Raw genomic sequence first — 57,671 nt, 5'->3', positions numbered from 1 at the left:
CTGTCCGCGCCCGCCGGAGGCGTCCCTCCCGGCGTATCGCCGGGAGGGACGTGCCGGACTTCACCGGTCTCGGGATCGACCCGCCGCTTGTCGGTAACAGTTACCTGTTCCTGTGGATTGCCCTCGCTCACTTGGACTCCTGGTCGTCGTCGACCACCTCCGCGTCCACCACGTCGTCGGCGCCGGGCTCGGCACCGCCGGGTTGGCCGCCGGGTGCGCCTGCAGCCGCCGCGTCAGCCTGGGTGGCTTCGTAGATGGCCTGCCCCAGCGCCTGCGACTCCTGGCCGAGCTTCTCCATCGCCGACTTGATTGCGGCAATGTCGGTGCCGGCCAGCGCCGACTTGGCTTCCGCCACGGCTGCATCCACCTTGTTGAGCGTGTCCTCGGGAACCTTGGACCCGCCCTCGGCTTCGCGCTGTTCCTTGACGAACTTCTCCGTCTGGTAGACCAGCGTCTCGGCCTGGTTGCGGACGTCGGCTTCCTCGCAACGCTTGTGGTCCTCGGCGGCGTGCGCCTCAGCGTCCTTGATCATCCGGTCGATCTCGTCCTTGGACAGGCCCGAGCCTTCCTGGATTCGGATGGTGTTCTCTTTGCCGGTGCCCTTGTCCTTGGCCGTGACGTGCACGATGCCGTTGGCGTCGATGTCGAAGGTGACCTCGATCTGGGGCACACCGCGCGGGGCCGGCGGGATGCCGGTCAGCTCGAAGGACCCGAGTAGCTTGTTGTGCGCGGCGATCTCGCGTTCACCCTGATACACCTGGATCTGCACCGACGGCTGATTGTCGTCGGCGGTGGTGAAGGTCTCCGACCGCTTGGTCGGGATCGTGGTGTTGCGCTCGATCAGCTTGGTCATCACGCCACCCTTGGTCTCGATACCGAGCGACAACGGCGTGACGTCCAGCAGCAGAACGTCTTTCACCTCACCCTTGAGCACACCCGCCTGCAGCGCGGCGCCCACGGCAACCACCTCATCGGGGTTGACGCCCTTGTTGGGCTCCTTGCCGCCGGTGAGCTCCTTGACCAGTTCGGTGACCGCCGGCATACGGGTCGAGCCGCCGACGAGCACCACGTGGTCGATGTCGGACACCGAGATGCCGGTGTCGGCGATGACCGACTGGAACGGCTTGCGGGTGCGGTCCAGCAGGTCTTGCGTGATGCGCTGGAACTCGGCGCGGGTCAGCTGCTCGTCGAGGAACAGCGGGTTCTTGTCCGCGTCAACGGTGATGTAGGGCAGGTTGATCGAGGTGCTCTGCGAGCTCGAGAGCTCGATCTTGGCCTTCTCGGCGGCTTCCCGAAGCCGCTGCATGGCCATCTTGTCCTTGGTCAGGTCGATGCCGCTGGTGCCCTTGAACTTGTCGACGAGCCACTCGACAACGCGGTCGTCCCAGTCGTCGCCGCCCAGGTGGTTGTCACCCGAGGTGGCGCGCACCTCAACCACACCCTCGCCGATCTCCAGCAGGGAGACGTCGAAGGTGCCACCGCCGAGGTCGAAGACCAGGATGGTCTGTTCCTTCTCGCCCTTGTCCAGGCCGTAGGCCAGCGCGGCCGCGGTCGGCTCGTTGACGATCCGCAGCACATTGAGGCCGGCGATCTGACCGGCATCCTTGGTGGCCTGACGCTGGGCGTCGTTGAAGTACGCCGGGACGGTGATCACCGCGTCGGCGATGTCCTCACCTAGGTAGGCCTCGGCGTCGCGCTTCAACTTCATCAGCACGCGGGCACTGATCTCCGGCGCGGTGTACTTCTTGTCATCGATCTCGATGGACCAGTCGCCACCCATGTGGCGCTTGACCGAGCGAATAGTCCGGTCGACGTTGGTCACCGCCTGGTTCTTGGCGGGCTGGCCGACCAGCACTTCACCGTTACGAGCGAACGCCACGACGGACGGAGTCGTCCTAGAGCCCTCAGAGTTGGCGACGACGACAGGGTCGCCACCTTCTAGAACCGCGACGACGGAGTTGGTGGTCCCGAGGTCGATACCGGCCGCACGAGCCATAGTGATTCCTCCTGAGTAGGTAGATCTTGTTACTGCACTATACTGAGTGAACCCCGCTCAAGCCTGCTCCGGCCGCAGCAAGGCTGTCAACCTCAAGGTTGAGTATGGTTCGCTCAACTTGTCGAACATGTTAACGCCGGTCCTTCGCGTCTTGTTCCCGGGGGTACGCACTCCCCCATCCGGCCCGCCGCAGCGCATGGTCGGAGTGAGCCCAGATGGCGAAATGTTCCGTACCGGTTAACGCTGGGCCATCAGCGCAATCGTGCGCTAGCCTGACACCCATCCGTTGCTTGGGGGTGTTCGCGTCGACGCGTTCCGGGAAGCCATGACAGCAGGAGCTTGATGCCACCGCTAGACACCGCCGCGACCGCGAGACTCACCCGCGAAGACAGGGGCTATCACAAGTCCCTCAAGAACCGCCAGCTGCAGATGATCGCGCTCGGCGGGGCGATCGGGACCGGACTCTTCCTCGGCGCGGGCGGTCGGCTCGCATCCGCAGGACCCGGCTTGTTCCTGGTCTACGGGATCTGCGGCTTCTTCGTCTTCTTGATCCTGCGAGCCCTGGGCGAACTCGTCCTGCACCGCCCCTCGTCAGGATCTTTCGTGTCCTACGCCCGCGAATTCTTCGGCGAGAAGGTGGCCTTCGTCGCGGGCTGGATGTACTTCCTGAACTGGGCCATGACGGGGGTCGTGGACACCACCGCGATCGCCCACTACTGCCATTACTGGAAAGCGCTGCAATTCGTCCCGCAGTGGACATTGGCGCTGGTCGCGCTAGTGAGCGTGTTGTTGATGGACCTGATCTCGGTCAAGCTCTTCGGCGAGCTGGAATTCTGGGCAGCCCTGATCAAGGTGATAGCGCTGGTGATATTCCTGATCATCGGGTCGATCTTCCTAGCGGGAGGCTTCCACGTCGACGGTCAGGAAATCGGGCTAGGGCTGTGGCGTAGCCACGGCGGATTCTTGCCGACCGGCCTGGTGCCGCTGGTGCTGGTCACTTCTGGGGTGGTGTTCGCCTATGCCGCCATCGAATTGGTCGGTACCGCCGCCGGAGAGGCGGCCGAGCCCGAGAAGATCATGCCGCGTGCGATCAACTCGGTGGTGTTCCGCATCGGGCTTTTCTATATAGGGTCGACAGTTCTGCTGGCCCTGCTGCTGCCCTACACGGCTACCGCGAACACGTCAGCCCGTTCGTGACGTTCTTTTCCAAGGTCGGAATTGAGGGCGCGGGCAGCGTGATGAACATCGTCGTGCTCACCGCCGCTCTCTCGAGCCTGAACGCCGGCTTGTATTCGACGGGCCGGATCCTGCGATCGATGGCCATCAACGGCAGTGGCCCTAAATTCACCGCGCCGATGTCGAAGAATGGGGTGCCGTACGGCGGAATCCTGCTGACCGCCGGGATCGGCATGTTGGGCATCGTGCTCAACGCCGTCAAACCCAGTCAGGCCTTCGAGATCGTGCTGCACATCGCGGCGACGGGGGTGATCGCCGCCTGGGCCACCATCGTTGCCTGCCAGCTGCGCTTCCACCGGTTGACCATCAGCGGCGTGCTGCAGCGGCCGAGTTTCCGGATGCCGTTGTCCCCCTACAGCGGCTGGATCACGCTGGCTTTCCTGGCGAGCGTGCTGATTCTGATGCTGTTCGACGAGACCTACGGTCGCTGGATGCTGGCCGCCATCTTGGTGGGTGTCCCCGCGCTGGTCGGCGGTTGGTATCTGGTTCGAAACCGGGTAAAAGTGGCCGCCCGCGATACCCTCGAACCGGCCCAGCCGGAGAGTGGTCACACCGGTTTACCCATGTGATGCCCGCTGGGCTCCACCAGCCGGCACGTCCGTCGTGGCCACCGCCGGTAGACACGGGCATCCCCGCAACGCCGAAGCCGCGCCCACCGACGGCGCGGGGAATATTTGACCTTGGCAAGAACGCGAGCGCCCGCGGCGTCATCGGCTAACTGGCGACCTATCGTGATTTCGTCGACATGATCGACGGGAGATCGTTATGTCGTTTGTGGTTGCCACGCCGGAGATGTTGGTGGGGGCGGCGACGCAGATGGAGCGCATCGGCTCGGCGCTGGGCGCGGCCAATGTGGTGGCGGCGCCAGCGATCACGAGCGTGGTCGCCGCCGCCGAAGATGAGGTTTCGGCAGCCATTGCGTCGTTGTTCTCCGAGTGCGCCCAGGCTTACCGGGTGGTCAGCATCCATGCAGCGGAGTTTCATGGCTCGTTCGTGCAGGCCGTGAAGTGCGCAGCGGAACGGTATCAAGCCGCTGAGGCCGAGTTCTACGCCCTGCTTGCGACCCGGCAAGCCGAGCGCGCGTCCCTTCCGAGCCCGCAACCAGACCCCAATCACGCCAGCCCCGCCGGTGGCGGCGGCTAGCGCCCACGAACCAGGTCAGACGGGTCGGTCAATGTCGCTGCCGCTGGCCAGATCAAGACAGTCAACGTTTTCGACGTCTCGCCGGGCAGCCAGGTAGGCGGCCGCGCCATGGTCGCCGGTCATGCGGGCCAGTATCTCCGGCCAGTGACGGCGGGCGATAACGACGGGGTGGCCGGGGCGATCCCCGAAGTACGCCCGCGCCAGACCGCTACTTGATCCCAACGCACGACCAACAACTCGTGCTACTACCGCCGCATCGACATCGGGTGTATCGATCACGTGCAATACGGCGTAATCGGCCTTCATCCGGTCGGCCTGCACCAAGCCGGCGCGAACCGACGCACTCAGGCCCTGCCGCCAATCCGGGGCGGTGACGGCGGTGACGCCCGAGGGAACGGCCGCCGGGGCCGCGCCCAGCACCACCACCACATCGGCACAACCGCCGCCGCGCAGCGCGGCCACCGCGGTCTCCAGCCAACCCTCAACCAGAACTTTCGGCTTCCCGTAGCGCCGGCCGGCCCCCGCGGCCAGCAACACCGCTACGACGCGGGTCAGCTCGCACATCGCCGGCGACTGTCAACTCCGATCACCACCACACCGCCCATGATGTCATCGCGCCCCCAACCTGCGACGGCACGCGCAATGGCGACTATCGACTACGGTAACAACACTCTCCTATGATGACATTGATCTTCTCATTGGGCGACAATCGGACGGAGCGGCATGACCCAGGACATGCAAGAGGCCCCCGCACCCCGGTACGCGGGGACCCGCGTACCGCGCGTTGAAGACGGCCGGCTGCTGACCGGTCACGGCAGCTTCGTCGACGACATCTCGCGGCCCGGCATGCTGCACGCCTGCTTCGTCCGCAGCCCCTTCGCCCACGCCCGGATCAACGGCATCGACACCACCGCGGAACTGGCTCTACCCGGCGTGCACGCGGTATTCACCGCGGCCGACCTCAACGCGGACGTCAAGGAGGCCTGGCACGCCGTCGCGGGCAGGGATGTTGCGGACACACCCCGACCGCCGCTGGCCGAGCGGGACGCGAAATTCGTCGGGGACCCGGTTGCTCTGGTCGTCGCCGAGAGCCGCTATGTCGCCGAGGATGCGATCGAGCTCGTCGACATCGACTACGAACCGCTGCCCGCGATCACCGATTTCACCCGAGCCCAATCGTCGGATGTGCTGGTGCACGAGAGCTACCCCGACAATGTCGCGGGTGGCCTGGCCGGGGCGCCACCCGACGAGCAGACCTTCGCCACATCGCCGTGCGTCGTGACCGAGAACATCTACCAACAGATGTACGCGCCGGTCCCGATCGAGACCCGCGGGCTGGTCGCCGAATGGGCGCGCGCCTCCGAAGAACTCACCCTCTGGGCTTCCACCCAGACGCCCCATGAGCTCCGGGCATTCTGCGCACGCCTGTTAGGCATTGCCGCACAACGGGTTCGAGTCATCATGCGCGATACCGGCGGCGGCTTTGGCCAGAAGGTCGTCCCGATGCGCGAGGACATGTGCATCATGCTGGCGGCCCGCAAGGTACCCGGGGCGCTGAAGTGGATCGAGGATCGGCGCGAAAACCTGATGTCGGCCGGGCAAGCCCGCCACGTTGACGGCACCGCACGGATGGCCTTCGACAGCGACGGCAACATCCAGGCGGCCGATGTCGACTTCATCATGGACATCGGCGCGTATCCGACGCCGTATCCGGTGTTGACCACGGCCGCCATCGGAATGTTCTTCCCTGGGCCATACCGGATACCCAAAGCCAGCTTCAGCTACAAGACGGTCTTCTCCAACACCAGCGGGTTGGCCGCTTACCGAGGTCCCTGGCAATACGAAACGCTGGCGCGCGAGATCCTTCTCGACATCGCGGCCCGCAAGATGGGTATCGATCCGATCGAACTGCGCCGGCGCAACCTGCTGCGGCGCGAAGAAATGCCCTACGTCAACCCCAACGGCATGCCCTACGACCACGTCGCCCCGATCGAGACGTTCGAACAGGCCGTGAAAATCCTTGATTACGAAGGCTTTCGTCGCGAACAGCGAGAGGCGCTGGCACACGGCCGATACCTCGGTCTCGGGCTTTCGGCCTACATCGAGCCAACCGGCGCCGCCACCGGCCATCTGGCCACCGAAGGGGCCACAATTCGCATGGAACCGACCGGCAAGGTCAACGTCTACGTCAACGGCGGGTCAAGCGGAAACAGCCTGGAAACCACCGTCATTCAGTTGACCGCCGACGCGCTCGGCGCCGATATCGACGACGTGGCCACGATCCAGGGCGATACCGCGATCACGCCCTACGGCGCCGGGACCCAAGGCTCCCGTAGCGGCCCGATGACCGCCGGAGCCGTCAACGAGGCGGGAAAGATCCTGCGCGAGAAAATCGTGGCGCTGGCCGCGCACCACCTCGAGGTGGCCGAATCCGAAGTGGAGTTGGCGCATTCGAAAGCAGCGGTGCGCGGCGATCCGGCAAGGCAGGTGACCTTTGGCGAGCTGGCCTATACCGCCTACTACTCGCCGCAGCAGTTGCCGTCAGCGATGTCGACCGAGTTGGAGGGGACCGCTCGGTTCAAGTCGCCCAATCCCATTCACTGGGCCAACGCAACACACGCCTGCACCTGCGAAGTCGATACCCAGACAGGCAAAGTCACGTTGCTGCGCTACGTGGTCAGCGAAGACGTGGGACCGATGATCAACCCCGCGGTGGTAGAGGGGCAGATCGCCGGCGGCACGGTGCAGGGCATCGGTGGCGCGTTGATGGAAAACCTCGCCTACGACGACGACGGAAACCCCCTGGCTACCACGTTTGTCGACTACCTGCTGCCGACCGCCACCGAGGTCCCACCGATCGAGTACGGCCACGTCGAAATACCCGGCCCGGGGCCGGGCGGCTACAAGGGCGCCGGCGAAGGCGGGGCGATCGGTTCCGCGCCTGCGGTCATCAACGCCATCAACGACGCCCTGGCACCGTTGGGGGTGACCGTCACCCGGTTGCCGGCCAGCCCCGCATCGGTGGCCTCGCTGCTGGCCGGAGCGTCCCGATGAAGCCGGCGTCGTTCGACTATCACCGCCCCGATACAGCCGAGGAAGCCGTGGGCCTCCTGGCCGAATTGGGTGAGGACGCCAAGATTCTGCCGGGCGGGCAGAGCCTGGTGCCAATGCTGTCGATGCGCCTGGCCTTCTTCGACCATCTCATCGACATTTCCCGGTTAGGGGAACTGCAGGGAATCCAGCTCCGCGACGATCAACTGTGGATCGGCGCGGGGACTCCAGACAGCAAGGTGGGGACCAATTCCCAAGTGCACCAGTCGATTCCGCTACTAGCCCGGGCAACCCCCTACATCGGGCACTTTCAGATCCGCAACCGAGGCACGTTGGGTGGTTCGATCGCGCATGCCGATGCCGCGGGCGAATACCCGACGGTGGCGCTCACCCTCGATGCGGTCATGGAGGTGCTGTCACCGCGCGGACACCGCGAGATCCCCGCAGCGGAGTTCTTCACCGGGCTCTGGGAGACCGCGATGGAGCCCGATGAGGTGCTCACCGGGGTCCGCTTTCCCACCTGGACGGGTAAGTCCGGCTTCGCGATGCGGGAATTCTCGCGCCGGCACGGCGACTTTGCGATCGCCGGCGCGGCGGTCGCCGTCCGACTCGACGACGAGCACCGGGTATCGCGCTGCGCGATAGGGCTACTCGGCCTGGGCCCTACCCCTCGGCGGGCGACGGCGGCGGAGGCGGCCGTTCTCGGCAAGCCGATCGACGAGCTGGTACCCGAGCAGATCGGCCAGAGCGCCATGTCCGGCCTGGATGACATTGCGTCCGATCTGCAGGGGTCAGCGTCCTACCGCGCCCAGGTGGGTGCGGTCATGACGGCCCGCGCCTGGTCGCGGGCCGTCCAGGAAGCGAACGCGGAGACCGCCCATGCATGAACGATCAGTCCAGTTGTCAGTCAACGGCAGTCGCGTTGCCGCCAGGGTCGAACCGCGGATGACATTGGCCGACTTTCTACGGGAGAAGTGCGGACTCACCGGTACCCATCTGGGCTGCGAGCACGGGGCGTGCGGCGCCTGCACGGTGTTGGTGGGAGGCGATGCCGTGCGCTCGTGCCTGCTGTTCGCGGTGCAGGCGGACGGGGCCGACGTGACGACGGTGGAGGGCATCGCGTCAGCTGACGGCGAGCTCTCGCCGGTGCAGTCGGCTTTGCGGGAGTGCCATGGACTTCAGTGCGGCTTTTGCACCCCTGGTTTCGTCGTGTCGATAACCGCGCTGTTGCGCGACAATCCCGATCCCACCGACGAGCAGATACGTGAAGGCCTGTCCGGGAATTTCTGTCGTTGCACCGGCTACCAGGGCATTGTCGCGGCTACCCGACGGGCCTCGGAGCTGATGTCGCAATGATGGGCTGGTCCCAAGGTGCGTCACTGCGGTGACTTGCGTTCGCTCGTGCGTAATCTGAATTCTGATATCTGGATTTCTCGGGGAGTAACGCGTGCGTTTACCGCAAAAAACACGGTGGGGCCTGCTGGCCCTGTCGGCTGCTGCTGTGCTGGCCGCCGGGTGCGACGCCACCATCGACGGCAAGCCGATCGCTACTCCGGGAGCGGGGCCAACCGAGCCGTCTTTTCCGACGCGCCGACCAACGACGTCGCCGCCGACCAGCACGTCACCCAGCCAGCCCACGTCGCCGGCCAGCCCGACCTCGCCCGCCGGCGCCATCCCGTTGCCGCCCGACGACAACGGTTATGTCTTCATCGAGACCAAATCCGGCCAGACACGCTGCCAGATCAACCACGACAGCGTGGGCTGCGAAGCGCCGTTCACCAATTCCCCTATCAAGGACGGGGAGCACGCCAACGGTGTGCACATCACCTCGGCCGGCAACGTGCAGTGGGTGCTGGGCAACCTCGGCGCGATCCCGACCGTCACCATCGACTACAAGACCTATGACGCGCAAGGCTGGATCATCACCGCCACCACCGACGGCACCCGCTTCCAGAACAACGGCACCGGGCACGGCATGTTCGTCAGCATCGACAAGGTAGAGACGTTCTGACCTGACTGGCGCCGCGGCGTCAGTACCATCGGTTCCGTGGCACGCTACGACCCACCTGACGACTTCCACAGCCAACCGACCCAATACGGCGGCTACCCAGCGGGCGGAAGGCCGCCGGCCGGTGCCCCACCGTCGCGGCCGGCCGGCCCGCAGTCCGGGCCACCCCCGCAGGCCCCGCCGGGCCCCGATTCACCCAATCCGTCCGAGCAGTTCGCATCCGCTGAGGGCTACGACCAGGAGAAGCCGGAGGCCGAGCCCAAGCCGTGGTATCGCAATCCGGTGACGCTGACCGGCTGGGCACTGCTGGTCATGATCCTGATCGCGCTGATCGTCTACGGCATCATCGAGCTGATCAGCGACCGGCAGGGCACCGACAACCCGAGCACGACGACGCCTTCCACCACCACGTCGACCACCACCGCCGAGACGGCCACCACAACCCCGCCGACCACCACGACGACGACGGTCGCGCCGGCCACTACCCCCCGGGTCCAGCCGCCACCCCAACAACCCACGCATCCCCCGACGCATCGCTTCCCGCATCTGCCGCCGCTGCCGTCTGTGATCACCATCCCGGGAGTGCCGACGACGATCACCCTGCCGCCCCACCTGCCCTAGCCGTCAATGCCCAGGCCGACCGGCTAGAGACGCAATTGAGCTACCGTCCGGTAACGAACCGCGTTGCTGCGGGGTCGGGCTGACCGCAGCGGCTACCATCAGCGGCCGTGGCAAGGCACGATCCGCCGGACTACGGCGCCGGTGATCCAACCGCGTACGGCAACTACGGCTACGGCGACCAAGGTGGCGGCTACGGCCAACAGCCACCGCCCGAACCCACCCCGGGGTGGCGCAAGCCCCTGGCGTTGGCGGGTTGGGGCGTGTTGATCGCGGTCCTGATCGGGCTGATCATTTTCGGCATCATCCAGCTTGCCCATGGTCGCCCCACCCCCGCGTCGGTAACCAAGACGGTGACCGCCACCATGACCACCACGACGCCGACCACCACCACGGCGCCGACCAAGACGACCACCACAACCACCACCACGACGCCGACCACCACCACGACCACCACAACCACCACCACGACGACAACCACCACCACGACGCCGACCACCACCACGACGACCACCACGGCGCCGACCACCACCACGACGACCACGACAAACCCGATGTCCCCCGGAGCGATGCCAACTTTCCCTTCGCAGCTCACGCCGTCGATACCCACCGTGATCAATTTGCCGCCGGGCCTGTGAGCCGATTTCGCCGCATCGGCGGCGGTTATGGTGGGGAACGGCCAGCGGCCAGCGATCGCTGGCAAAGACAAGGGACACAGGGGTGTGGGATATGAGCGAGTCGCTCGGGCTGTCGATCGGGGTGGCCAACCTGGTCGCTACCCGGGCAGGCGGCGCCCCGCTGCGACGTGCATCGGTGTTGCATCTATTTCAGCACCAAGCGGCCGAAGTCGGTCTGCCAGAGGAAAACCCCGGTCTCGCCGGCGCTGGCCTAGTGCTACGGGGATTCGTCGAACGAGTTGGGGACCAGTCGCCGCTGATCGCGGCCGACGGCACCAAATACCTCGGCGAGGCGCTGGCCGTGCAAGCCCTGAGCGCGTTGGCGCGCACGGTCGGCTACGGTTCGCCGGTCACAATCGCCGCACCCGCGTATTGGTCGGGGGCTCAACTTGGCGCGTTGCGCGGGGCGTTGCTGACCGAGCCGGCCTTGGCGCCCAACGGTGTTGCTGCGGCGGTGGTCTCGGATGCGGCGGCCGCACTGGCAGCGCTGCGGCCCACACCGGGATTCCCGGCCAGCGGCGTGGTGGCGCTGTGCGATTTCGGCGCCGGCGGCACCAGCGTAACGCTGGCCCAAGTTGGTTCGAGTCTTCAGCAGATCGGCCCGACCTTCCGGTACCGGGAGTTCTCCGGCGACGAGATCGACCAACTCATCTTGAGTCATCTCCTGACGGTCACCCCCGGCATCGACAGCGCCGAGGTTTCCGGTACGGCGACCAGCATGGGGTCGGTCACGCTTCTGCTCGGCGGGTGCCGGTTCGCCAAAGAACACCTGTCGGCGGCGCCGGTGGCCACCATCGCAACGGGCGCGGCGGGGCAGCCGGGTGCCGATATCAGGTTTTCCCGCAACGAGCTTGAACAGCTCATCACCCAACCCCTGGACCGATTCATCGGCTCGGTCGAAGACATGCTGCAGCGCAGCGGAGTGCCACGGCCCAGCCTGGCCGCGGTGGCGGCCGTGGGCGGAGGCGCTGCCATCCCGCTGATCGGCAACCGGCTGTCGGAACGCCTGCAGGTACCCGTATTCACCACGGCACAACCGATATTCAGCGCGGCCATCGGCGCGGCGATGCTCGGCCAAGATCAATCGTCGGCCGGTGCTCCCACCGGCGCCGGGCCCGCGGTCGACATGCCAACCAACATTGTCGGCGCCGCCGGCACGATCGGCGCCATGACCGAGGTCTCGCCCACAGCGTGGGCGAACCAGGCCGGCAGTGCGGCGGCCTCCGAATCCGCATCTGACAACGCCAAATCGGCGACATATCGAGCCCTCGCCTGGTCCCAGGACGCGGACACCGGCAACGAACCGGTGCCCTACACCGGCCCCGACGCCACCGGCGAATACGGCCGGGAGCCAGCCACCGACTACGCGCCCCGCTACGACTACCCCGATCAGGACCGCTACGCCGAAGCCGCCCCCTTGCCGTGGTACAAACGCGCGGCGGTGGTGTTCAGCCTGGCCGCGGCCGGGCTAGCCATCTTGGTCGCGGTGGTGTTGGGGCTGACGCTGGGCACGTCCAACAACAAGCCGGTCAACACCACGGTTCCGGCGCCCCCACCGGAACCCATCACGACGACGATCTTGGGGCCCAACAGCAGCCCCACCGTGACCGTGATAACCCCGACGCCGCCCTCCACGACCACCACATCGCCGTCGGCGACCACCACGACCACCCAGCCCACCACTACGACAACGACCACGACCACGACCACGCCGACCACCACGACGACGACCACGACCACGCCCCCGACCACCACGACCACCCAGCCGACCACCACCCGAACCACGACCACGCAGCCAACGACCACCGCCCCGCCGACCACCACCCAACAACCGTCGACGACGACGGCCGCGCCCATCACGCCGACCACCGAGGCGCCAGGGGCCTAGCCGGTCAGCGGCGTGCGGCGAACTCCTCCACCATCGCCTCGGCGCTGCGCACCGCGGCGCGGCAGGCTCTGGTGGTGAATGGGTCGTTGAGCGGATGATCCGCACGCCGGCGCCAGCGTTGCGCCGCGGCGAAAGCGGCCCGCGGACCGTCGTGCCGGTGCTGCGGATCCAACCCCAACCGGGCGGCGGGACTGGTGCCTGAGCCGCCAATGATGCGCCGCAGCGAGACGAGTTCTTCGTCATTCAATGTCGTTGCTTGCGAAGGCAACAGGCTCAGCACACGCAGTTCCTCAAAGGCGTGTGTGTCGGCCAGCAGTGGATCGATATCGGCGATCACGTACGGCGTCGCCATGACCGGGTGCGCCTGCACGAACCGGCGCAGCGAGACCAGCGCCGTATGCGCCTTGAGCATGTCTGAGCGCTGCGCGAACTGCTGATCGATCACCTCCCGCAGGGCCACCAGCCCACTGCGTTCGAGCAGTTCGGCGGCCAGCCCAGCCGAATCCGCGATCCCCGCCGCCAGGCCGGCGATCGAGATACGAATTCCGAACATGCCAAACCGCTCCAACAGCTGCGCGCGGGTGCCCGCGTCCACCGGCAACGGACTATCCGGCCGGACAAAGCGATCCACGCTGAGCAGTGCCTTGTTGAGTTCGGTGCTGTCGGCGCCGGCCAGCTTCTTCAGCGCCGCGAATTCACTCTGGCGCAGCGTGCGTGCGGTGAGCGCGAGCAGTCCGGATACCGGCACCACGGCCTGACAGATGCCCGTTTGACTCAGCTCGGCGGTGAATCGCTTCGCCACGTCTTGGGCCGAGGACATGGCATCGATCCGGCCCGCACCGATCTCATCGGCCCGTGAGGCGACCCCAATGATGCCCAGCGCTCCCGCCGAGTCCCCCACCAAGCCGCCAATCTGTTTGAGCAGCGCGATATCCGCGGCGTTGAGGGTTCGCAGCAGGAAGACCACGGCATCCACCCTGGGCACCCCGTCCGCGGGCACCAACAGCCGCAACGTGCGTTCGGAGGTATCCCGGTTCAGCGACGACGTTCCGGGGGTGTCGATGACCGTGGTATTGACGAGTTCTTCTGCTGGCCATTCGACGTCCAAATCCGCGATCTCGGCCGGGTTGAGCCGGCGCAGATCGAAGCTGAGACCATCCCGGTGGGTGATGGGCACGTTGACGCGGCGCCCGCCACGGTGGTTGGCCCCCACCCTGGGAGTCGGGCCGTGCCGGAACCCGGTGACGATACGGGTGGCCTCGGTGGCGTCCGTCGGCGCGATATCGTCGCCGACCAACGCGTTGACGAGCGTGGATTTGCCCGCCTTGAGGGTGCCGGCCAGCGCGATGCGGATCGGTTCGCTCAGCCGGGCACCAATGCGGTCGAGTTCGTAGAAGACGTCCGCGCGCTGGCGGTAGGCCGGCTCACCACGGTAGGCCTGAATGGTTCCGCCCAGAATTGCGCGGACCCGATCGCTGGTGCTCACGCTCGTCCTAGGTTCGCCCGGGGGCTCAATTTCAGCAGGTTGTCGGTGACCTGGCCGAGGATGTTGCGCTGTCGCTCGAGTTCGCGAACCCTGTTGTCGCGCTCGGCTTCTTCCAAGTGCGAGGCGGTGACCGTGGCCTGCAGCGATTCGTTCAACGACCGAGTGATCTCGTTCGCGATTTCGCGGTAGTGGTCACGCAGGGTCCGCTGGATCATCTTGAGACGGTCGCGCGATTCCTTGCCAACCACGAACGAGACATCGTCGACGAAGCGCCGCACGTTGGTCTTGGCCTCAGCACGCGCGCGCAGCAGCCGATTTTCACGGTCTTCCTTGTAGGCCATCCGGCCGAGTATCAACCCGGCCCCCACTGGCACGGGATTGAACAGACCCAGCCCAGCCACCGAGGACAACATGCCGATCATCACGACGCCGCCGTAGGAACCCCGCAAGCCGGTCACCACTTTCTGGGCCTTGCCGGCCGGCTTGGCTTCCAGTTGGGCGGGGGCCTTGAGCTGACCGAACTCGGCCCCCATGGCCCGCTTGCTCAGTTCCGGGGACAGCACCGAGTCCAGACCGGCGTCGGCGAAAGACCTGGCAACGTCGTCGGCCAATGCCTCGCCGCGCTGATATGCCCAGACGAAGTTGTCGCCGACGGCGGTGGCGATCGCGTTCTCCACATCGGTGCCCATCTCCGCCCAGTGCAGGGTCGGATCGCAGGAATCTATCTGACGCTCAGCGTCTTCGGTAACGGCACGGAACCGGGCCCGCAGATCATGATCCACATCGGTACTCAGGTCGGTGAATCCGTCGTTGAGCACCTGCTGCCACAGTGCGGTCTGCTGCAAGGCATCGTTGGCTTCGCGCTTGCGGCGCTCCAGGTCGCCCGCCAACCTGTCCCGCAGTGCGGGATCGTTGATGACCGCCAGCTCGGAGTCCACGGAGATCGTTAATTGCTCGGCAGCCGAACGTATTTCGCGCAGCACCTCATCGCGCACCCGGTCGGTTTCACGGGAGAGCACCTTTTCGCTGAGGAATTTGACGATCGCCGGGAAGTTGGATTCCTCGTTGAGTTCCTTGTCGTTGAGCGTGACCGCATGACTGCGCAATAGCGACGAGACGGGAATGATCGGCATTGGCACCCGAGCGCGCTGCAGGTGCGCGGCATTGGTGTTGACGATCTCGCGCCAGTGCGGATAGAGGTCGGTCTTGGTCGCAACCACCACCCCGGCCGGACAGAGCTGATGCGCCTTTCGCAGAAACCACATCTCCGGTTCGGTGAATTCTTGGCTGGCGTCACTGACCATCAACATGGCGTCAGCGTCTGGCAACAGCCCCAGAGTCGCAGACAGATGGGGCTGCCCGTGGCCGCCGACGCCAGGGGTATCGATGAAAGCCAACCCGCCTTGCAGCAGCGGGCTGGGTGCGCCGATCTCGACCCGCAAGACTTCGCGGCCACCCGCCTGCGGCGCCCGGCGCAAGTCGGTGTTGATGTCGTCGACTGGGACGTCGATCGAGGTGGTTTCGCCATTGGGCCCGGCGGCCACGATGATCCGGGCCGAGGGCTGCGGGCTGTAGCTGACCACCGTGACCACCACGGTGGCCTCGTCATCTCCCACTCGCGCCACGGGCAGGTTGAGCAGAGCGTTGAGCAGTTGGCTCTTGCCCTGTTTGAGCTGCCCAGCGATCACCACACGGATCTGTGGATCGGTGATCCGCTGGCGAGCACGGCGCAAGCGCCCCACCAGGTCATTGCGCTCGTTGAGTTCTGCGATCGCGATGGTGTGGTCGATGAGTTCGACAATCACGCCGACCCGACGCGGGTCATCGGGTTGGGTCACCGCATTGCCCCACTTTCTCGGTCGCTGCGTATTTCAGATCACGGTATGCGCATAAACCGGCGGGGACCACGAAGGTCCCCGCCGGTTTCGCGATTACGGCTCGGAACCCGTGCGGGTCAACCGGACCGTGTGACGGCGGATCGACATGCACCAGCGGTGTGTGGGTCACCGGAGGCTCGTGACCGAACACCGAGGGGCTCGGCGGCTCGTGATGCGCCGGCTGTTCGGCCGGCACGTGCGGTTGCGGTGTCACCACCGGTGCGTGCTCAACCGGCGGAGTGTGCGCCGGCGTCGGCGTCGCGACGTGCGGCGCGGGCGCATTGATCACCGGCGGGTTCGCGCCACCGTGACCGGCACCGGCGCCCGGGCTCTGGATGACGGGACCGTTGCCCGACGGTGGGCTCACCTGACCGCCGGCCCCGGCTCCGGCACCCCCGCCGCCCTGGATGACGGGCCCTTGACCGGTAGGGATGGTCGGCCCGTGCTCTACCGGCGGGATCCCGCCGCTGACGCCGCCGTTGCCCCCGAGGGTGGTGCCTTCCTGGCCAAGGATGTCTCCATGGCCCACCGATCCACCCGCGGTGCTCCCGCCACCGAGGCCGGCCTGGCCGCCAGCGGTGCTCCCGCCACCGAGGCCTACCTGGCCGCCAGCGTGTGTGCCACCGCCAACTCCGGCGCCCATTCCGGCTCCCGGGCTACCCGCCGTGCCACCCAGCTCCGTTCCCGCGCCGCCCGCCGCGCTGCCACCCAGCCCGGCCTGGCCGCCAATGTGGGTACCGCCACCAAATCCGCCAGCCGCCTCGGCGCCTGCACCGCCCGCGACGCTGCCGCCCAGCCCGGCGGCCATTCCGCCGCCCGCACCGGAATGGACCCCTATGCCCGTACCACCGGCTGCGCCCAGGGCGGCGGGCTGCGGATTGGGATGCCCGCCCAAGGTGGTGCTGTCACCACTCAGGATGCTGCCCCGGCTGCCAGCCCCGAGGCCCAAGCCCGCACCGCCGGCTGCGCCGGCCTGACCGCCAACTCCCACACCGCCCAACGGGCCTGAAACATGTGGGGTGGCAGCACCATTGAGCGCGGCGCCTTCGCTGGCAATCAATCCGGCTTGACCGGTGGCTCCCAGCGATGCGTTGCCACCGATGCCGGTCAGGCCGCTGATGTTGCCCACGCCGGCAAGCCCGCCACCGACCGCGGCACCCGCTTGCCCACCCAGCGCCGCCTGGCCACCAATACCCAGACCGGCCTGGCTAGCGATACCTGCCGAACCACCGGCAGCAAGACCTGCCTGACTGGCGATACCGGCCTGGCTGGCGATACCGGCCTGGCTAGCGATGCCCGCTTGACCGGCAAGACCGGCCTGACTGGCAATGCCCGCCTGACCGGCAAGACCGGCTTGACCAGCAAGACCTGCCTGACTGGCGATGCCCGCCTGACCAGCAAGACCCGCCTGACCAGCAAGACCCGCCTGACCAGCAAGACCGGCCTGACCAGCAATGCCGCCACCTGCCTGGCCAGCGATGCCGCCGCCCGCTTGGCCCGCGATGCCACCGCCTACCTGGCCACCGGCGCCAACCTGGCCATTGCCAACGACGCGGCTTCCAAAGCCCGCACCTGCGCCAACCGCACCGCCGGCGCTACCGCCAACAGCGGCGCCAGCCTGACCACCCACGCCAGCCCCACCGCCGAAGCCACCGCCGATCGCACCACCAGCACTACCGCCGACCGCACCACCAGCCTGGCCACCAACACCGGCACCAACACCGACGCCAGCCTGAGCGCCCAGCTGCGCGTCAAACCCAGCCTGGCTCACAAACCCACCCCCCAAACCAAGCCCAGCCTGACCACCCACGCCAGCTCCACCACCGAAGCCACCGCCGATCGCACCGCCAGCGCTACCGCCGACCGCACCACCGGCCTGGCCACCAACACCGACGCCAGCCTGACCACCCAGCTGCCCGTCAAACCCAGCCTGGCTCACAAACCCACCCCCCAAACCAAGCCCAGCCTGACCACCCGCGCCAGCTCCACCACCGAAGCCACCGCCGATCGCACCGCCAGCGCTACCGCCGACCGCACCACCGGCCTGGCCACCAACACCGACGCCAGCCTGACCACCCAGCTGCCCGTCAAACCCAGCCTGGCTCACAAACCCACCCCCCAAACCAAGCCCGGCCTGACCGCCGAGCGCGCCACCAACATCAAGACCAGCATTGCCGCCGATCCCGGCGCCAACCGTGGCGCCGGCCTGAGCGCCCAGCTGCGCGTCAAACCCAGCCTGGCTCACAAATCCACCGCCCAGACCAAACTCACCAGCGCCGCCGAACCCGCCGCCGAGACCAAGCCCAGCCTGACCACCCAACCCGCCGCCGAGTCCAAGTCCGAGCCCACCACCGACAGCGGTCTGACCGCCAAGGCCCACTCCCAGACCCGTTTGCGCGCCGATCCCAAGGCCCAAACCGGCGCCAGCCTGACCGGCAAATCCCCCCTCAAAACCGGCTCCGATGCCCAGGCCGGTTTGTGCGCCCAGGCCGGTCTGGGCGCCGAACCCGAGCCCGAGACCGGCACTGGCTTGCGCACCGAACCCGGCCTGAATACCGGCCCCGAAGCCCAGGCCGACCTGGCTGGCAAGCCCAACCTGGCCGCCGAAGTCTCCGGTTGCCTGCGTGTAAGCAAGGCCCGGAACAACTCCGCCGACACCGGTCTGCCACCCGAGGCCACTCTGGCTCCACAACCCAGCTCCCAGACCGCTTGTCAGCCCGCTGGCCAGGCCTGCCCCAATGTCGGCCGCAACGACATTCGCCACCGAGGCACCGATGTCTGCACCGGCAAAGCCCGCATCAGCCGCAGCGACTCCCGCGTCACTCACGACCGCGGCAGCGTCTTGAGCAACGACAGCACCCGCATCTTGAGCAACGTAGCTCGACGCGGCGCCCACCTCCGAGGCCGGCGCAAGCCCGTATTGGTCCGCCACCGCTTGCTGCAATCCCCCAATCGGGTCCCCAGCACCAAGGTTAAGAAATGGCAGCGCATTGGCCGCGGCCGACGAGATCTCCACCGGAGACACGTTGACCAGTCCGGCGTTTGTCATGGCCTGCCCGGGAGATGCGACGAACGACCGTGCCGCGTCTTCGCTGCGAAACAGGCTCAGGATGTAGTCGACAAGCGAGGTCATCTTCATTGTCCCTTCAATCGAATGTGTGAAGTTGTTCGCCGAAACGACCGGCGCTCTGCCATAAACGCTATGGATTTGGCCCTTCCTCGAAATCGGGGCCAGATCCCCCAGCCCAACGAGTACCCACCGGGATCGACCGGGCCACCCTATTAGGGGATTAGGGAAAATTGAGCACCCCCAATGCGCATGCGGGAACCGCCCCCAAAAAAACCAGCATTTCTGCACGTCACATACCAATGACGGGCCGCAAGAGGCGGCTAGCTAGATCACTAGCGAACGGAGTTCACCCGTGGATGCCGAAGCCGTGGTGATCGGGCTCGGTGACATGCGGGTGATCGACTGGGTGATCCCAGATAGCCGGATCAGCCGCCGGCAGGACGCCGTGGTCAAAGGTCGGGTCGGGCGTCTCAGCACCCGTGAACAGCACTGATGGCTGATGGGGTTCGAACGCTACGGGATGCGGATCGGCGGTTACTTCACCGGAGGCGACGGGTGTTGGTTCGTTGATCACGCCGCCCGACGGTTGGTGCTGTGGGACGACCGCCCCGGCAACATGCGGCGAGAACGAGTCCAGCGCGGCCGCCGCCGCACCGCTCGCCCAAACGTTGCCGTGATCGGCAGGTTGTGCCCCGGCAATCGCCCCGCTCGGGCCGGCCATGGACAGTGAATCCGACACCATCGGGATCAGATTGTTGACGTCGGCGCTGGTCACGTCCGTAAGGTGGGCATCGGCGATAGCCTGCGCGGGGTTGGCCGCATACCGTGCGGCCGCCGCGGGGTCACGCACCAGCGCGATGACGAAATCGAGCAACGAGTTAGCCATCTCGCGCCTCCAAATCGCACATTTTCCGCGTCGGGGACGATGCTATCCGGTGATGCCACCAATGTGTTCGGTGTCCAACCCGCGTATCCCGCGACCCCATTAGGGGGTGGCGCGTTAGGGGATTTTGGGGTTCCGGGGTAAGAAACAGTATGGCCAGAAATCCGCTGTCACCCGCAAGTGATGCCCGGGGAGAGCGAGATGGGGTGTCCGAGGGCCACGCTTCGCGCGACGACACGTCGGCGCCCCCTAACTCGGCCGCGGTTCCCGCTCCCGCACGCGGGCTGATCGATGAACTCGCAAGCGGCGGCGCGACCCCGGTGAAGGCGTTGATCGGCGGCGGCATCGGGACCGGCAAGACAACCGTGCTGGGCACCGTCCGCGACGCCCTGCGCCGCACCGGGGTTACCGTCCGTACCCATCCCACCAAGGACTGCGAACCCTCCGAGGCGGCGCTCGTGGTCGACGACGCCCACCTACTCACCGAGGACGAACTACTGCGCCTGGCCGAGTGGGCCGCAGATCCCCAGGCCACCGTGGTGGTGGGCACACAGCTTTATCAGCAACACCCCACGCTGCGTGCGCTCGCGACGACCATAGAACGCGAACGACCTCAGATATCGCTGGGTCCGTTGCCGGTCGCCGACCAACTTCGGGATAGCACCGCGGGTATGCCGTTCTTGGTCGAGGCGGTATCCCGCGAGACCGACTCCCCGGTACCGGCGGCCAGGTTTGCCCTCATCGAGCGGTTGCGCCGACACGACGAACCCACCCTGGATGCGCTGCTCATCATGTCGTTGACCCAGGAATCGGGAACCACTGACGTGGCCGCCGCGCTTGGCGTGTCCACCTCGGAAGCGCGTCAGCTCGTCGATCGTGTGCACGCCAGCGGACTGGTCGAGCCGTCACATCCGCCCGCCTTCCTGCGGCTGGTACATGAGGCGGTCGTACACATCGTCGGCAACACACACCACCATGAGGTCGAGACCTCCCTGCTGCGATCACAACTCGACATCTCGCCGATGTCGCAAGATCTCGCGCTGCGGCTGGCCGAGCACGGGCTGCACGGTGAGCGATTGGCGACCGCCCTCGCCGGATACGCCTCGGCCGCGCGCGGTGAACCCGCGCAGACGGCGCGGCTCTACCGGGCGGCCGTCAGTGCCGGCGCAACAGAACTGAAATCCCAATTGGCCGATGCGCTGGCCCGCACCGGCGACTGTGCGGGCGCGGCGGCGTTGGCCGACGAGCTGCTTGGCTCCGCGGATTCCGCGCAACGCGCCGCGGCGGTGCGGATCGCGGCCAGCGTGGCGACCTATGAGGGCAACGCGGGTCAAGCGGCCGAGCTGTTCGGGTGGTTGGGCCCCTACCCGGATGCGGTCGTTGGTTCGTCAGCGGCGATCGTGCTCGCTGCGGTGGGTGATCTGGAGACCGCCCGCGCCGCGCTAGACGTGAAGGACACCGGCCCGCCGACCATGGCGGCGCGGGCCGCGCGCGGTCTTGCCGACGGACTGCTGCTGACCATGGATCAGCCATATCCGGTGGCCATGGCGACGCTGGGGCAGGCCATCGCGGCGGACCAACCGATCACCGAGGCAATCCCCGACAGCCCGGCCGCGCTGGTGACGTTGGCCGCGATTCATGGCGGTGATCCGGTCCGCGCACGCAGCGTGATCGGGCGTGCGGTGCGCTCCGGAACCGACCAGGTGTTCCATCAGCGCCACCTGCTGCTATCCGGCTGGATCAAGATGCAAGAGGGGCAACTCCCGTCGGCCAGTGCTGATGTCACCGCGGCTTGCTCCGGTGCACCAATGCATCGACGCGACGCACTGTGGGCCGCGGCACTTGAAACCGCGATCGCACGCCGCAGTGGTGATGCCGGTGCACTGCAAAAGCATTGGAATGCGGCCATGGAGGTGCTCGGCGAGTATTCCCTCGACCTGTTCGCATTGCTGCCGTTGGGCGAATTGTGGGTAGCGGCCGCCCGTAATCGCCAGGTGGACCAGCTTCAACACACTTTGGATCAGGCCTTTTCGCTGCTGAATTCACTTGGCAACCCGGTCTTGTGGTCAAACTCACTTCATTGGGCCGGGGTGCATGCGGGAATCCTGGCCAACTCGCCAGGTGCTGTTGCACCACACGGACAGGCGCTTGGCGCGGCCGCTGCCGAGAACGCTCTGGCGCATGCCCTGTCGGTCGCCGGACGGACGTGGCTGCGAGTGCTGGCCGACCAGGTGGATGTCGAGGAGGTCACCGTCGCCGCCCGGTCATTGTCGGGCGTGGGACTGACGTCTGACGCGACCAGGCTGGCCGGTCAAGCCGCCCTGCAGACGCCCGATGCCCGGGTCTCTGGAGCCATGTTGCAACTGGCTCGAGACCTGAAGCTGGCCAGCGGCTTTGACGATCTCACCGATGCGGAACCGGTCGCCGGTGCGGCGCCCGCACCCCGCCAGCCACCGGCCGGATCCCCTCTATCCGATCGCGAACGTGAAGTCGCCGAGCTACTGCTGTTGGGCATGCCTTACCGCGACATCGGCGCCCAGCTGTTCATCTCCGCGAAGACGGTTGAACACCACGTCGCGCGGATCCGTCGTCGCCTCGGCGCGGGCTCTCGCTCGGAGATGTTGTCGATGCTGCGGGCGATGTTGACGGCACCGGGCTGAGACAAAAATGTCCTAAAGCGAGCGAGCCTAGGTTAGGACAGCCTTTCTCGCGGCGAATTAAGCAAAGATGTCAGTATGAGCAGGTTGAGCTGCCAGTAAGCACACTGAAATGCATTGGAGAGTACTTCGGTGACCACGCAGATGCTCATCAGACTGACAGTTGGAATGGGCATGACCGCGGTCGTGGTCGTGCTCGCACTGCGTCGGGTCTGGTGGCTGTACAAGCTGATCATGTCTGGGCAACCAGCCTCGGGACGTACCGATGACATCGGCGCCCGGATCTGGACGCAGATCGCCGAGGTGTTCGGTCAGCGGCGGCTTCTGAGATGGTCGATCCCCGGCATCGCGCACTTCTTCACCATGTGGGGCTTCTTCATCCTGCTCACGGTCTACATCGAGGCCTACGGGTTCCTGTTCGTGGAGAACTTCTCCATCCCGGTGATCGGCCACTGGGACGCGCTGGGCTTCCTGCAGGACTTCTTCGCCACCGCGGTGTTCCTGGGCATCGCTACCTTCGCCATCATCCGGATCAAGCGGAACCCGCGCGAGATCGGTAGGGCGTCGCGCTTCTATGGCTCGCACAACAGCGGTGCGTGGCTCGTTCTGTTCATGATCTTCAACGTCATCTGGACTTACGTCTTGGTCCGGGGCTCAGCGGTCAACAACGAAACGCTTCCTTACGGCAAGGGCGCATTCCTGTCCCAGCTGTTCGCGGCGATCCTGCGCCCGCTTGGTCAGCCCGCCAACGAGATCATCGAAACCACGGCGCTGTTGGCGCACATCGCGGTCATGCTCGCGTTCTTGATCATCGTGCTGCACTCCAAGCACCTGCACATCTTCTTGGCTCCGATCAACGTCACCTTCAAGCGCCTGCCCGACGGGCTGGGTCCGCTGCTGCCGGTGGAAGCCGACGGCAAGCCGGTCGACTTCGAGAACCCGCCCGACGACGCCATTTTCGGCCGCGGCAAGATCGAGGACTTCACCTGGAAGGGCATGCTCGACTTCGCGACCTGCACCGAGTGCGGGCGCTGCCAGTCACAGTGTCCGGCCTGGAATACCGGCAAGCCGTTGTCGCCCAAGCTGGTCATCATGGACCTGCGCGACCACTGGATGGCCAAGGCGCCCTACATCCTGGGTGAGAAGACCGCGGATCCGCTCGAGGGTCTTGACCTCGAGACCGCCGCCGAAGAAGGCCACCACGTGCCCGAATCCGGCTTCGGCCGGGTGCCCGGAGACGGTCCCGAGCAGGCCGCGCGCCCGCTGGTCGGTACCGCCGAACAGGGTGGTGTCATCGATCCCGACGTGTTGTGGTCCTGCGTGAGCTGCGGCGCCTGCGTCGAACAATGCCCGGTGGACATCGAGCACATCGATCACATCGTCGATATGCGCCGCTACCAGGTGATGATGGAGTCGGAGTTCCCCTCCGAGCTGTCGGTGCTGTTCAAGAACCTGGAGAACAAGGGCAATCCGTGGGGCCAGAACGCTTCGGACCGGACCAACTGGATCGACGAAGTCGACTTCGATGTCCCGGTCTACGGCGAGGACGTGGATAGCTTCGACGGCTACGAGTACCTGTTCTGGGTGGGTTGCGCCGGCGCCTACGACGACAAGGCCAAGAAGACCACCAAGGCCGTCGCCGAGCTGCTCGCCACCGCGGGTGTGAAGTTCATGGTGCTGGGCGCCGGGGAGACCTGCAACGGTGACTCCGCCCGCCGGTCCGGCAACGAGTTCCTGTTCCAGCAGCTGGCCCAGCAAGCCATCGAGACCCTCGACGGCGTCTTCGAGGGCGTGGCGACCGTCGACCGCAAGGTCGTCGTCACCTGCCCACACTGCTTCAACACCCTGGGCAAGGAATACCGGCAGCTGGGCAGCAACTACAGCGTGCTGCACCACACCCAGCTGCTCAACCGGCTGATCCGCGACAAGAAGTTGGTCCCGGTCACCCCGGTTTCCCAAGATGTCACCTATCACGACCCGTGCTACCTGGGTCGGCACAACAAGGTCTACGAGGCGCCGCGTGAGCTGATCGGCGCCGCCGGGGCCAACCTTGCCGAGATGCCACGCCACGCCGAGCGCAGCTTCTGCTGTGGCGCCGGCGGGGCCCGCATGTGGATGGAAGAACACATCGGCAAGCGGATCAACCACGAACGCGTCGACGAGGCGCTGGCCACCAACGCTTCCACCATCGCCACCGCGTGCCCGTTCTGCCGGGTGATGGTGACCGACGGTGTCAACGACCGGCAGGAAGAAGCGGGCCGTTCCGGTGTCGAGGTACTCGACGTGGCCCAGGTGCTGCTCGGCTCGCTCGACCGCGAAAAGGCAACGCTGCCGGAGAAAGGCACGGCCGCAAAGGAAGCCGAAAAGCGGGCGAAAGCTGCGCCTAAGGCCGCCGCCCCGGCCGCGCCCGCCCCGGCGCCCGCCGAGGCACCCGCGAAGGCTGCTGAGGCCCCGGCCGCCGCCACAGCGGCCAGCCCGGCCGCACCGGCCAAGGGGCTGGGCATGGCTGGTGGCGCGAAACGACCGGGCGCCAAGAAGGCAGCTCCGGCGCCAGCAGCCGAAACCGCGGCAGCGGAGGCCCCGGCCGCACCGGCCAAGGGCCTTGGTATGGCCGCGGGCGCCAAGAAACCCGGCGCCAAGAAGGCGGCCGCGCCCACCGGCGAAACCAAGCCGGCCGAGGCGGCCGCACCCGCCGCACCGGTCAAGGGGTTGGGTATGGCCTCGGGCGCGAAGCGACCTGGGGCCAAGAAGGCAGCGCCACCAGCTGCTGCGGCACCGGAAGCGGCCGCGACGGCACCGGCTCCCGAGGCCGCGGCCGCGCCCGCGGAACCTGCCGCACCCGCCGCCCCGGTCAAAGGGCTGGGAATCGCCACCGGCGCCAAGCGTCCGGGGGCGAAGAAGGCACCCGCGCGGGCGGAAGCGCCCTCCGCGGCGGCCCCCGCCCAGCCGGAGCCCGAGGCAACGCCGGAACCCGAGCCGGCCAGCAAGCAGGATGGGGAACCGACTCCACCTGCGGCGCCGGCCGCCCCGGTCAAGGGTCTGGGCATGGCACGGGGTGCGCGTCCGCCGGGCAAGCGCTGACCGTGGCTTGACACCTGTCAGCAAATATCAGTGGACAGCGATGAGACCATGGTTGACGTGACCACTCACCAGCTGCCCTGGCACGCCTCCAGCCACCAGCGCCAGCGTTCCTTCGCGCAGTCGTCCAAGCTTCAGGACGTCCTGTACGAAATCCGCGGTCCGGTGCACCAGCAGGCCGCGCGGCTGGAGACCGAAGGGCATCGGATCCTCAAGCTCAATATCGGCAACCCCGCACCGTTTGGCTTCGAGGCGCCGGACGTGATCATGCGCGACATGATCCAGGCGCTGCCCTATGCGCAGGGGTACTCCGACTCGCAAGGGATCCTGCCGGCCCGACGTGCCGTGGTCACCCGCTACGAGCTCGTCGACGGCTTTCCCCGATTCGACGTCGACGATGTCTACCTGGGCAACGGTGTCTCCGAGCTGATCACCATGACGCTGCAGGCCTTGCTCGACAACGGCGATCAGGTGCTGATTCCCGCACCCGACTATCCCCTGTGGACGGCGTCGACCTCGTTGGCCGGCGGCACTCCGGTGCATTACCTATGCGACGAGACGCAGGACTGGCAGCCCGACATCGCCGATCTGGAGTCCAAGATCACCGAGCGCACCAAGGCGCTGGTGATCATCAACCCCAACAACCCCACCGGCGCGGTCTACAGCCACGAAATCCTCACCCAGATGGTGGAGCTGGCCCGCAAGCATGAACTGTTGCTGCTCGCCGACGAGATCTACGACAAGATCCTCTACGACGACGCCAAGCACATCAGCGTGGCCACGCTCGCCCCGGACATGCTGTGCCTGACCTTCAATGGCCTGTCCAAGGCCTACCGCGTTGCCGGATACCGGGCGGGTTGGCTGGCGATCACCGGCCCCAAGGAGCACGCCAGCAGCTTCATCGAGGGAATCAGCCTGCTGGCCAACATGCGCTTGTGCCCGAACGTCCCGGCCCAGCATGCGATCCAGGTCGCCCTGGGCGGCCACCAAAGCATCGATGATCTGGTGCTCCCCGGCGGTCGTCTGCTCGAACAGCGTGACGTCGCCTGGTCCAAGCTCAACGAAATTCCCGGGGTGTCCTGCGTCAAGCCCAAGGGTGCGCTGTATGCGTTTACCCGGCTGGACCCGGAGGTCTACGACATCGCCGACGACGAACAACTCGTGCTCGATCTCCTGCTGTCCGAGAAGATCCTGGTCACCCAGGGGACCGGGTTCAATTGGCCGGAGCCGGATCACCTGCGTCTGGTGACCTTGCCGTGGTCGCGTGATCTAGCAGCGGCCATCGAGCGCCTGGGCAACTTCCTAGTCAGCTACCGGCAGTAGCACCGAATCCGGAGTTGCGGGCGCCCCGCTCGTTGTCGATTCGGCGCATCCGCCGGTGCCGATCCCGTTTGCACCACCGTGGCGCATTGCCGGCTATACGACGATGCCGTCCGCGCCGTTCGGGCCGGGCTTACCCCCGGGTCCGGGGTTACCGCCTTTGCCACCGACGCCGGGGACGGGACTGCCCGCGGGCGCGTGGGCATTACCGCCAACCCCGCCGGTGCCGCCGGTGGCGACGGTTGCCGTACCGTCGCCCCCGCGACCGCCATTGCCGGCACTAGCGGTTCCGGTTCCCGTGGTCGAGGCATAACCGCCGGCGCCGCCGTTTCCGCCGTTGGAACCGTTGGCTGTGCCACCGTCACCACCGTTCCCGCCGATGCCGCCGGTGGCCGTGGCAGTCGAGGCGCCATTAAGGGTGTATGCGGCACCGCCTTGGCCGCCGTCACCCCCGACGGCGCCGGTACCGCCGGCGCCTGGGGCGCCGCCGATGGCCTCTCCGCTTCCGTTGTTGATCCCAACACCTCCGACGCCGCCGGTCCCGCCGCGGCCGGTGCCGCCGCTGCCGCCATCACCACCGGCTCCGCCGGTGGCGGCGAGCACTGAGGCGCTGCTGTCGATTTCCGTGAATCCACCGGCACCGCCGGCCCCGCCATCGGTGGCGCCATCGCCGCCGTGACCGCCGGCACCGCCCTGCGGGACAACCGTGGAGGCGCCGTTGTTGATGTCCGCGCCGCCACCCGAACCGCCGATCCCACCGACTCCGGTGCTGCCGGTGCCACCATCACCGCCGACGCCGGCGATGATATTTCCGGTCCCGAAGGTGAAGGCAAAACCGCCCGACCCCCCGTTTCCGCCGTCGGTACCGTCGCCACCGGCACCGCCGCTGCCGCTGGTAGCAGTGGCGGTCGAGGCGCTGTTGAGGACGCTTGCGGCGGCGGCGGACCCGCCGGACCCGCCGGCTCCGGTAGTGCCGTCGGTGCCGGCCGCTCCGTCGGCTCCGGTGGCGTTTCCGGTTCCGTAGTTGTACGCCGCACCGCCCGAGCCGCCGTTGCCGCCGACGACACCGGTGCCGCCCTTCCCAGCGGCGCCACCGAAGGCGTCGCCGGCTCCGTAGTTGATCGCGGTGCCGCCGGGACCGCCACCCCCACCGTGGCCGGTACCGCCGTTGCCGCCGTCCCCGCCAGTGCCTCCGGTGGCGGTGGCCCTGGAGCCAGCGCCATCGATAGTGGTCCTGCCGCCATCCCCACCGGCGCCGCCGTCCGTGGCGCCGTCCCCACCGTGGCCACCGGCGCCGCCGACGAAGGAAACCGTAGAAGCGTCGTTATTGACTTCCACGTTCCCGCCGTCACCGCCGGAACCGCCGTTGCCGGTGCTGCCTGTGCCGCCATCGCCGCCGGTGCCGCCGGTGACGTTTCCAGTCCCCCTAGTCGACGCAGCACCGCCCACACCGGCGTTGCCGCCATCGTTCCCGTCGCCACCGGCACCCCCGGCACCGCCCGTGGCAGTAGCGGCCGAGGCGCCATTGAGGATCTGCGCGGCGCCGCCCCCACCCCCGGCACCGCCAGTGCCCCCGGTACCCCTGCTACCGGCGCCGCCATCGCCACCCGCGCCACCGGTGGCGTTTGCGGTTCCGTAGCTAGTTGCGTTGCCGCCGCCGCCACCGGCCCCGCCGTTGGTGCCGACGCCGCCATCGCCGCCCCGACCGCCGCTGCTTCCCATCGCACCGCTGTCGCCGCCGGTGCCGCCATTGCCGCCGTTCCCGCCGCCGTTCCCGCCGCCGGGTGCGGAGTTACCACCCGCCCCGCCAGCACCGCCGTTGCCGTAGAAGCCGCCCGCGCCACCATGTCCGCCGTCGCCACCGTTGCCGATGGCGGGGCCGGCAGGGCCATCGGCGGCATAGCCGGTCCCGCCGGCACCGCCATTTCCTCCGTTGCCGGCGATGATGGTGCCGGCGGCACCGCTGGCACCGGCGACCGCACCCGCGCCACCGGCCGCCCCGCTGTTGCCGCCACCGCCGACCGCGCCGGGGTCACCACCGGTGCCGCCCATGCCCCCGGAGGTGGCCGCGTCGGGGCCGACCCCACCGGTACCACCGTTGCCGGGCGCCCCCGGGTTTCCGCCGGCGCCACCGGCCCCGCCGTTGCCGTTCGCGCCGGCCGCGCCAAACAAGGCCGACCCATGCCCGCCGGCCCCGCCCGCGCCCCCGTCACCGCCAGCGCCCCCGCCACCGCTGTCGCCGCCGTCGCCACCGGTGGCCGCAAGCACTCCGGCGGCGGTGGCGTCCCAGCCTGCGCCGCCAACACCGCCCGCCGAAGTCGAGGTCCCCGCGGTACCGGCGGCGCCCACGGCGCCGTCCGCGCCGGCCCCACCCATGCCCCCTGCCCCGCCGTTGCCGAACAGCACCGCGTTGCCACCGGTTCCGCCGACTCCACCGCCCACACCTGCGCCGCCGACTCCACCGGCCCCGCCGGCCCCGCCGTTGCCCAACAACCAGCCGCCGCTGCCGCCCATCCCGCCGGCCCCGCCGCCGGCCCCACCCATACCCCCAGCACCCCCGGTGCCGATCAGGCCGGCCGCTCCCCCGGCCCCGCCGGCCTGGCCAGCCGCGCCGGATCCGCCGTTGCCACCGTTGCCCCACAAGAGCCCCCCGGCACCACCGGCGGCTCCGGTTCCCGCCAGTCCATCGGTGCCATTGCCGATCAACGGACGCCCCAACAACGCGTTGGTGGGCGCGTTGATCACCGCCAGCACCTCCTGCTCCGCGGCCTGCAACGGCGAAGCATTGGCCGCTTCGGCGGCCGCGTAGGCGCCGCCCGCTCCGGTCAAGGCCCGCAGAAACTGGTCGTGAAACGCCGCCGCCTGGGCACTGATCGCCTGGTAAGCCTGGCCATGGCCGGAAAACAACGCCGCAATCGCGACCGACACCTCATCATCGGCAGCGGCCATCACCCCGGTCGTCGCCCCCACGGCCGCGGTGTTGGCCGCGCCGACCGATGAGCCGATGCCAGCCACATCGGCGGCCGCCGATGCCAGCATGTCCGGTATTGCCACCACATACGACATCGCAAGTCTCCCAACCGATTAGCCGTCGACTACTGGTGAATCGCGCTCAGAATCAGCAGAGGGTAACCCCGGCGAACTCAGAGCTTTGACCACGCAGGTTTTTTTGCGAAATGACACAGCACACTCGCAGCAGAAACCTCGCGGCGCAGGTCAGTACCGAGGACACGACCGGCTTGAACCCGCCCCCGAGACGGCCCTCGCATTGCGCGGCCGGGGCGGCGCGATCACGAGGAATCTTGTGCGTGCCGCATTAATACTTTGCGAATTTGCCCAATTGGCTGCGCCCAGCAGCAACGATGGGTCTAGTCCCGTCGATTGATGGTTAGCAGCGATCGCCGGGACGGCGTTGAACGGTGAGTTATGGGTCGCTACGTGTTGGTGAGGTGGTCGAAATGTCATTTGTGATCACGGCGCCGGAGGCGCTTACTGCGGCAGCTACGGATTTAGCCAGCCTCGGGTCAACGATCGGCGCGGCGAACGCGGCAGCGGTGGCCCCTACCACCGCGGTGCTGGCCGCGGGCGCCGACGAGGTGTCGGCGGCGGTTGCGGCGCTGTTCGACGCGCAGGGCCAGGCCTATCAGTTGCTCAGCGCGCGGGCGGCGGCGTTTCACGAGCAGTTTCTGCAGGCCTTGAGCGGGGGTGGGGCTTCGTATGCGGCCGCCGAGGCTGCGGCCGTATCGCCGCTGCTCGACGCGATCAACGCTCCCGTGCTGGCGGCTACCGGGCGCCCGCTGATCGGTAACGGCGCCAACGGCGCCCCGGGGACGGGGGCCGACGGCGGGGCCGCCGGGTGGTTGATCGGCAACGGCGGAGCCGGCGGTGCCGGCGGACTGTTCGGCGCTGGAGGCGATGGCGGAGTCGGCGGGTTCGGCACCTTTGCTGGCAATGGCGGCGACGGCGGCACCGGCCTGTTCGCCGCCGGCGGGGACGGCGGGGCCGGCGGGTCCGGCCTGACTCAGGGGGGCGACGGTGGGATCGGCGGGGCCGCCCTTGGACTTTTCGGCGCTGGCGGGGCAGGTGGCACTGGCGGAGAGGGCGGCCTGTTCGGCGGGGCCGGCGGAATGGGCGGCAGCGCCGGCATGCTCTTCGGCAATGGCGGGGACGGCGGCGCCGGCGCCGCGGCGACCATCGGCAACGCGGCTGGGAACGGCGGCGCCGGCGGCAACGCCGGCATGCTCATCGGTGCCGGTGGCGCGGGCGACAACGGCGGATTCGGCTTCAGCGCCTCCGACGGCGGAGCCGGCGGGGACAGCGTGGGCGGTGCCGACGGTGGGGACGGCGGGGACAGCGTGGGCGGTGCCGACGGTGGGGACGGCGGCAACGGTGGCAAGGCCGGACTGGTCGGTCAGGGCGGTGACGGCGGCGCCGGCGGAAACAACAACTCGGGATTCGGCACCGGCGGCTCCGGCGGTAAAGGCGGTGACGCCGTGCTGATCGGCAACGGCGGCAACGGCGGCAACGCCGGTTCCGGCGGGGTGGGCCCGGGTATCGCCGGCGCCGCCGGCATCGGCGGACTACTCATCGGCGAGGACGGAATGGAGGGGCTGACGCCCTAACCACCCGCATTCAGCGGCAGCAAAATGTAGCCACGAGTGGTCGCGTTACGCGCTTGAATAATGTTCGCGAAAGACCACTACGTGGTGCCGCTGCCAGCATAGGATGCGCTTCTATCCAGTCGTTGGTGACCGGGCGGTCCTCCCGCTGTGCCACGCACTGGCCTGAAATGGGAGGGATCACATGGCGTTTCTGTTCGTGGCACCGGAGACATTGACGGCGGCAGCGGCGGACATCGCCGGGATCGGGTCGACGTTGGGCGAGGCCGGCGCGGCCGCGGCCACCCCGACCACCGCGGTACTGGCGGCCGGCGCTGACGATGTGTCGGCGGCCGTTGCGTCGTTGTTCAGCTCCTACGGACAGGCCTATCAGTCGCTCAGCGCCCAGGCCGCCCAGTTTCATTCCCAGTTTGTGCAGGCAATGCAGGCCGGCGCCGGCTCGTACGCGACAGCTGAAGCAAGCAACGTCGCGCAGACCGCGCTGGACCTCATCAACCAGCCCGTCCTGACGCTGACCGGGCGCCCACTGATCGGCAACGGCGCCAACGGGGCGGCAGGCACCGGCGCCAACGGAGGCGCCGCCGGCTGGTTACTCGGCGACGGCGGGGCGGGCGGGTCCGGAGGCTTGGAGCAGCAGGGCGGCACCGGCGGCGCGGCCGGACTGTTCGGTAACGGCGGCGCGGGCGGTGCCGGCGGGGCGTCAACGGTGGGCACCGGTGCGGCCGGCGGCGCGGGTGGGGCCGGCGGGCTCTTGTGGGGCCAGGGCGGCATCGGCGGTACCGGTGGATCCGGAATCGACGGCGGGGCCGGCGGCGCCGGGGGTGCCGGCGGCGCACTATTCGGCATCGGCGGCGCCGGGGGCCAGGGCGGCATCGCCAGCACCGGATTGACCGGGGGTGGCGCCGGCGGAGACGGTGGCGCCGGCGGCCTCTTCGGCAACGGCGGGATCGGCGGTACCGGCGGTCTGTCCAGCGTCGGGCCTGGCGGGGTCGGCGGCAACGGCGGCGCGGCCGGCACCCTGCTCGGCAACGGCGGTGGTGGCGGCGTCGGCGGGTTCGGCGCTACCCAGGGCGGCGACGGCGGCGACGGCGGCGCCACCGGCATCTTCGGGGGTACCGGCGGCGCCGGCGGCGCGGGCGGACAGAGCACCAACGCCCTCGCAGACTCCGTGGGCGGTAACGGAGGCCAAGGCGGCGACGGCCGGCTCTTCGGCAACGGCGGTGCCGGCGGCGTCGGCGGGGCCGCATACACCAGCAACATCCTCATGAACGCCACCGGCGGCAATGGCGGCCAGGGCGGTACCGGCGGCACGCTATTCGGTAACGGTGGTGGCGGCGGCACCGGCGGAGCCGGCTTCGTCGGCCCCAGTTCCGCCGGTGACGGCGGCAACGGCGGTGGCGGTGGTAGGGCCGGGCTGATCGGAAACGGTGGGGCCGGCGGCGCGGGCGGGGCGCCCGGCCCGAACGGCGGCTTCTCCGGCGGAAACGGCGGAAACGGCGGCGATGCCGTGCTGATCGGAAATGGCGGAAACAGCGGCGACGTCGGGCTATCGGGCGCCGGCACCCCGGGCCTTCCGGGCAACGGCGGGCTGTTGATCGGCACGATCGGGAATACCTGATAGTACGAGCCGTCGGGCACCGGATTGGCGCTGAAATCAGTTCCTTTCCAACAACTCCAGCAAGTAGCTGCCGTACCCGGACTTGACCAGGCTGCGTGCGCGCCGCATCAGTTGTTCGTCGTCAATCCAGCCCAACCGCCATGCCACTTCCTCGGGAACACTCACCTTGAGTCCCTGCCGCCGCTCCAGCGTCCGGACGAAATCGGCGGCGTCTAGCAGCGAGTCGAACGTGCCGGTGTCCAGCCAGGCCGTTCCGCGGGCCAGCATCTCGACGTTGAGCCGGCCGTGGTTCAGATAGGCCTGGTTCACCTCGGTGATCTCATACTCGCCGCGCGCGGATTTCTTCAAGCTCCGCGCGATCTCGATCACGTCGTTGTCGTAGAAATACAAGCCTGGCACCGCATAGTGCGACTTCGGGGTGGCCGGTTTCTCCTCCAGGGAGAGCGCGGTCCCGTCGGCGCTGAACTCGACAACACCGTAGGCAGTTGGGTTTGCCACCCAGTACGCGAAAATCGTTCCGCCACTGATGTCTTGAAATCGGCGCAGGCTGGTGCCCAAACCCGGGCCATAAAAGATGTTGTCCCCCAACACCAATGCCACCGAGTCGGTGCCGATGTGGTCGGCGCCGATGACGAATGCCTGGGCCAGACCATCGGGCTGATCCTGGGTTGCATAGGTGATGTTCACGCCGAAATCCGTTCCGTCGCCGAGTAGGCGGTGAAACCCGGCAGCGTCATGGGGGGTGGTGATCAGCTGGATGTCGCGGATGCCGGCCATCATCAGGGTGGTCAGCGGGTAGTAGATCATTGGCTTGTCATAGACCGGCAACAGCTGCTTGCTGATACCCATGGTGATCGGGTACAGGCGGGTGCCCGAACCGCCGGCCAAGATGATCCCGCGCATGAGTGGCTCCTAGTTGCCTTTCGTCGAACTCAATCGACCAGGTCAGCCTCGGTGAGTTCGGTGGCCGCCAGCGCCGACGCCAAGTCGTCATGGCGGAAAACCGAGGTGACGTGATCGCGGACCACCCGGAATGCCGAGGCGGCGTTCGCGACGCTGTCGGGGTCGTCGCGGCCGATGATCCGTTGCTCGACCACCACAACACCGTCGTGCACGTACATGCGGCCCATCTCGGCGGTCGTCTGCAGCGAGCTGGCCCAGCGCCGCAGCGCCTCGAGGCCCTGGGCTGCTCCGTGCGCGTCGCCGATGTCGATATCGTCGCTGGACAGGGCCACCAGGGTGTCAATGTCAGCGGCGTTGAGTGCGTCGCTCCAGGCCAGCACGGTGGCAATCTCCGATGTGGTCATGGCCTGCAAATTACCGTGTTCGCCTAGTCCGCACGCTAAAGAGGCGTGCGCTCCAGCCATTTCTGCCATACGGCCTGGTCGCCGAACACCTCGATCCCGGTGTCGGGCACCGAGACCCGCCGCGTCATCGCCAGCAGAAGCTCCGCGGCGCCGCCGCGCACGGCCACGGTGCCTTTGCCGTGCTCAGGCGACCAGGTGATGTGGCCGTCCTCGACGGCGGCGGTCCATTCCCCGACGTCACCGAGACCGGGATCGGTGGCGTGCAGATGCACGGTGTCGCCGTCCTCGATCGGCAGCGGCGCGCCGTCGCGCCCCGCCTGGACCGCAATGCGTTCCAGAAACTCGCTGATGCCGTCGGCCGCGATCTCGGGTTCCAGGACGAATTGCTGCCCGAGCGCGATGGCGGCGTCAGCCCGATGCACCACCACCTCGTGCAGCCGGCGCCTAACCCACCAGTGCGCCGGGCGCGGCCCAAGAAATGTCCACACCGGCGTTTCCGCGCCCGCCTGCTCGACGGCGTCGACCATCAGCTGCGCGCCGTCTTGCAGCCAGGCGATCGCGTCGTCCACAGCTGCCGGCGGCTTTCCGCCTGCCACATTGCGGGGATCCAGAAAACTGTCCAGCCGGTCGCGCACGATCTGGGCCGCCCACCGGTCGCCGCGTCCGACATGACGGAACAGCTGCCCGAGGTTCCATCCCGGGCAGCTGGGCACTGGCGTGGATTGGTCATTGTCGCCGATGAGTTCGCCGAAAGCACGGGTCTGGTCAAGGTATGCCGCCACCTGGTCCACCCCGGTAACGCTACTCGTGCCGGGTTGCCCGCAGCCCGAATTCGCCGACGGACGCGGCCGACTAGGACGCCGCCCGAATCCGAGCCCCCAGCCGGAACACTCGCCAGCCAGCCCGCTCCCAGCGGGAGACATCAAGGCAGTTGCGGCCGTCGACAATGACGCGGGCCCGCACCCGGTCGGCCAGATCGTCGGGGTCGAGGTCGACGAACTCCTGCCATTCGGTGAGTATCAACACGGCGTCGGCTCGCTCGCAGGCCTCGGCAACCGAGACCGCGTAGTTCAGCGTGGGAAACAGTCGGTTCGCGTTGTCCAGGGCCTTGGGGTCATAGACATTGACCGCCGCACCGTTGAGCTGTAGCTGTCCGGCGACGTTGAGCGCGGGAGAATCTCGAACGTCGTCGGATTCGGGTTTGAACGCCGCGCCAAGCACCGCGAGGTTGGCTCCCAGCAGCGAACCGCCACACGCGGTGGTGGCCAGTTCCACCATCCGGGTACGCCGCCGCATGTTGATGCTGTCGACCTCACGCAGGAAGGTCAGCGCCTGGTTGGCACCGAGCTCGCCGGCACGGGCCATGAACGCGCGGATATCTTTGGGCAAGCAGCCGCCACCGAATCCCAAACCCGCATTGAGACATTGGCGCCCGATGCGGGTGTCGTAGCCGAGGGCATCGGCAAGCAGACTGACGTCGGCACCGGCGGCCTCGCATACCTCCGAGATCGCGTTGATGAACGAAATTTTGGTAGCCAGAAAGGCATTGGCGGAGACCTTGACCAATTCCGCGGTCTGCAGATCGGTCACCAAGAAGGGCACCCCGGCCTCCAGCAACGGTCCGTACAGTTCTCGGACGAACTGCTCGGCCAGGATCGAATCCTCCTGCACACCAAGCACAATCCGATCCGGACGCAGCGTATCGCGGACCGCGAAACCTTCGCGCAGAAACTCCGGGTTCCAGGCGATCTCCACACCAACGCCGGCCACTGCCAGCCCGGCCGCCCGCCGGGCCAACTCGGCCGCCGTTCCGACCGGGACCGTCGATTTGCCAATGAGCACCGACGTTCTGGTCAGCCGCGGCACCAGGGTATCGATGACGGCGTGAATGTGACGCAAGTCGGCGCCGTATTCCCCCCTTTTCTGGGGTGTGCCAACACCCAGAAAGTGCACATCGGCGAACTCGGCGGCCATGTCGTAGTCGGTCGTGAAGTGCAGACGTCCAGCAGCAAGGTTGTCCCTCAACAGCTCTCGCAAACCCGGCTCGTAGAAGAGGATATCGCCCCCGGCCAGCTTGGCCACCTTGCCCGGATCAATGTCGACCCCGACAACCTCGTGCCCAAGTTGCGCCATTCCAACGGCGTGGGTGGCGCCTAGATAGCCGGTGCCAAAGACGGTGCATCGCATAACACCGTGTGTAGGCGACTGCGATGAGCGAACTGCATCGCGACGCTGAACGGCAGATGACAGCTACCCGGCAAGATCAGATACCCGGGATAAACGGGATGTTGAACCCGCCCCGCCCGTGCCCACCGCCGTGACCGCCGCCGTGCCGGCCGCCGCGTCCACCACCACGTCCGCCACGGTCATCGTCACCGCCGGGGAACCCGCCGCCGCCACCGGGACCAAAGATCTGGGGAAGCGGGATCTGAATGGGCACCGGAATGGGCACCGGAGCCGGCACCGGAGCCTCCGGCGCGGGTGCGGGAGCCTGAGGAATCGGAACCGGAACTGGCGCGGGAGCCTGCGGCACGGGCACTGGCGCTTGGGCAACCGGTACCGGCACCGGCGCCGGGGCCTTCGGAGCCGGAACCTGCGCCTGGGGGGCCGGGGCTTGCGGCGCCCGCGGGGCGGGGGCTTGGGGCGCCGGGGCTGGGGCCGGAACCTGGGCCTGGGGCGCCGGGGCTTGGGCTTGGGCTTGGGGCGCCGGAGCCTGCGGTGCCGGGGCCTGGGGTTGAGGGGCCGGGGCCGCGTGCGCCGGCGCGGGCAGGTGTGTGACGACGCTCTGGCCGGGATCGGGGCGGGTGCCGGGTTCGGAGCGGATGCTGACCGCCAGAGACACGGCCAAGGCACCCACACCGATCATGAAGATTGACCCCATGATGCTGGCCAGCAGCGCGAACGGCCTTCGCTCATGCTGCTCTTCGGGCACCGCGCTGTAGGCCAGAGCCTGCTGACCCGTCCCCAACTGGTCCGACACATCGTCGAAGTAGGCGGCATCGAGCCCGTACGGCGCGTGTGAGTAGAGCACCCCGCTGCCGGGATCCTGGGCCCACGCCTGCGCCGCCGTGGATGACGCGAACAGGGGGCTGCTCGCCGCCGCGAGCGCGGCACCGCGGGCAAGCGCGGTATCCGGTTCCTCGGCCGCGGTAACCGGCAATGTGGTCGACGCCTCGAGCGTCGGCTTGATCAATGGCAGATCGATACCCGAGCCCACCAGAAACACCGCGTCGGGACGGGTCGGCAGGCTCTCGGCCTGGGAAATCAACTCCGTCAACTGGCCCACGGCCGTGTCATCGTCGTCTGACAGTGAGAGTCGATGAATGTCGGTAACCGAGCCGTCCGCACTGTCGACAACCGCCAGCGTGGCGGCCTCGGGTTCGATGAACAGCAACGCGGTCTGCGCATAGTTGGTTTCGCTGCCCACCGCGTGAGCCAGCGCGGCGGCGGCCAGGAACGCCGAGACCAGCACGACGTTTTCGATCTTGCGCCGGGCCAAGACGTCGCGCAGGGCGGCGGCTTGGGCCGGGTCTCTCCAGGTCACCCCGGTTGAGGTCAGCTGGTAGCCGCCCTCGGAGGCGCCTTCCCTGGTTCCCAGGATCGCCGAGATCACCTGTTCGGCGGCCCCGATGGTTGCCGCGTCGCCATCACCGCTGACATCGAACGCGTCTTCATCGACCAGCGCGCCATCGCCGTTTTCGCCTTCGACCAGCACCAACCGCACTGCCGTCGGTGCCACAGATACTCCGAGCACGGTGTCCAAGAGCTCCCCCAATACCTGTTCGACCATCGCATACAGCGGGCCTACGCGGGTCCCCCAACCCTGTAGCCGCCGATTTTACGCGCCTCCCGGGGTGCATACCGGAGCCTTAGTTGCCGGATCGGCTTGGGTCAGCACATTTCAGCAGTAAAAGGATGCCTAACCGTCGAACAGACGATTAGCTGTCAGCGTCCCCCGTGGCCGCCACCGAAACCACCACCGTGGCCCCCACCGAAACCTCCACCGTGGCCGCCACCGAATCCTCCGAACCCGCCACCATGGCCACCGCCACCGCGGCCACCGCCGAACCCACCGCCGTGACCGCCGCCACCGAAGTGGCCCCCGTGGCCGCCGCCGAACTGGCCCCCATGGCCGCCGCCGCCGGACGGACCGCTACGACCGGGAGCGCCGCCGCCGAAGTGCCCGCGCCGGCCAGGACCGAGGCTGCCGCCAGCGGGCCCACGACCGGGGTTGGGTATCCGGCCCAGCCCGGGCAGCCTCAGACCGCCGCGCCCGCGCGGATTCGGACTCACCACCGGCGGGGGCGAGGCTGGAACTTCAACACGGGGGGCGGGCACCTTGGGCTGCTGACGTGGCACCGGCGCTTGGATATTGGGGACAGAGGGGCGCAGGAAGGTGTCGACCCCGCTGGGTACCCGGACCGGCGACACGACGATGGGCACCAGCGGCGGCACGGCCACCACCGGTTCAGGAATGGCGGGGGCGGGCAACACCGGCACCTCTGGCGCCCTCTGCGCCGGCGCCGCCGGGGCCGGCAGCTGCGGGCTGGCCGCGCGCGGCACCACCCGGGGGCGCGGCAACTCGATCTTCGGCTCGGGAGCGGCCACTTGCGGCGGCGCGGCCGCCTGCTGAGGCGGGGCGACCAGGTGGTTCTCGTTGGGCCTGGGCTGTAGGGCCACCGTCGGGCGGATGTCGATCGCCAGGGCGACTTCCAGCGCCACCACCGCCGCGGTGGCGACCACGGCCAGGCCGCTGCCGATCAAAAGCCCGGATCGGCGTCCGGCGGGTTCCTGGTCGGGCGAGAGCTCGTCGACCAGGTCGCTCTCCGCCAGCGGGTCAGGATCATTGAGGTCCTGCGCATATGCCAGGGCGGCGGTGGTGGCGGCAAACAGGGGCGCATTGCCGCAGGCCAGCGCCGCGCCTCGGGCGAGCGCCATTTCCTGTTCCTCGGACACGCTCACCGTCAGCGACGTCGCCGCATCGAGTGCCGGCTTGATCATGGCGACGTCCACACCCGTGCCGACCACATAGACACCGTCCGGACGCGCCGGCAGAGACTCGGCCGCGGCCACCATGGCGACCACCTCGGCCACCGCCGCGTCGTCGTCTTCGGCCAACAATTGCTGGCGCACCTCGCTGACCGAGCCGTCCGCGGTGTCGACGACGGCCAGGGTCGCCGTATCGGGCTCGATGAACAACACCGCGGTCCGCGCATAGCTGAGGGCGCCGCCGACCGCCTGCCCCAGGGCGGCCGCAGCCAGAAAACCCGAGACCAGCATGACGTTTTCGACCTTGTGCCAGGCCAGCGCATCGCGCAGCGCCGCGGCCTGAACCGGGTCGGTCCATGTCACGCCGATCGAGGACAACCGCAAGCCGGCGTCGGCCGCACCCTCCCGAGTGCCCAGAATCGCCGCGACCACCTGATCGGATGCGCTCGACGTGACCGGATTGCGGTCGAGGTCGAAACTGTCTTCCTCGACAATCAAGCCGTCGCCGTCTTCGCCTTCGACCAACGCCATCCGGACGTCAGCCGCTGCCATCGATACCCCAAGTACGACGTCCAAAACCCCTCCCAAGGTCTTGCAACCCACCACGGTCGCTGCGGAGGAGAACACGGCGCGGATGGCTCCGGATGGCCCGGCAATGGCTCTTGGATAGCCGAGCCAACGGTCTACTAATCCTTATCGCGCAAGCTATGCGGCAGCTATGTAGACCTTATGAAGTTCTGGTATGAACGAGACGGCGTGGGCCCCCGCTGACCCTGGTATTTCGACCCTACTCCGGAACTCCCGTAGGGATGCTCAGACGGACTGGTCAATTTCAAGATGCACAGCTGGCCGATTTTCATGCCGGGCCACAACGTGATCGGGAGGTTGGCGACGTTGGACAGCTCCAGCGTGATGTGCCCACTGAAGCCGGGATCGATGAACCCGGCAGTGGAATGGGTGAGCAAGCCCAGCCGGCCCAGCGACGACTTGCCCTCCAGCCGCCCGGCCAGGTCACCGGGCAGGGAGAAGATCTCCAGCGTGGAACCCAGCACGAACTCGCCCGGGTGCAGCACGAACGGATCCCCCTTGGTCGGCTCCACCACGCTGGTCAACTCGTCCTGGCGCTGCGCCGGGTCAATGTGGGTGTACCGGGTGTTGTTGAACACCCGGAACATGCAGTCGAGCCGGACGTCGACGCTGGACGGCTGAACCAGGCTGTCATCGAACGGGTCGATACCCAACCGCCCGGCGGAAATTTCGGCTCTGAGGTCTCGATCAGAGAGCAGCACGCGATGAGCGTATCTGCTCTCGGATCGCCGCCGCCGCGCGACGAGTCAGCGGAGGTAGATTTCCTTGCCAGTGGGGTATCCGCCACCAGTGGTGGTGACGTGGACGTGGTCATAGTGACCGAGGCGGCTTCTGGTTGCACCGGTGGGCGTGTAGTAGACGCCACGCCAAATCGCATCCTGCATCCCGAAGCGCTCGGCGTTGGCCAAGACGTAGGCGACGATCTCGTTGCCCAGCGCTATCCCCTCAGCACTGCCGGGGTTGGGGATCATCACGTCGAGCGCCAATCCGTTCGGATGCCAGCGCAACGCATCGGGGCGCACCCCACCGATTTCGTGAATCTCCGGGAAGACCGCGCTGATGCTGCGCGCCGCCAGGATGGTCTTGACCTGTAGCCCGCGTTCCGGTGCCACCCCGACCGGCAGCAGGCGCGCTGACCTGTCCACCCGCAATCTCGATGCCGCGGCGAACTGACCGGCCGCAAAACCCATCCCCACCGCACCGCTGGATATTTTCGACGACAACTCGATGGGCGTTGCCGCGACAATCTCCACACAACACGCTTCATCACCAACGGCCATTTGGTCGATGCGATCACGCGCGGACGATGGGCCGATATCCCCTGCCACCGCGAAGAAGGCGGCCGCGGGCGCTACCACTGCAGCCAGCAGAACAGACAGCTTGCGCCGCTTCCTGGCTAACTCGTGCCGACCCACGGAAGCAGATTACGGCACGATAACGAAATAATAAACACCGGATTGGTTAGCAATCCTGTGGCATATATCGCAGTTTGCCACTTATCAAGACAATAATGGCACCCGACTTGACGCGGGGCCATTTGTCCTGCTCAGCGCGACATTTCTTGCGCCATAAGACACAGCCGAACAAGATTGTCTGGCCGCCAAGAGTTTAGTGCCCTCAGATCTGCAAACGTGACGGGACGGGCTGGCGAGTATCGGCCGCATGCTGCACCGCCGCCTCGATGCCGGCGACCAGTCCCGCGACCGCCGTCTCCACCGACATGCTCGGAACACCCAGGTTGCGATCCAGGGCGGCGACCATCGGCAGACAGGGCAGATGGACCCAGCCGGCGCGGATGGGCAGGTTCCGCGAGGCGATGTGGTGCAGCACGCCGTACATGAGGTGGTTGCACACGAAGGTGCCCGCCGCGTCGGAGACATCGGCCGGGATCCCGGCCGCGCGCATCGCCAGCACCATCTCGTGGACCGGGACGGTGGCGTGGTAGGCGACCGGGCCGTCCGGATCGGTCGGCTCGCCCACCAACACCTTGCCGGCGGTGTCGGCGAGGCCATAGCGCCCGCAATCGTTGATGTTCTGGGCCAGCCGCTCGACGGTCAGCATGGCGCGCCCCGGGTATTCGCCCAGCATGATCACCAGCTGCGGATCCACCTCGGCGATGGCCTGCTCAGCCGCCGCGATCGAGTCGAAATAGGCGCCGGGCACAATCCGCGAGACGACCGTCGCCCCGGCGATGGTGCGTCCGTCCAGCGCCTCGGCGGTGAACTGGGCCGGATTGTCCGGCGTCACGCCATACGGTCCGAACCCGGTAACCAGCACCTTGGTCATGTGGTGTTCCTTCCTGGTCGAAACTAGGTGAGCGGGCGTTCGGCCATGGGTATCACCCTGAAATCCTCCAGCATCGCGAACCGATGCGGAAGATCGGCCTGCACCTGTTCGCTGGACATCACCGCGATGAAGGCTTCCAGCGAGGGATACCGCACGAATTGAATGACGTCCCAGCGCTCCTCGGGCGGGCCGATGAAGCAGCCGCCGGCGTCGGCCACAAAGACCCGCTCGGCGCCGACCTTCGCCAGCACCGACTCCATCCCGGCGGCGTAGCGCTCGAACAGTTCGCGACCGCTGATCGGCGCCGGGGGCGCAAGCTCGGAGTTCGCTGAGTAATCGGCGACCTCGCGGATGCGGTAGAGGTTGAGCATGACGAAGGGGCCGGGCGGCATTGCGGTCAGCATCGCCTCAGCCGCTTGCGGTGTCGGAACGATGTGCACGATCGATCTCCCTCGTCGCCTCTATTTGTACGTGGTGTTGGCGATTCCCGTTGGTCGCGTTGCGGCCAGCGCTCGGCGCCACGGCATCAATTCGGGCGCTCGGCAGCCGTCGGGGAGCCCGGCACGGCGCGCAGCAGGACCACCACAAAGGCCGACATCAGCATCATGGCGCCCACCGCCCACATGCCCGCCTTGTCGGTCCCGGTCACTTGTTCGAGCGCCCCGGTCAGATAGGGCGCGGCGAACCCGCCCAGATTGCCCACCGAATTGATCAGCCCGATGGCGCCGGCTGCCGCGGTGCCGGTCAGGAAGTTTGACGGCAACGCCCAGAAGCTGGGGATGGCAGCGAACACCCCCCATCGCGGTGATCGCCACGGCCACCATCACCAGCACCGGGGTGTGCAGGTGCAGCGCGACGGGAATGGCCAGCCCGCCAAGCAACATCGGGACGGCGACATGCCACACGTGCTCACCGGTGGCGTCCGCGTGCCGCGACCACAGGTACATGGCCACCGCCGCACAGGTGTACGGGATCGCCGCGATGAGTCCCACTTGCACGATCGAGAAGTCGATCCCGAAGGTCTTCTTGAAGCCCGAGATGATGCTCGGCAAGAAGAACGTCAGGGCGTAGAGCCCGTAGGCGATGCCGAAGTAGACCAGGGCCAGCGCCCAGATCCGTGGGCTGGTCAGCGCGCGGCGCAGCGGAAAGTGAAAGTCGCCGGCAACCTGGCGCTGCTCCTCGGCCAGGGTGTCGACGAGCCATTGCCGTTCGTCGGGCTCTAGCCATGCGGCGTCACCGGGCCGGTCGACCAGGTAGTACCAACAGGCGAACCCCAACACGATCGCCGGGACACCGACGGCGATCATCATGAACTGCCAGCCCGCCAGCCCGAACACCCCGTTGCCGAGGTGGATCAGCCACGCCGCCAACGGGGTTCCAAGCGCTGCCGCGATCGGGCTGGCCATCATGAACAGCGCGACGACCCGGGCCCGGTAGTCGCGCGGGAACCAGCGACTCAGGTAGTAGATGACCCCCGGGAACAGGCCCGCCTCGGCCACCCCTAACAGGAACCGCAACACCAACAGCGTCGTCGCGTTTGGCGCAAAGCCGGTGGCCACCACCACGATTCCCCACGACACCGCGATCCGCGCTAGCCAGCGTCGGGCGCCGTAGCGATCCAGCGCGAGATTGGACGGAACCTCGACCAGCACATAGCCGATGAAAAAGATGCCCGAGGCCAGGCCGAACATCGTCGCTGTGAGCTGTAGGTGCGCGCTGATGTCGGCGCGGGCGATGCCGAGGTTGGTGCGGTCCAGGTAGTTGACGAAATACAGGGCCATCAAGAACGGCACGATGCGAATGCCCAGTTTGCGGATCGTGCGCGCTTCCAGCGAGCGTTCACCGGTGTCTAAAACGGCCATCGTGTCTCCTGCGTGAGGACCCGGTGCCGTCGAGTTCCGCAACGCTCGCGTCTGTTGGATGTCGGGGTCACGGTGGCCCGCGAGGCGCGCGTGCGTCACGTCGGAAACGTACGAACCGAGGCTCCGGTGCCGTCGGCCCGTCCGCCGAGCACTGTATACGCCGGCGCGCCATCCGGCCTCCGCCGATACCGGCCGATCGAGCGCACCCGAGTATGTTCGTCTCAATCGGCCCCGGGAGGTTTGGCGTGAGCACCCTGACAACCGCTGCGGCTTTGGTCGCCTTCCCGGTGATCGCCGGAATCATCGGTGGCGCTGTGGCAGTCGTGCGCACGCCGTCGGCGGCGCTGGTCAGCGGTGTGCAGCATTTCGCGGCCGGTGTGGTCATGGCCGCCGTGGCCACCGAGGTCCTGCCGGACCTGCGGGCGCGGGGCCCGCTGTGGCTGATCATTCTCGGGTTCAGTGCGGGGGTCGCGCTGCTGGTCGGATTCCGCCAGTTCGAAGACCACGGACCGCACGGCGAGGACGAGGACGGCCACGACGACGTCCGTGCGGGCGGTCAAGTGCCGGTGGGTTTTCTCGCCGTGGTCGCCGTCGACCTGTTCATCGACGGGCTGCTGGTGGCGACGGGCGCGACCGTCTCCCGGCGCACCGCGATCATCATCACCATCGCGCTGACCGTCGAGGTGCTGTTTTTGGGGGTGTCGGTGGCGCTGCGGCTGACCCGCTCCGGAGTACCCAAGGCCCGGGCCGCCGCGCTCACCGGCGGGGTCAGCCTGGCGACCGCCGTGGGCGGCGTGCTGGGTGCGCTGGTGCTCGCCAACGCGGGAGGTACCGTGCTGACCCTCGTGCTGGCGTTTGCGGCGGCGGCGCTGTTGTGGCTGGTCGTGGAAGAACTGCTCGTCGAAGCCCATGAAGGCGAGGAGCGGGCGTGGATGGCGATCATGTTCTTCGCCGGCTTCCTGATCCTCTACAGCCTGGGAGTGATGGAGTGAGGCGGATCCCGCACACCGCGCCCGGTGCTGGGTGCTAGCCTTTCGGGGCAACAGCGCCGATGTAGTTCAATGGCAGAACATCAGCTTCCCAAGCTGAATACGCGGGTTCGATTCCCGTCATCGGCTCCACGAAAGACCTGGTCAAATCCCATACTGAAGCGTCACAATCGCTAGCCCATCTAACCGATGACCGTCTGGTGACCCTGACCGATTTGAGAGGCGTTTGCTACAGCCGCCAGATAGCACACGCATCGAACATCCGTTCGGAAACCTGTCGGCCCCCGTCGATACCGTCCACGCATGAGCGACCACGCGGAAGACACGGAAATCTCGACGGCCCTCCACCGGCAGACCTACACTGCCTCCATGACGAACGTGGGGAGCCCGGTTCACCATCGGATCGCCGTCGAAGACATCGCAAACACCATCGCCCGCCGATGGCAAGACGAGTCGAACACTACCGTTCGAATGCTGACCAGTACTGCTGTGTACCTCCATGAGCGCAAACTCGTTGAATGGGTATTTGAAAGCACCAAGTCCGCAGCGGACTATGCGGATATTTTAAAGCAGATTCGCAAACGAGGCATCGACGTCGGGGTTGTGCTGCCGATGCCGGAACTCGGTCGAGCACATGAGGAATTTTGGGGAACCGGACTGATCCTGTACGGCTGGATCGACCGAGGCGACGACGTAATAAGGTTCACCGGCCCCGAGGTCGCGTGAATGCCGCCGTCCCTCGTAACCCAAACGATCATTGCCTTCATTTGGGATTTTGACCGGACTCTTACCCGCGGCTATATGCAGAAGCCGCTTTTCGAGCACTACGACGTTGATGAAAGCAAGTTCTGGCAAGAGGTCAACGCACTCAAGAAGTTCTACGGCGGATACGACCTACAACTTGCCGAGGACACTGCATACCTAGAGCACACTCTCAACTACGTTCGCACAGGAAAGTTTCCAGGTTTGACAAACGCCCTCCTACGCGAACTCGGTGCCCAGGTCGAACTGGCGCCTGGCATGCCCGAATTCATAAAGCGGACAAGAGATTTTGTTACACAAGACAAGCGGTACGCCAAACACTTGATCTCAGCCGAGCACTACGTCGTCTCGACAGGTCTTCGCCAGATGACTGAGGGTAATCCGATTTTTGAGCACGTTGACGGGGTTTGGGCGTGTGAACTACTGCCAGACGCGCCTATTAACAATGACGGTGCGCTCGATCCCGCCAGCTTCGACCCTGACGGGCCGTTGACGCAAATCGGATACACCATCGATAACACGACGAAGACTCGAGCAGTGTTCGAAATTAACAAGGGCATAAATAAGATCGAAAACGTCAACGTTAACGCACGCATGACACCCGACGAGCGTCGCGTTCCGATCAGCAACATGATTTACATTGCCGACGGCCCGAGCGACGTGCCGGTCTTCTCGGTCGTCGGCGGCTCCGGCGGCAAAACACTAGCTGTGCACAGCGGAAAAAACTACGAGGGCGTGCAGCAACTACAGGACGACGGGCGCGTAAACCACACAGCCAGCGCGGATTACAGCGAACATAGCGACGCCGATTTATGGCTATTCCGATCGCTGCGAATCATCGCAGACGCGATCTGCCAACGACGGGAACAGCTGATAGACAGCATCGTCAACCCGGCGGGACACGCGGTCTAAGCAACGCTGCGACCTGCAGATGTCACTACCCGCGAAAACTGTTTGCTGGTTGTCGGTGGTGGGTGGGACCATCGGAGGAACCGGACATCGGCGGGGCGGGAGGGAACCGGGCTGAACCGCGATGACACTCATACAGACGTTCTTCTCGGCTGACTACGTGATACAGGTGTCGGATCGCCGGTTGACCCAGGGCTCCGGCGTTGTTGATTAGCAGGCTTGTGAGCTGGGGAATTGTGGATTGAGGAGGTCTAGGCGGCGGTTGGCGGTCAAAGCGGTGATCCGGCAGGCTTCGGCGATGTTGTCGGCGCCGTTGAGGCGGTGCAGATTGATCGCGGTGTTGCGTAGCGTTGCTAGGACCTGTGCGCCGTTTCCGGTATGTGCCCTTTGACGGTCTTCGTCGAAGGTGACGTCGCGTATCCAGTGCAGGCTGTTCTCGATTCCCCAGTGTTGACGCATCCAGGCCATGATCGCGGTAGGGCGGGCGTGCTCGAACGGCAGGCTGCAAATGGCATAGACCACCTCCACGCTGCGCTGGTCGGTGGCGGTGATCAAGCGTTCACGAGTGATCCGAATGATTTGTTTTGCGTAGGGGAAGCCGATTCCTCGTGCAGCGGCGATGATTTGCAGGGTGCGGGTCTCGACACGGCCGTGGCCGCGGGAGTCGTCGGTAGCGGCTGCGGGCACCTCGGCCCAGGGCAGCGCGGTGATACGCGCAAATATTTTGGCTTGGTTGGACTTGACGATCATCAGGTAGTGCGACTTCAAGGTGGCGCAGATCAACTTCGCGGTGACGACCTGGGTATGCATCGCATCCACGGTGACCAGCCACCGCAAGCTACCCGGCAGCAGCGTGAGCAGGGCACGTACGCAGGGAATTTCATTGCTTTTCTCGGCGACAGCGAGTTGACCGAGCACCAATCGGGCACGGTGGGCGAACACCGACACGAGATGCGTGGCTGTCGCTTTGGCGCGTAAAGCACCACGCAGCATCTTGCCGTCCAACGCGATCGGCACCAATCCACTGGGGTCGCTGCTGGCCACGTGTGCAGTGAAGTAACTGCCCATCCTGGCGTTGAGGTCGGCGGGGTCTAGCCGAGACAAAACAGCGCGGAAGGTCTTCTCACTGGGCCGCCGGAACCGGACCCCTAATTGGGCCAACACATCATCGGGAGCGGTGGCCGCCCATGTGGCAAAACCAGCATAGCCGCGCATCCCCGCGGCAGTGGCCAGAACCGCGATCGCCAACAAAGCCATCAGCGAATACCTCCGACCGCGTGGGCCCCTCGGGTCTGGCACCGAGGCCAACACATCGAGAAACTCCGATCCGATGAACTCGCTGCGCTCACCAGGACTCCAGCAGTCGAACACCTCTGGAACCGACGACACACGCAATACTGAAACGGTAGGCACGGGCAACTCCAGACCAACGACGAACAGTAACCAACTCGATCGTTCTCCAGATAGCCCGTGCCTACACTCCGGCCCCAATAGCGCGGCACCAAAGATCATCAACCCAGCTCACAAGCCTGCTAATCAACAACGCCGGAGCCCTGCCGGTTGACCAAAGCTGATCGATCAGTCTTCGATGACGAATACACCAAGCTGACTTGTTGGAACCAAACGTTCACTGCTGGTTTCACGGGGCTTGCGCGTATCGATATTGGGCAGAAAAAGTCAACATCAGAATGGATCGCTGAGGTTTTGTGCGATTATCCGGTTTTCGGGTACGGAGTCGACGCACTACGCCGGGAAGCCGAAAAGACTATCCGAAAGCTGCCTAATCATTGGGACAAACGACTTGCCGTCGTCGTTGCCGGATTCGATTCAAACGGCAGCTTGCTCTGTGTGGGAGCTGCAAATTTCGACACCACGACAGGGTTCACCTCAGATCAGAACAGTTTTGCACTCAAAGGATTTAAACTGGTTAACGGGCGTAAGACCGGCTCACACACCGCAGGGGCGCCCTCAACGAGTTGCAAAAAAAAAAGTTGCTGAGGCGATATCTTCCGCGCATCGTAGACCAAACGAACGGCATCAACCGCGCGATCAAGATTATGGTAGAAAACCAACGCCAAGTCGCCAAACTTCATAAAACAGTGGGCCTGGATGATCAATGTGTTTTTATTCCTAGACAGCAACATCACGCAGGAATGGTCGGCAACCTGGACGATACGGATATATCAACGACGGGCAGCAGCTTTGGATTTTTCGATGCTGGCGGCTTCCAGTATGGGCAATTCGGGCCGCTGATCGCTCATAGCGGTTTTGTTGTCGACCAATTTACAGGCACAGCTGACCCCGCGAATCCCGACAACCAGACTGTGAGCGTCAGATTCGTGAAGGTGCCACCCTCATGGTCGCAATCAAATTCCAGTTAGCGAACCTTGTCGCGATGGACGGCTAGCTGCGCCGACGCATCGGTACGACGTTCGGGGCGCTGACCGGGCAGCTCATCGCCTCAAGCGCGGCCATCGTTTCGGCGTGGTCGTCATCGAACAGATGGGTATAGATCGCCAGTGTCGTAGTGATCTTGGCGTGACCCATGAACCGGGAAAGCTGCAACGCCGGGATACCGGCAGCCACGCATAAGCTGGCGTAGCTATGCCGAAGCGCGTGAAACTTCAGACCAGGTGACAGCACGGTCTCACCCGCCAGGCGGTTAGAGCGGGCTACAGCTGGCCGGAACACGGCCTAATAGAACGTCTGGTGACGAATCGGGGCCGACCAGTCCAACACCAACCGCCCCGCTGCTTCATCGACTGAGAGCGCCGCCAGGGCGTCAGTGCCGGTCGGCGTGATCCGGTTGCCTCGGTCGTCGGTTGCCCGCTTGCCGGTCGGCTTGAACGGCGTGAGAGTCACCGCGCAGAAGAGCGGCGCGTCCGGCTCACTACGGCGGGGATGGGCCCTGAGGTAGTCGCGCAGCAGCTCGGTTGTCAGTGTCGTCAGCGGCACCCGGCGACGGCTGCCTTTTGTCTTCGGGGTGTCATCAGGGCTCCGGCGTTGTTGATTAGCAGGCTTGTGAGCTGGGGGATTGTGGATTGAGGAGGTCTAGGCGGCGGTTGGCGGTCAAAGCGGTGATCCGGCAGGCTTCGGCGATGTTGTCGGCGCCGTTGAGGCGGTGCAGATTGATCGCGGTGTTGCGTAGCGTTGCTAGGACCTGTGCGCCGTTTCCGGTATGTGCCCTTTGACGGTCTTCGTCGAAGGTGACGTCGCGTATCCAGTGCAGGCTGTTCTCGATTCCCCAGTGTTGACGCATCCAGGTCATGATCGCGGTAGGGCGGGCGTGCTCGAACGGCAGGCTGCAGATGGCATAGACCACCTCCACGCTGCGCTGGTCGGTGGCGGTGATCAAGCGTTCACGAGTGATCCGGATGATTTGTTTTGCGTAGGGGAAGCCGATTCCTCGTGCAGCGGTGATGATTTGCGGGGTGCGGGTCTCGACACGGCCGTGGCCGTGGGAGTCGTCGGTAGCGGCTGTGGGCACCTCGGCCCAGGGCAGCGCGGTGATACGCGCAAGTATTTTGGCTTGGTTGGACTTGACGATCATCAGGTAGTGCGACTTCAAGGTGGCGCAGATCAACTTCGCGGTGACGACCTGGGTATGCATCGCATCCACGGTGACCAGCCACCGCAAGCTACCCGGCAGCAGCGTGAGCAGGGCACGTACGCAGGGAATTTCATTGCTTTTCTCGGCGACAGCGAGTTGACCGAGCACCAATCGGGCACGGTGGGCGAACACCGACACGAGATGCGTGGCTGTCGCTTTGGCGCGTAAAGCACCACGCAGCATCTTGCCGTCCAACGCGATCGGCACCAATCCACTGGGGTCGCGGCTGGCCACGTGTGCAGTGAAGTAACTGCCCATCCTGGCGTTGAGGTCGGCGGGGTCTAGCCGAGACAAAACAGCGCGGAAGGTCTTCTCACTGGGCCGCCGGAACCGGACCCCTAATTGGGCCAACACATCATCGGGAGCGGTGGCCGCCCATGTGGCAAAACCAGCATAGCCGCGCATCCCCGCGGCAGTGGCCAGAACCGCGATCGCCAACAAAGCCATCAGCGAATACCTCCGACCGCGTGGGCCCTTCGGGTCTGGCACCGAGGCCAACACATCGAGAAACTCCGATCCGATGAGCTCGCTGCGCTCACCAGGACTCCAGCGGTCGAACACCTCTGGAACCGACGACACAGGCAATACTGAAACGGTAGGCACGGGCAACTCCAGACCAACGACGAACAGTAACCAACTCGATCGTTCTCCAGATAGCCCGTGCCTACACTCCGGCCCCAATAGCGCGGCACCAAAGATCATCAACCCAGCTCACAAGCCTGCTAATCAACAACGCCGGAGCCCTGGGCGCGGCCCCACGCATTAAGACCGCATTGAGCCGCGGTCAAACCCGCGCGCATTGCGGTTTCTTTCGCCGAATCGGCGGACGGGGCGCCGTTAATTGTGGCTACCAAAACGTGCGACCGCGGCGAATGATAAACGCATGTCTGATGCACACCACACCGATGTGGATGTTGTGGTCGCGGGTGCCGGCTTTGCGGGTCTGTATGCCGCCTACCGTCTGCGGCGCGCGGGGCATTCGATGCGCATATTCGAGGCCGGCGACGATATCGGCGGCACCTGGTACTGGAACCGCTACCCCGGGGCACGCGTCGACATCCCCAGCGTCGACTACATGTACAGCTTCGATCCCGACTGGTCGCGCGACTGGCAGTGGTCGGAGAAGTACGCCACCCAGCCCGAGTTCCTGCGCTACCTGAACCACGTCGCCGACAAGCACGACCTGCGTCGCGACATCCAGTTCGGCACCCGGGTGACCCACGCACACTGGGACGACGACACCGGCCGGTACCGGGTGCGCACCGACCGCGGCGACGAAATCACCTGCCGCTACCTGATCATGGCGACAGGCTGCCTGTCGGTACCCAAAGACCTCGACATCGACGGCATCGAAAACTTCACCGGCGAACTGTATTTCACCAGCCGCTGGCCCCATGAACCCGTCGACTTCACCGGGAAACGGGTCGGTGTCGTCGGCACCGGCTCATCGGGCATCCAATCGATCCCGCTGATCGCCGCCCAGGCCGCGCAGGTGGTGGTGTTCCAACGAACCCCCTGCTTCTCGATCCCCGCCCACAACGGCCCGATCTCCCCGGACAAGCTCGCCCAATTGGCCGACGACGACGCCTACCGTCGCGCGGCGCGATACTCCTTCGGCGGGGTCCCGATGGAGCGCTCGCTCACTCCGACATTCTCGGTGTCCGCCGAAGAACGTCGACAACGATACGAACGCGCCTGGCAGCTCGGTGAGCTTCTCGAGGCGCTCAACCTCTACGCCGACGAGATGATCAATCCGCTGGCCAACAGCGAGTTCGCCGAATTCATCCGCGACAAGATCGGCGCCACCGTGCACGACCCGCAGACCGCCGAGGCGCTGTGCCCCAGCGGCTACCCGGTCGGCTCGAAACGGCTCTGCCTGGACAGCAACTACTACGCCACCTTGAACCTGCCCCAGGTGCGGCTGGTGGACCTGCGTAACCAGCCATTGGTGGGCGTTACCAAGACCGGAATCGACACGGTCGGTGAATCTTTCGAGTTCGACGCGATCGTGTTCGCCACCGGATTCGACGCCGTCACCGGAGCGCTCGCGGCGATCGACATCGTCGGCCGCAACGGCCTCGCGCTGGGGGACAAGTGGGCACCCGGCCCATCCACATATCTGGGCCTGACCACCGAGGGGTTTCCCAACCTGTTCCTCATTGCGGGCCCCAACAGCCCCTCGGTGCTGTCCAACATGGCGGTGTCGATCGAACAACATGTCGACTTCGTCGCCGACGCCCTGAGCTATCTGCGCGAGCTCGGCTTCGACCGCATCGAGCCCACCGAGCTCGCCGAGGCCGGCTGGATGCAGCATTCCGATGACGCCGCATCGATAACGATTTTCCCACAGGCGAACTCGTGGTACGTGGGCGCCAACATCCCGGGAAAGCCGCGCACCTTCATGGCCTACACCGCCGGGGTCGACGTCTACCGGGTGGCCTGCGAGGAGGTGGTGGCCCGCGACTATCTGGGCTTCCGGTTCTCCGGCCCGAACGGCTCACAGTGCAACGACGGTGTGGTGCGCCGCCTGCAACCCGACATTCAGATGGTGCTCGAGCAGCTGGAGGCGCTGGGCCTTCCGCCCTTGGAATCGCTGCCCGCCGACCAGGCGCGCGCGCTCATGAACGAGATGAACCTGGCACGCCCGCCGGGCCCCGACGTCGGCGAGATCGTCGACGGCACCCTGCCCGGCGCCGCCGGGCCGCTGGCCTACCGCCTCTATCGTCCGGCCAGCCCGGGTCCGCACCCCGTGGTCGTCTACTTCCACGGCGGTGGCTGGGTTCTCGGCGACCACACCTCCGACGATCCGTTGTGCCGCGACCTGTGCGTGCGCAGTGACACGCTCATCGTGTCGGTGGACTACCGGCACGCACCCGAGCACCGCTTCCCCGCCGCGCTGGACGACGGCTGGGCGGCCGTGCAGTGGATCGCCGAGCACGCCGGGGAGCTCGGCGGCATCCCGGGCCAGCTGGTGCTGAGCGGTTGGAGCGCGGGCGCCGGCATTGCCGCCGTGGTCTGCCACCTCGCCAGGGACGCGGGTGCGCCGAGCATCGTCGGCCAGGCGTTGCTCACCCCGGTCACCGATTTCGACCCGACCCGCGGCTCCTACCTCGAAAATGGCGACGGCTATGGCCTCACCGCACCGCTGATGCAATGGTTCTTCGACCACTACGCCGATCCGGACGCGCGCACCGACCCGCGGATTGCACCGCTGCGTGCCCCGGATCTGTCGGCCCTGCCCCCGGCGATCGTCGTCGCCGCGGAGTTCGATCCGCTGCGCGATGAGGGCATCGAGTACGCCGAGGCACTCGCCGCGGCCGGGGTACCCACCGAGCTGGTGCGGGCCCGCGGACACACCCACCTGTCGCTGACGATGGTCGATGTGGTCGTCTCCGGGGCCCGGATTCGGGCCCAGCTCGCCGGCGCGCTGCGCGGATTCTTCGCGATCGGCGCCGCCGTGCCCGCCTAGGGCCGCCGCCGGCGCCGCTGGCGTGCTACATGTGGCCCATGGCCGAACGTGTCACGTTCCAGAGTTCAACGGGCCCGACCCTGGCGGGAACCATCGATGTGCCCGAGGCGGCGGTGCGCGGCTGGGGGGTGTTTGCGCACGGATTCACCCTGAACAAGGACTCACCGGCGGCGGCCCGCATCTGCAAACAGCTAGCGGCCGACGGGATCGGCATGCTGCGCTTTGACGCACTCGGCCTCGGCGACTCGGAAGGCGGCTGGGGCGACGGCTCTTTCACCGTCAAGGTCGACGACATCGTCAAAGCCTGCGAGTTCATGACCACCCGCGGAACCCCGGCCGACATCCTGGTCGGGCACTCCTGGGGTGGCGCGGCCGTGCTGGCCGCGGCCCGGCACTCACCGGGCGTGCGGTCGGTGGTCACCGTCGCGGCGCCGGTGGACCCCAGCCACGTCGAAAAGCATTACGACGCAGTCGTCGACCGCTGCCTGTCCGAGGGCAGCGCCGAATGGATGGTCGGCGGGCGCACGCTGACCCTGAAACGGGCATTCGTCCAGGACGTCCGCGCCGCCGACCTGCGCGACAAGATCAAGAGCCTGCGGCTGCCCTTGCTTTTCCTGCACTCTCCCACCGACAACACGGTCGGCATCGGCAACGCGACCGAGATCTTCCGCCTGGCCCGCCACCCCCGCAGCTTCGTCTCGCTGGAGGGCTCCGACCACCTGCTCACCGCCCGCGGCCAGGCGCATCGGGCCGCCCGGATCATCGGCGCCTGGGCCGACGCCTACCTCGACGAACCATAAAGACCGCACGTCAGGGTTGACGCGCGCCGCCGAACGCGATGCAATGTGATACAAGTCATATCACCGCCGGTCATGACAGCCGGAAAGGTGGCAGCTCATGACCACAAGGGACAAGTACACCGACGTGTCCACGCCGTACTCATGGGAGGTTCCCAGCGCCGGTGACGCACGCTTCACCTGGGAGTACGACGAGGGGCGCGCCCGGCTCCTTTCCCTGTACCAAAAGGGGAAGGACAAACAGTGGGACGCCCAGTCGCGCATCGACTGGGGCCAAGACGTCGACCCAATGAACGCGATCGCGCTGCCCGACGAGTTCCATCCGCTGTTCGGCAGCCCGATGTGGAACGCCGCAGACGAGGCGCGTCGATCCGAGATGCGCCAGCACTTCCAGGCTTGGCAGTTCTCACAGTTCCTGCACGGCGAGCAGGGGGCGATGGTGTGCGCGGCCAAGATCGTCGAGGTGGTCCCGGACCTGGACGCGAAGTTCTACGCGGCCACCCAAACCATGGACGAGGCCCGCCACGTCGAAGCGTTCTCGCGGTTCCTGCAGGAGAAGATCGGCCTGGTCTACCCGATCAATAAGCACCTGACCGCCCTGCTCGACGACACCCTGCGCGACTCCCGCTGGGACATGCCCTACCTCGGCATGCAGGTCCTCATCGAGGGACTCGCCCTGGCCGCCTTCGGGGTACTCCGAGACATGGCGGCGCCGGAGTCGTTGGCCAAGCAGGTGCTGGCCTACGTCATGCAGGACGAGGCCTGCCACGTCGCCTTCGGCCGAATCTCGCTGAAGGACTACTACTCGGCGCTGACCGAGGCCGAGCGCGAGGAGCGTGAAGAGTTCGTGGTCGACGCCTGCTACCTGATGCGCGACCGGTTCCGCGGCGAGGAGGTCTTCGAGACACTCGGCATGGACGTCAAAGCATGCGCCGAGTGGGTCGACACCTCGCCGCTGATGATCCAGTTCCGCTCGCACCTGTTCAGCCGCATCGTGCCGATCGTCAAGGACATCGGGCTGTGGGGCGGCAAGGTGCAGCGGGCGTTCCGGGACATGGGTGTGCTCGATATGGCCGGTTCCGACATCGAGGCGCTGATGAAGGCCGATGAAGATCAGGCCGAGGCGCTGGACAAGGCGCACGCCGAGATGGCCGAACGGGCCATCGAGGTGGACCAGGTGATCGCGGCGGGCGCAAGCTGACTCGCATCCGGTAGTCGATCCCGCCTCCGGCCCAAGCGGGCATCGCGCCGCGGCGGCGCGAGCCTGCGCGTAGTCACGCAAGACTCGGATCGGCCGCAAGTCCGGAATCGCACCTCAACGTAGCTGCGTGTCGAAGAACGTCGTTGCAGCGGAGCTGATTTCGGCGTGCAGCAGGTGCCTATCCACGCTCGGGTCGTCGATACACGCTTCCGGGAACTGTTCGCGTCCAAGTTGGTTGCACTCGTTCAGGAAGATCTCGTGGCCGACCTTGCCGGGCAACACGTTCAGTTGAGCGCCGGGGACGTTGGCCGCGGCGAATTCGGCGTTGTCGCCGGGCGGGGTCTGGGCATCGTGTGCGCCGACGATGATGTAGGTGGGCACCCGGAGCTGATGGAGGCCGTCGGCGTCCATGCCGAAATCCCTGACCATGCCGGGAGCCATCGCGAACACCGCCTTGATGCGAGAGTCGGCGACGTCGAGTGCCGGGCCGGCGTCCACCGGCAACTCGGTGCGCAGATGCGCCGGTATCGCCGGGTCGCTCTGCACGCCGCGCTGGAAGTCCAGGTACCGGTCGGGGTTGACCCGGGCCCCGCCCAGCCACAGCGAGGTGAATCCGCCCTGAGAGTGCCCCGCCACACCGATCCTGGAGGCGTCGATGAGCGGGCCCCAAAACGGATCGTGCACTAAGAAGTCGGCGGTCAGGCTCAGGTCGCGCGGCCTTTGCCATAGCTTGTTGGCGAGGTAGACGATCGACGAATCGTAGGTATTGGCACGGTAATGGTTCAGCGCGGCAACTAGGTAGCCCTTGCTGGCCAACGCTTGTGCCAGCCATGCGTAGAACAGCCCGTTGCTGCCGCGACCATGGGACAGCAGGATCAGCGGTAACCGCGACCCGCCCGCACGCGGCGGCAGATCCGGATAGAACGACAGCTCGGTGGCGAACGGCATGGCGAACGGACGGTCATCAGGCGAGGGTTGCTCGGCCGGGTAGAACAGGCTGACCGCCAGCCGGCGCGGACCGTCTGGCCCGTGGGGGTCGACAAACTCGATCTGCCGCAAACCGACTGGAGGCGAAGGGGTTTGGCCGTTGACCCGAACTCCGGTGCCGCAACCGGCTGCCAACCAGACAGCTGCCGACAGGACCGAAACGACCGACAAGACCCTGAGAAGCGAAACCATCGTTGGGCGCACGGCCATGAACCTGTCGCAATTGATCGACAGAAGCAACTCGGAGACAGAGTCGGCGGGAGGTCGATCCCAGCCACAGATCCGGGCCGCGACCGTCGGAGCGGCCCTTCAGCCCGCCGCCCCGGCCTGGCCGAACAACCGCCCACCGATGCCGCCGCTGCCGCCCGCGCCGCCGACCAAAGCCCCGCTTCCGCCGTGACCACCGTCGCCGCCGTTGCCGATCGACCGAGTGTCCCCGCCGTTGCCGCCATTGCCGCCGCCGGCGAGGTTGGCGCCATCACCGCCCGCACCACCCCTTCCGCCGTTGCCGTACAGCAGCCCACCGGCACCCCCGTTGCCGCCGGTACCGCCGGTGCCGCCCCGGTCGAAGATCCCCGCGGCGACGCCGCCCTTGCCGCCGGCGCCGCCAGATCCGCCGTTGCCGTACAGCAGCCCACCGCCGCCGCCGTGACCGCCGGCGCCACCACTGCCGCCGACGCCGCCGTCGAG

The 57,671-nt window shown here is 66.7% G+C and carries 44 protein-coding genes, 1 tRNA gene and 4 pseudogenes (2 of these 49 running past the window's edge); 23 read left to right on the top strand and 26 right to left on the bottom strand.

Annotation, left to right across the window (positions count from 1 at the left end; genetic code table 11):
- Together grpE and dnaK are read right to left on the bottom strand one after the other, a co-directional pair.
- Positions 1 to 131 carry the start of a nucleotide exchange factor GrpE gene (gene grpE / locus MPSD_RS03705; RefSeq protein ID WP_012392597.1) on the bottom strand. Its footprint begins 523 nt before the window's first position, so only the first 131 of its 654 coding nucleotides appear in the window; the start codon lies at positions 129 to 131; its stop codon lies beyond the left edge, outside the window.
- Positions 128 to 1,996, bottom strand: coding sequence for a molecular chaperone DnaK (gene dnaK / locus MPSD_RS03700; RefSeq protein WP_086085742.1), 1,869 nt, complete (start codon positions 1,994 to 1,996; stop codon positions 128 to 130). The genes grpE and dnaK overlap by 4 nt, the downstream gene beginning before the upstream one ends.
- 342 nt (positions 1,997 to 2,338) lie before the next feature.
- On the opposite strand from dnaK, the pseudogene MPSD_RS03695 reads away from it, so the two are divergent.
- Together MPSD_RS03695 and MPSD_RS03690 are read left to right on the top strand one after the other, a co-directional pair.
- Positions 2,339 to 3,801, top strand: a pseudogene (locus MPSD_RS03695) (amino acid permease).
- A 196-nt stretch (positions 3,802 to 3,997) separates the two neighbouring features.
- Complete coding sequence (locus tag MPSD_RS03690; RefSeq protein ID WP_020788859.1) at positions 3,998 to 4,375, top strand: PE family protein; 378 nt, start codon at positions 3,998 to 4,000, stop codon at positions 4,373 to 4,375.
- 15 nt (positions 4,376 to 4,390) lie between these two features.
- Here MPSD_RS03690 and MPSD_RS03685 read toward each other — a convergent pair whose 3' ends face one another.
- A complete protein-coding gene (locus MPSD_RS03685; RefSeq protein ID WP_020788860.1) occupies positions 4,391 to 4,939 on the bottom strand; it encodes a nucleotidyltransferase family protein in 549 nt (182 codons plus the stop codon).
- 159 nt (positions 4,940 to 5,098) lie between these two features.
- Between MPSD_RS03685 and MPSD_RS03680 the strand changes: the two genes are divergently transcribed.
- The 7 genes from MPSD_RS03680 (at position 5,099) to MPSD_RS03650 (ending at position 12,617) form a co-directional block, all read left to right on the top strand.
- The gene (locus MPSD_RS03680) at positions 5,099 to 7,429 is read left to right on the top strand and encodes a xanthine dehydrogenase family protein molybdopterin-binding subunit (protein ID WP_020788861.1); all 2,331 of its coding nucleotides are present in this window, start codon (positions 5,099 to 5,101) and stop codon (positions 7,427 to 7,429) included.
- Positions 7,426 to 8,313: an FAD binding domain-containing protein gene (locus MPSD_RS03675; protein WP_020788862.1), complete on the top strand. Its 888-nt coding sequence runs from the start codon at positions 7,426 to 7,428 to the stop codon at positions 8,311 to 8,313. The genes MPSD_RS03680 and MPSD_RS03675 overlap by 4 nt, the downstream gene beginning before the upstream one ends.
- Complete coding sequence (locus MPSD_RS03670; protein ID WP_020788863.1) at positions 8,306 to 8,782, top strand: (2Fe-2S)-binding protein; 477 nt, start codon at positions 8,306 to 8,308, stop codon at positions 8,780 to 8,782. The genes MPSD_RS03675 and MPSD_RS03670 overlap by 8 nt, the downstream gene beginning before the upstream one ends.
- A gap of 91 nt (positions 8,783 to 8,873) precedes the next feature.
- Entirely contained in the window at positions 8,874 to 9,437 is a 564-nt protein-coding gene (locus MPSD_RS03665; RefSeq protein ID WP_011738891.1) for a hypothetical protein, read from the top strand.
- 36 nt (positions 9,438 to 9,473) lie between these two features.
- Complete coding sequence (locus MPSD_RS03660; protein ID WP_086085743.1) at positions 9,474 to 10,055, top strand: hypothetical protein; 582 nt, start codon at positions 9,474 to 9,476, stop codon at positions 10,053 to 10,055.
- Positions 10,056 to 10,162: 107 nt separating this feature from the next.
- Positions 10,163 to 10,690, top strand: a complete 528-nt coding sequence (locus MPSD_RS28800) for an oligopeptide transporter substrate-binding protein (protein WP_232022743.1) — start codon at positions 10,163 to 10,165, stop codon at positions 10,688 to 10,690.
- A gap of 91 nt (positions 10,691 to 10,781) precedes the next feature.
- Positions 10,782 to 12,617, top strand: a complete 1,836-nt coding sequence (locus MPSD_RS03650) for an Hsp70 family protein (protein ID WP_020727952.1) — start codon at positions 10,782 to 10,784, stop codon at positions 12,615 to 12,617.
- Positions 12,618 to 12,621: 4 nt separating this feature from the next.
- Here MPSD_RS03650 and iniC read toward each other — a convergent pair whose 3' ends face one another.
- From iniC to MPSD_RS03620, 5 genes and pseudogenes are all read right to left on the bottom strand, one after another.
- Complete coding sequence (gene iniC, locus MPSD_RS03645; RefSeq protein ID WP_086085463.1) at positions 12,622 to 14,103, bottom strand: isoniazid-induced dynamin-like GTPase IniC; 1,482 nt, start codon at positions 14,101 to 14,103, stop codon at positions 12,622 to 12,624.
- Positions 14,100 to 15,941, bottom strand: coding sequence for an isoniazid-induced dynamin-like GTPase IniA (gene iniA, locus MPSD_RS03640; protein WP_020788869.1), 1,842 nt, complete (start codon positions 15,939 to 15,941; stop codon positions 14,100 to 14,102). The genes iniC and iniA overlap by 4 nt, the downstream gene beginning before the upstream one ends.
- Positions 15,925 to 17,109 carry a hypothetical protein gene (locus MPSD_RS30995; RefSeq protein ID WP_232022919.1) on the bottom strand — a complete coding sequence of 395 codons (1,185 nt, stop codon included), beginning with the start codon at positions 17,107 to 17,109 and terminating at the stop codon, positions 15,925 to 15,927. Before MPSD_RS30995 ends, iniA begins: the two co-directional genes overlap by 17 nt.
- Before the next feature lie 1,911 nt (positions 17,110 to 19,020).
- Positions 19,021 to 19,113: pseudogene (locus tag MPSD_RS28790) on the bottom strand (IniB N-terminal domain-containing protein); the annotation flags it as partial.
- A 283-nt stretch (positions 19,114 to 19,396) separates the two neighbouring features.
- Positions 19,397 to 19,936, bottom strand: coding sequence for an Rv0340 family IniB-related protein (locus tag MPSD_RS03620; RefSeq protein ID WP_011738884.1), 540 nt, complete (start codon positions 19,934 to 19,936; stop codon positions 19,397 to 19,399).
- Between the two features lie 203 nt (positions 19,937 to 20,139).
- On the opposite strand from MPSD_RS03620, the gene iniR reads away from it, so the two are divergent.
- The 3 genes from iniR (at position 20,140) to MPSD_RS03605 (ending at position 26,991) form a co-directional block, all read left to right on the top strand.
- Positions 20,140 to 22,593 (top strand): isoniazid response ATPase/transcriptional regulator IniR, encoded by a 2,454-nt coding sequence (gene iniR / locus MPSD_RS03615; RefSeq protein ID WP_086085462.1) that lies wholly within the window; start codon positions 20,140 to 20,142, stop codon positions 22,591 to 22,593.
- A gap of 129 nt (positions 22,594 to 22,722) precedes the next feature.
- Positions 22,723 to 25,671, top strand: a complete 2,949-nt coding sequence (locus MPSD_RS03610; protein WP_086085461.1) for a (Fe-S)-binding protein — start codon at positions 22,723 to 22,725, stop codon at positions 25,669 to 25,671.
- 30 nt (positions 25,672 to 25,701) lie between these two features.
- Positions 25,702 to 26,991, top strand: coding sequence for a pyridoxal phosphate-dependent aminotransferase (locus MPSD_RS03605; protein WP_020788876.1), 1,290 nt, complete (start codon positions 25,702 to 25,704; stop codon positions 26,989 to 26,991).
- A gap of 93 nt (positions 26,992 to 27,084) precedes the next feature.
- Here the strand turns inward: MPSD_RS03605 and MPSD_RS03600 are convergent, their stop codons facing one another.
- A complete protein-coding gene (locus MPSD_RS03600; protein ID WP_119571701.1) occupies positions 27,085 to 30,054 on the bottom strand; it encodes a PE family protein in 2,970 nt (989 codons plus the stop codon).
- A gap of 392 nt (positions 30,055 to 30,446) precedes the next feature.
- On the opposite strand from MPSD_RS03600, the pseudogene MPSD_RS30640 reads away from it, so the two are divergent.
- Both MPSD_RS30640 and MPSD_RS03590 read left to right on the top strand, forming a co-directional pair.
- Positions 30,447 to 30,989: pseudogene (locus MPSD_RS30640) on the top strand (PE family protein); the annotation flags it as partial.
- Positions 30,990 to 31,791: 802 nt separating this feature from the next.
- Positions 31,792 to 33,225, top strand: coding sequence for a PE family protein (locus tag MPSD_RS03590; RefSeq protein WP_086085459.1), 1,434 nt, complete (start codon positions 31,792 to 31,794; stop codon positions 33,223 to 33,225).
- Between the two features lie 36 nt (positions 33,226 to 33,261).
- On the opposite strand, the gene rfbA is transcribed toward MPSD_RS03590, so the two are convergent.
- From rfbA to MPSD_RS03530, 11 genes are all read right to left on the bottom strand, one after another.
- A complete protein-coding gene (gene rfbA, locus MPSD_RS03585; protein WP_020784947.1) occupies positions 33,262 to 34,128 on the bottom strand; it encodes a glucose-1-phosphate thymidylyltransferase RfbA in 867 nt (288 codons plus the stop codon).
- Positions 34,129 to 34,157: 29 nt separating this feature from the next.
- The gene (locus MPSD_RS03580; RefSeq protein WP_020784948.1) at positions 34,158 to 34,532 is read right to left on the bottom strand and encodes a nuclear transport factor 2 family protein; all 375 of its coding nucleotides are present in this window, start codon (positions 34,530 to 34,532) and stop codon (positions 34,158 to 34,160) included.
- Positions 34,533 to 34,567: 35 nt separating this feature from the next.
- A complete protein-coding gene (locus MPSD_RS03575) occupies positions 34,568 to 35,323 on the bottom strand; it encodes a maleylpyruvate isomerase family mycothiol-dependent enzyme (protein WP_015354322.1) in 756 nt (251 codons plus the stop codon).
- 61 nt (positions 35,324 to 35,384) lie between these two features.
- Entirely contained in the window at positions 35,385 to 36,719 is a 1,335-nt protein-coding gene (locus tag MPSD_RS03570) for a UDP-glucose dehydrogenase family protein (protein ID WP_020784949.1), read from the bottom strand.
- A gap of 76 nt (positions 36,720 to 36,795) precedes the next feature.
- Entirely contained in the window at positions 36,796 to 38,322 is a 1,527-nt protein-coding gene (locus MPSD_RS03565) for a DUF7159 family protein (RefSeq protein WP_020784950.1), read from the bottom strand.
- A 155-nt stretch (positions 38,323 to 38,477) separates the two neighbouring features.
- A complete protein-coding gene (locus MPSD_RS27990; RefSeq protein WP_167470891.1) occupies positions 38,478 to 40,073 on the bottom strand; it encodes a DUF7159 family protein in 1,596 nt (531 codons plus the stop codon).
- 164 nt (positions 40,074 to 40,237) lie between these two features.
- Positions 40,238 to 40,810 (bottom strand): dCTP deaminase, encoded by a 573-nt coding sequence (dcd, locus tag MPSD_RS03550; RefSeq protein WP_012392561.1) that lies wholly within the window; start codon positions 40,808 to 40,810, stop codon positions 40,238 to 40,240.
- Positions 40,811 to 40,855: 45 nt separating this feature from the next.
- Positions 40,856 to 41,524: a VldE C-terminal domain-containing protein gene (locus MPSD_RS03545; RefSeq protein WP_051153566.1), complete on the bottom strand. Its 669-nt coding sequence runs from the start codon at positions 41,522 to 41,524 to the stop codon at positions 40,856 to 40,858.
- Positions 41,525 to 41,726: 202 nt separating this feature from the next.
- Positions 41,727 to 42,395, bottom strand: coding sequence for a pyroglutamyl-peptidase I (pcp, locus tag MPSD_RS03540; RefSeq protein ID WP_015354317.1), 669 nt, complete (start codon positions 42,393 to 42,395; stop codon positions 41,727 to 41,729).
- Between the two features lie 23 nt (positions 42,396 to 42,418).
- Positions 42,419 to 42,799 (bottom strand): DUF1330 domain-containing protein, encoded by a 381-nt coding sequence (locus tag MPSD_RS03535; protein WP_223161066.1) that lies wholly within the window; start codon positions 42,797 to 42,799, stop codon positions 42,419 to 42,421.
- A 57-nt stretch (positions 42,800 to 42,856) separates the two neighbouring features.
- Complete coding sequence (locus tag MPSD_RS03530) at positions 42,857 to 44,257, bottom strand: MFS transporter (RefSeq protein WP_086085457.1); 1,401 nt, start codon at positions 44,255 to 44,257, stop codon at positions 42,857 to 42,859.
- Positions 44,258 to 44,469: 212 nt separating this feature from the next.
- Here MPSD_RS03530 and MPSD_RS03525 point away from each other — a divergent pair, with 212 nt between their 5' ends.
- The 4 genes from MPSD_RS03525 (at position 44,470) to MPSD_RS03510 (ending at position 46,920) form a co-directional block, all read left to right on the top strand.
- The gene (locus MPSD_RS03525; protein WP_050674470.1) at positions 44,470 to 45,249 is read left to right on the top strand and encodes a ZIP family metal transporter; all 780 of its coding nucleotides are present in this window, start codon (positions 44,470 to 44,472) and stop codon (positions 45,247 to 45,249) included.
- Positions 45,250 to 45,304: 55 nt separating this feature from the next.
- Positions 45,305 to 45,378, top strand: a tRNA-Gly gene (locus tag MPSD_RS03520).
- 171 nt (positions 45,379 to 45,549) lie between these two features.
- On the top strand, positions 45,550 to 45,972 hold the full coding sequence (locus MPSD_RS03515; RefSeq protein WP_011738867.1) for a hypothetical protein: 423 nt from the start codon (positions 45,550 to 45,552) through the stop codon (positions 45,970 to 45,972).
- Positions 45,973 to 46,920: an HAD family hydrolase gene (locus tag MPSD_RS03510; protein WP_086085456.1), complete on the top strand. Its 948-nt coding sequence runs from the start codon at positions 45,973 to 45,975 to the stop codon at positions 46,918 to 46,920.
- A gap of 207 nt (positions 46,921 to 47,127) precedes the next feature.
- Here MPSD_RS03510 and MPSD_RS03505 read toward each other — a convergent pair whose 3' ends face one another.
- On the bottom strand, positions 47,128 to 48,330 hold the full coding sequence (locus MPSD_RS03505; RefSeq protein WP_420811864.1) for an ISAs1-like element IS2404/ISMul1 family transposase: 1,203 nt from the start codon (positions 48,328 to 48,330) through the stop codon (positions 47,128 to 47,130).
- 147 nt (positions 48,331 to 48,477) lie between these two features.
- On the opposite strand from MPSD_RS03505, the gene MPSD_RS27810 reads away from it, so the two are divergent.
- A complete protein-coding gene (locus tag MPSD_RS27810) occupies positions 48,478 to 48,915 on the top strand; it encodes a hypothetical protein (protein ID WP_131807414.1) in 438 nt (145 codons plus the stop codon).
- Entirely contained in the window at positions 48,894 to 49,298 is a 405-nt protein-coding gene (locus MPSD_RS27805) for a hypothetical protein (RefSeq protein ID WP_131807415.1), read from the top strand. Before MPSD_RS27810 ends, MPSD_RS27805 begins: the two co-directional genes overlap by 22 nt.
- 22 nt (positions 49,299 to 49,320) lie before the next feature.
- Here the strand turns inward: MPSD_RS27805 and MPSD_RS03490 are convergent, their stop codons facing one another.
- Genes MPSD_RS03490 through MPSD_RS03480 form a run of 3 tightly spaced genes read right to left on the bottom strand, consistent with a single transcriptional unit; the run spans position 49,321 to position 51,130 of the window.
- Positions 49,321 to 49,560 carry a tyrosine-type recombinase/integrase gene (locus MPSD_RS03490; RefSeq protein WP_232022741.1) on the bottom strand — a complete coding sequence of 80 codons (240 nt, stop codon included), beginning with the start codon at positions 49,558 to 49,560 and terminating at the stop codon, positions 49,321 to 49,323.
- Positions 49,561 to 49,611: 51 nt separating this feature from the next.
- On the bottom strand, positions 49,612 to 49,872 hold the full coding sequence (locus tag MPSD_RS03485) for a hypothetical protein (protein ID WP_020784959.1): 261 nt from the start codon (positions 49,870 to 49,872) through the stop codon (positions 49,612 to 49,614).
- Between the two features lie 55 nt (positions 49,873 to 49,927).
- Positions 49,928 to 51,130, bottom strand: a complete 1,203-nt coding sequence (locus MPSD_RS03480; protein WP_420811863.1) for an ISAs1-like element IS2404/ISMul1 family transposase — start codon at positions 51,128 to 51,130, stop codon at positions 49,928 to 49,930.
- Between the two features lie 280 nt (positions 51,131 to 51,410).
- On the opposite strand from MPSD_RS03480, the gene MPSD_RS03470 reads away from it, so the two are divergent.
- From MPSD_RS03470 to MPSD_RS03460, 3 genes are all read left to right on the top strand, one after another.
- Positions 51,411 to 53,996 carry a flavin-containing monooxygenase gene (locus tag MPSD_RS03470; RefSeq protein ID WP_086085795.1) on the top strand — a complete coding sequence of 862 codons (2,586 nt, stop codon included), beginning with the start codon at positions 51,411 to 51,413 and terminating at the stop codon, positions 53,994 to 53,996.
- Between the two features lie 38 nt (positions 53,997 to 54,034).
- Positions 54,035 to 54,796, top strand: coding sequence for an alpha/beta hydrolase family protein (locus MPSD_RS03465; protein WP_036425841.1), 762 nt, complete (start codon positions 54,035 to 54,037; stop codon positions 54,794 to 54,796).
- A 97-nt stretch (positions 54,797 to 54,893) separates the two neighbouring features.
- Positions 54,894 to 55,994: a ferritin-like domain-containing protein gene (locus MPSD_RS03460; protein ID WP_020784962.1), complete on the top strand. Its 1,101-nt coding sequence runs from the start codon at positions 54,894 to 54,896 to the stop codon at positions 55,992 to 55,994.
- 114 nt (positions 55,995 to 56,108) lie between these two features.
- Here MPSD_RS03460 and MPSD_RS03455 read toward each other — a convergent pair whose 3' ends face one another.
- Together MPSD_RS03455 and MPSD_RS03450 are read right to left on the bottom strand one after the other, a co-directional pair.
- Complete coding sequence (locus tag MPSD_RS03455; RefSeq protein ID WP_086085796.1) at positions 56,109 to 57,191, bottom strand: alpha/beta hydrolase family protein; 1,083 nt, start codon at positions 57,189 to 57,191, stop codon at positions 56,109 to 56,111.
- 102 nt (positions 57,192 to 57,293) lie between these two features.
- Positions 57,294 to 57,671: pseudogene (locus MPSD_RS03450) on the bottom strand (PE family protein) (its annotated part continues 873 nt past the right edge of the window); the annotation flags it as partial.

This window comes from Mycobacterium pseudoshottsii JCM 15466, assembly GCF_003584745.1.
Taxonomy (GTDB): Bacteria; Actinomycetota; Actinomycetes; order Mycobacteriales; family Mycobacteriaceae; genus Mycobacterium; species Mycobacterium marinum.
This window is presented reverse-complemented; position numbering and strand designations above follow the sequence as displayed.

Coding starts and splice junctions, on each gene's coding strand:
- MPSD_RS03530 (WP_086085457.1), bottom strand. CDS start 44,257: ATGGCCGTTTTAGACACCGGTGAACGCTCGCTGGAAGCGCGCACGATC.
- MPSD_RS03515 (WP_011738867.1), top strand. CDS start 45,550: ATGAGCGACCACGCGGAAGACACGGAAATCTCGACGGCCCTCCACCGG.
- MPSD_RS03685 (WP_020788860.1), bottom strand. CDS start 4,939: ATGTGCGAGCTGACCCGCGTCGTAGCGGTGTTGCTGGCCGCGGGGGCC.
- MPSD_RS03525 (WP_050674470.1), top strand. CDS start 44,470: ATGTTCGTCTCAATCGGCCCCGGGAGGTTTGGCGTGAGCACCCTGACA.
- MPSD_RS03565 (WP_020784950.1), bottom strand. CDS start 38,322: ATGGTCGAACAGGTATTGGGGGAGCTCTTGGACACCGTGCTCGGAGTA.
- dnaK (WP_086085742.1), bottom strand. CDS start 1,996: ATGGCTCGTGCGGCCGGTATCGACCTCGGGACCACCAACTCCGTCGTC.
- MPSD_RS03465 (WP_036425841.1), top strand. CDS start 54,035: ATGGCCGAACGTGTCACGTTCCAGAGTTCAACGGGCCCGACCCTGGCG.
- MPSD_RS03600 (WP_119571701.1), bottom strand. CDS start 30,054: ATGTCGTATGTGGTGGCAATACCGGACATGCTGGCATCGGCGGCCGCC.
- MPSD_RS03670 (WP_020788863.1), top strand. CDS start 8,306: ATGCATGAACGATCAGTCCAGTTGTCAGTCAACGGCAGTCGCGTTGCC.
- pcp (WP_015354317.1), bottom strand. CDS start 42,395: ATGACCAAGGTGCTGGTTACCGGGTTCGGACCGTATGGCGTGACGCCG.
- MPSD_RS03510 (WP_086085456.1), top strand. CDS start 45,973: ATGCCGCCGTCCCTCGTAACCCAAACGATCATTGCCTTCATTTGGGAT.
- MPSD_RS03455 (WP_086085796.1), bottom strand. CDS start 57,191: ATGGCCGTGCGCCCAACGATGGTTTCGCTTCTCAGGGTCTTGTCGGTC.
- MPSD_RS27990 (WP_167470891.1), bottom strand. CDS start 40,073: ATGGCAGCGGCTGACGTCCGGATGGCGTTGGTCGAAGGCGAAGACGGC.
- MPSD_RS03535 (WP_223161066.1), bottom strand. CDS start 42,799: ATGCTGACCGCAATGCCGCCCGGCCCCTTCGTCATGCTCAACCTCTAC.
- MPSD_RS03675 (WP_020788862.1), top strand. CDS start 7,426: ATGAAGCCGGCGTCGTTCGACTATCACCGCCCCGATACAGCCGAGGAA.
- MPSD_RS03690 (WP_020788859.1), top strand. CDS start 3,998: ATGTCGTTTGTGGTTGCCACGCCGGAGATGTTGGTGGGGGCGGCGACG.
- MPSD_RS03590 (WP_086085459.1), top strand. CDS start 31,792: ATGGCGTTTCTGTTCGTGGCACCGGAGACATTGACGGCGGCAGCGGCG.
- MPSD_RS03620 (WP_011738884.1), bottom strand. CDS start 19,936: ATGGCTAACTCGTTGCTCGATTTCGTCATCGCGCTGGTGCGTGACCCC.
- MPSD_RS03470 (WP_086085795.1), top strand. CDS start 51,411: ATGTCTGATGCACACCACACCGATGTGGATGTTGTGGTCGCGGGTGCC.
- MPSD_RS03460 (WP_020784962.1), top strand. CDS start 54,894: ATGACCACAAGGGACAAGTACACCGACGTGTCCACGCCGTACTCATGG.
- MPSD_RS03570 (WP_020784949.1), bottom strand. CDS start 36,719: ATGCGATGCACCGTCTTTGGCACCGGCTATCTAGGCGCCACCCACGCC.
- MPSD_RS03650 (WP_020727952.1), top strand. CDS start 10,782: ATGAGCGAGTCGCTCGGGCTGTCGATCGGGGTGGCCAACCTGGTCGCT.
- rfbA (WP_020784947.1), bottom strand. CDS start 34,128: ATGCGCGGGATCATCTTGGCCGGCGGTTCGGGCACCCGCCTGTACCCG.
- MPSD_RS03680 (WP_020788861.1), top strand. CDS start 5,099: ATGACCCAGGACATGCAAGAGGCCCCCGCACCCCGGTACGCGGGGACC.
- MPSD_RS03580 (WP_020784948.1), bottom strand. CDS start 34,532: ATGACCACATCGGAGATTGCCACCGTGCTGGCCTGGAGCGACGCACTC.